Raw genomic sequence first — 51,839 nt, forward strand, 5'->3', positions numbered from 1 at the left:
TGCGCCCGGCCGTCGTCGTCCACCGAGTCGGCCTTGAGCGTCACGTAGGCAGGCGTGAGCAGCTCGTCGTGCACCCCGACCCGGCCGTAGGCCGCCTGGACCTGGAGGTCGTCCGGGCTCAGCTCGCCGAGTGCGATCGTCGCCCGGATCTCCAGGCGAGCCCCCAGCTCGGGGGTGTCCCCGATCCCGGTGGCCTCGACGTGCTCGACCCGCAGCGCCGGCCATGCCCGGCTCACCCGCAGCTTCCACGCGGCGAACAGCCGGGCGTTCTCGAAGCCGTCCGAGGCGAGCGCGCGCGCCGAGCTCGCCGCGGGGGCGTAGAGGTCCACCACGTAGTCGCGCAGCATCCGCCCGGCGAGGACCTTGGGGCCGAGCGAGCTGAGCGTGTGCTTGACCATCTCCAGCCAGCGGCGGGGCAGGCCGTCGGCCGCCCGGTCGTAGAACCGGTCGGCGACCTCCCGCTCGATGAGGTCGTAGAGGGCGGTGGCCTCCAGCTCGTCACGGCGGTCGGGGTCGTTCACGCCGTCCGCGCTGGGGATCGCCCAGCCGTTGTTGCCGTCGTACCACTCGTCCCACCAGCCGTCCAGGATGGACAGGTTGAGACCGCCGTTGAGCGCCGCCTTCATGCCGGAGGTCCCGCACGCCTCCAGCGGGCGAAGCGGGTTGTTCATCCACACGTCGACGCCGGTCACCATGAGCTGCCCGAGCGCCATGTCGTAGTCGGGGAGGAAGACGATGCGGTGCCGTACGCCTTCGGCGTCGGCGAACCGCACGATCTGCTGGATGAGCTTCTTGCCGCCCTCGTCGGCCGGGTGCGCCTTGCCGGCGATGACGATCTGGACCGGCTTGTCGGGGTCGAGCAGCATGCCGCGCAGCCGCTCCGGGTCGCTGAGCATGAGCGTCAGCCGCTTGTACGACGGCACCCGGCGGGCGAACCCGATCGTCAGCACGTTGGGGTCGAGGGCCTCGTCGACCCAGCCCAGCTCTCCCTCCGTGGCACCGCGCTGCCGCCACGACTTCTTGATCCGCTTGCGGGCCTCCTGGACCAGCCGGGCGCGCAGACGGCCGCGGATGTTCCAGATGTCGGCGTCGGAGAGCTTGCGCACGCCCTCCCAGCCCTGCGCCCTGTCGATGAGCGAGGGCAGCTCCTCGCCGGCCAGCTCCATCATCTCCCGGCCCACCCAGGTCGGGGCGTGGACGCCGTTCGTGATCGACCCGATCGGCACCTCTTCGACGTCGAACCCCGGCCACAGCCCCTGGAACATCTCCCGGCTGACCTGGCCGTGCAGCTCCGAGACGCCGTTGACCCGCTGGGCGAGCCGCATGCCCATGACGGCCATGTTGAAGACCGCGGGGTCGGATTCCGGACCGGCCGGCTCGGCGCCCAGCTCCAGGATCTGCTCGACCGACACCGTCGGCCACGCGTTCGCGCCACCGAACTGGCGGGCGATCATCTCGGCGGGGAACCGGTCGATCCCCGCGGGCACCGGGGTGTGGGTGGTGAAGACGGTCCCGGCGCGCACGGCCTCGATCGCCTCCTCGAACGACAGCCGCGCCTCGGTGAGCTCGCGGATGCGCTCCAGGCCGAGGAAGCCGGCGTGGCCCTCGTTGGTGTGGAACACCTCGGGCTCGGCGTGCCCGGTGATGCGGCAGTAGGCCCGCAGGGCGCGGACGCCGCCGACGCCCAGCAGCAGCTCCTGCATGAGCCGGTGGTCGCCGCCGCCGCCGTAGAGGCGGTCCGTCACGTCCCTGGCGTCGGGGTCGTTCTCGGCGACGTCGGAGTCGAGGAGCAGCAGCGGCACCCGGCCGACCTGCAGCACCCAGATTTGCGCGTGAAGGGTGCGGGAGCCCGGCAGGCCGATCGTGACGCGGGCCGGGGAGCCGTCCTCCTCCTTGAGGAGCGTCAGCGGCAGGCCGCCGGGGTCGAGGGACGGGTAGTGCTCCAGCTGCCAGCCCTCGGCCGACAGCGACTGGGTGAAGTAGCCGTGCCGGTAGAGCAGGCCGACGCCCAGGATGGGCACGCCGAGGTCGCTGGCGGCCTTGAGGTGGTCGCCGGCCAGGATGCCGAGGCCGCCGGAGTACTGCGGGAGCGCGGCGGCGATGCCGTACTCGGGGGAGAAGTAGCCGATGGCGGCGGGGGCCCCGTCGAGGGACTGGTACCACCGCGGCGCGGTCATGTACTCGCGCAGGTCGTCGGCGGCGTCCGCCAGCTTTCTGAGGAAACGCCGATCCTGGGCGAGCTCGCGCAGCCTGTCGGCCTCCACGGCGCCCAGCAGGGCGACGGGATCGTTGCCGACACGCTCCCAGATCTCGGGATCCACCTCGGCGAAGAGATCCAGCGTCTCCGGGTGCCACGACCATCGGAGGTTCTGGACCAGCTCGCCGAGGGGCGCGAGCGGGGCGGGAAGAACGGTGCGAACGGTGAACCTGCGGATAGCTCTCACGGGGCCAGACCCTAGTTACTCAGCGCCACGACGCGCGACCGGAACACTCTTGTCCTCCGAGGAGCACCCGCCGATCTGACGGGCACCTCGGGCTTCCTGAATAGCGCTCTCACCACCATTAATCCGACTCAAACCTCACCAAACTACACTCGACGCGGTGATGCGTCGGCGATCGTAGGGCTCGCCGACACAATGATCGCAGGCGTGCGCCGAACACGCCGAGCGGTCTTTCATTGGCAGGGGTAAGCGTGGACTATTGGGGCAACCCCTGTATGAGCGTAGGAGTGGGCCCGGTGACTGGCCCCCCTCGTGCTGCCCGACCTGACCGCGACCGCAGTCACCGCTCGTAGCCGGACCCGCAGTACCCGCAGTGCCACAGAAGACGCGAAGATCGTGCTTGCCCCGTAAGCCCGCGGCGGTACCTGGCGTGCCGTCCCTGAGTTTGAGTGACGATGATCGGAAGAATTCCCATTCAGGATGTCCAGCCCGTCGTCGACTGCGGTCAGTGGCCCGCGAAGGCCGCCGCCGGAGAGACCTTCGAGATCAGCGCGACCGTGTTCCGGGAGGGACACGACGCGGTGGCCGCCGGAGTCGTGCTGATCGACCCGGACGGCGCGCCCGGCCGCCTGCTGCCCATGCGGGAGCTCGTGCCGGGCACCGACCGATGGAGCGTGGAGGTGTCGCTGCCCTCGGAGGGGCTGTGGCAGTTCCGCGTGGAGGCGTGGAGCGACCCGATCGAGACCTGGCTGCACGACGCCGGCATCAAGATCCCCCGGGAGCTCGACGCCGACCTCATGTGCGCGGAAGGCGCGCTGCTGTACGAGCGGGCGGCCAGGGGCGTGCGGGCCACCGGCTGCCCGAGCTCGGGCGGGGCGGGCCCCTGCGGGCACCGCGCGGCGTTCCTGGCCGTGGCGGCACGGCTGAGGGACGAGAGCGTGGACCCCCGTGCCCGGTTCGCGGTCACCCACCTGCCCGAGACGGTCGCGCTGGTCCGCGCGCACCCCCTGCGGGACCTGGTGACCCGGTCGGGCCGCAACCGGGTGTGGGTGGACCGGCGCCGCGCCCTGTTCGGCTCGTGGTACGAGCTGTTCCCCCGCTCGGAGGGCGCCGTCGTCGGCGCCGACGGCGTCGCGCCCAAGTCCGGCACGTTCGGCACCGCCGCCAAACGGCTGCCGGCCGTCGCCCAGATGGGCTTCGACGTGGTCTACCTCCCGCCGATCCACCCGATCGGCCTGCAGTACCGCAAGGGCCGCAACAACACGCTCACCCCCGACCAGTACGACCCCGGCTCGCCCTGGGCGATCGGCGCCGAGCAGGGCGGGCACGACGCGATCCACCCCGACCTCGGCCCGATCGAGGACTTCGACGACTTCGTGACCCGCACGCGCGAGCTGGGCATGGAGATCGCGCTCGACCTCGCGCTGCAGTGCTCCCCCGACCACCCGTGGGTGAAGGAGCACCCTGAGTGGTTCAACATCCGGGCCGACGGCACGATCGCGTACGCGGAGAACCCGCCGAAGAAGTACCAGGACATCTACCCGCTCAACTTCGACAAGGACCCCGAGGGGATCTACGCCGAGGTGAAGCGGGTGGTCCGGCACTGGATGGACCACGGCGTGCGGATCTTCCGGGTGGACAACCCGCACACCAAGCCGGTGCGGTTCTGGGAGCGGCTGCTCGCCGACATCCGCACCACCGACCCGGACGTGCTCTTCCTGGCCGAGGCGTTCACCCGCCCGGCGATGATGCGGGCCCTCGCGAAGATCGGGTTCCACCAGTCGTACACGTACTTCACCTGGCGGAACACCAAGGAGGAGGTCGAGGACTACCTGTCCGAGCTCTCCCACGAGACCTCGCACTTCATGCGGCCCAACCTGTTCGTCAACACGCCCGACATCCTGCACGAGTACCTCCAGCACGGAGGGATGCCGGCGTTCAAGATCAGGGCGGTGCTGGCCGCGCTCATGGCACCCACCTGGGGCGTCTACGCTGGATACGAGCTTGGCGAGAACCTTCCGGTCCGGCCCGGCAGCGAAGAGTACCTGGACAGCGAGAAATACCAGTACAGGCCGCGTGACTGGGGAGCGGCGGAAAGCGAGGGCCGCAGCCTTGCCCCCTTCATTACCCAGCTCAATTTGTTGAGAAGAGCCCACCCGGCGCTCCAGGAACTGCGTAACCTACGGTTTCACAACGTCGACCAGCCGGCTGTGATCTGTTTCTCGAAGCGGCTGCCCGGCGCCTACGACACGGCCACACGAAGGCACGGCATAGGCGATGTGGTGCTGGCCGTCGTCAACCTGGATCCGCACAACACCCGCGAGGCGACCGTCCATCTGGACATGCCCGCCCTCGGTATGGACTGGCAAGCCGAGTTCGTCGTGGACGACCAACTGTCGGGCGAGTCGTACCGGTGGGGGCAGGCCAACTACGTACGCCTCGACCCGCACGTCAATCCCGCACACATCTTCACGCTCCGCCACGGGTCAGCGCACCGCCCGTGAGCGCAGCTCTGCACACCCGGGGAGTCAACAGGTGAGCTCGACACCTCAGCCCAGCCACAGCCAGCCCATCCCGAACACCTTCACGCACGAGAAGCCACGGGACCAGTACTGGTACAAGCGAGCCGTCTTCTACGAAGTGCTCATCCGTGGCTTCGCCGACTCGAACGGGGACGGCACCGGCGACATCCGGGGCCTCATCGAGAAGCTCGACTACATCCAGTGGCTGGGAGTCGACTGCCTGTGGCTGCTGCCGCTGTACGAGTCCCCGCTCCGTGACGGCGGCTACGACATCTCCGACTTCATGAAGATCCTCCCGGAGTTCGGCGACCTGGGAGACTTCATCAAGCTGGTCGACGAGGCGCACAAGCGCGGCATCCGCGTGATCGCCGACCTCGTCATGAACCACACCAGCGACCAGCACCCCTGGTTCCAGGCGTCCCGCCGCGACCCCGACGGGCCGTACGGCGACTTCTACGTCTGGAGCGACAACGACGAGCAGTACCCCGACGCCCGGATCATCTTCGTCGACACCGAGTCGTCCAACTGGTCGTACGACTCGGTGCGGCAGCAGTACTACTGGCACCGCTTCTTCCACCACCAGCCGGACCTCAACTACGAGAACCCGGACGTGCAGGAGGCGATGCTGGAGGTGCTGCGCTTCTGGCTCGACCTGGGGATCGACGGCTTCCGGATGGACGCCATCCCCTACCTGTTCGAGCAGGAGGACACCAACTGCGAGAACCTGCCGAGGACCCACGAGTACCTGAAGCGGGTCCGGGCCGAGGTCGACCGGCTCTACCCGGACCGGGTGCTGCTGGCCGAGGCGAACCAGTGGCCGGCCGACGTGGTGGAGTACTTCGGCGACCCGGTCACCGGCGGCGACGAGTGCCACATGGCGTTCCACTTCCCGCTGATGCCGCGCATCTTCATGGCGGTCCGGCGGGAGTCGCGCTACCCCATCTCGGAGATCCTGGCGCAGACGCCGAAGATCCCCGAGAACTGCCAGTGGGGCATCTTCCTGCGCAACCACGACGAGCTCACGCTTGAGATGGTCACCGACGAAGAGCGCGACTACATGTACTCCGAGTACGCCAAGGACCCCCGGATGCGGGCCAACGTGGGCATCCGCCGCCGCCTCGCGCCACTGCTCGACAACGACCGCAACCAGATCGAACTGTTCACCGCGCTGCTGCTGAGCCTGCCCGGCTCGCCCGTGATGTACTACGGCGACGAGATCGGCATGGGCGACAACATCTGGCTCGGCGACCGCGACGGCGTCCGCACCCCGATGCAGTGGACGCCCGACCGCAACGCCGGCTTCTCCAGCTGCGACCCCGGCCGCCTCTACCTGCCGCTGATCATGGATCCGATCTACGGGTTCCAGGCGATCAACGTCGAGGCGCAGCAGAAGAGCGCCAGCTCGCTCCTCCACTTCACCAAGCGGATGATCGAGATCCGCAAGCGTCACCCCGTCTTCGGCCTCGGCGACTTCACCGAGCTCAACTCCTCCAATCCGAGCGTGCTCGCGTTCGTCCGCGAGTTCGGTGACGATCGAGTGCTCTGCGTCAACAACCTGTCCAGGTTCCCGCAGCCGGTCGAGCTCGACCTGCGCAGATTCGAGGGCTCGACCCCCGTCGAATGCATGGGGGGAGTTCCTTTTCCCCCAATCGGTGAGCTTCCGTATCTTTTGACGCTTCCTGGGCATGGGTTCTACTGGTTCACACTGCCCGTCACGCACAGGACGGCCGGCACGAAGGAGGAGTGACGACTTCACTTCAAGGGCTCCTCGCCGGCTGGATCACCGGACAACGGTGGTTCGCCGGCAAGGGCCGCGCCATCGATGACCTGTCCATAGAGTCGCTGACGGAGATCGTGCCGGGTGACCCGGCGCTGGTCCATCTGGTCGTGTGCGTGCGGCAGCAGGAGCGCCGCACGCGCTACCAGATCCCGGTGGGCCTGCGCCGGGAGCTGCCCGACCGGCTGCACCACGTCCGCATCGGTTCCTGCGACTGGGACGGCGGGCAGCGGAACGTGTACGACGCGCTCCACGACGCCTCGCTGACCTGTCACCTGCTGGCGGGCATGGAAGCCGAGCGCAGGGTGGACCGGCTCGGCTTCCGCCACCCTCCGGGAACGGCGATCGACACCTCGCTGCGGAGCCTCGTGCTCACCGCCGAGCAGTCCAACACGTCCCTCGTCTTCGGCGACAAGTACATATTCAAGCTGTTCCGCCAGCTCAACCCGGGCACCAACCCCGAGCTGGAGATCATCGCCGCGCTCGCGGAGGCCCGGTCGGCCCACGTGGCCCGGCCGTTCGGGTGGATCGAGACCGAGCTGGAGGGCGAGCCGACCACTCTGGCGATCATGCAGGAGTACCTGACGAACGCCAACGAGGGCTGGAGCATGGCCCTCACCAGCGTTCGCGACCTGTACGCCTCCCCCGACGGCCTGGCGGCCGAGGACGCCGGGGGCGACTTCGCCGCCGAGGCGTGCCGGCTCGGCATGGCCACGGCGCAGGTGCACCACGAGCTCGCCAAGGCGTTCCCCACCGGCACGATCGAGCCGCCGGAGATCAAACGGATGACCGAGCGGTTCCGGCGGCGGCTGGAGAAGGCGGTCGGCGAGGTGCCCCGGCTCGGCGAGCACGCCGGCGTGGCGGCCGAGGCGTTCGACCGGCTGGCCGACATCGAGGACGAGATCGCGGTGCAGCGGGTGCACGGCGACTACCATCTCGGCCAGGTCATGCGCACCCCTGTCGACTGGGTGGTGCTCGACTTCGAGGGCGAGCCGGGCCAGCCGCTGTCCGACCGCCGGGCGCTCGACTCGCCCCTGCGGGACGTGGCGGGCATGCTCCGTTCGTTCGACTACGCGGCCAGGCACCTGCTGGCCGACCACCCCAACGCGGAGGCGCTGGAGGTGCGGGCGCGGGAGTGGTCGGCCCGCAACCGCGCGGCGTTCCTCGCGGGGTACTCCCAGGGCGGCGGCCGCGTGCGCGGTCACGACGCCGTCCTGCTCCGCGCGCTGGAGCTGAGCAAGGCGGTCTACGAGGTGATCTACGAGGCGCGCAACCGGCCGTCCTGGCTGCCTATCCCGCTGGCCGCGTTCCACGACTGAACATCTCACCGGGCCGGGCGCCGTGTGGCGCCCGGCCCGCCTGCTCACCATGGCCCGTCTCCAGTTGTGGGTGAGATGGCGCGCTTCCCGGGCATGCTCGTGTTGACCATGGACTGTTGGGTTGCGGGATCGTTGTAGGGCAGGGTTAGAACATGGACTTGGACCGGCTGGCAGGCGGCGCGCACCACGACCCCCACGGGATCCTCGGAGCTCACTCCGGGCCCGGCGGCGTGACGATCAGGGCCCTGCGGCCCTTCGCGGAGAAGGTCGAGGCTCTGGTCGACGGGGTGGCGCACGAGATGCGGCACGTCGACTCCGGGGTGTTCGAGGTGACACTCCCCGGGGTGGACAAGATCCCCGACTACCGGCTGCGGATCTCGTACGCCGGCGCCGGGTCGTACGAGACGGACGACCCGTACCGGCACTGGCCGACGCTGGGCGAGCTGGACCTGCACCTCATCGGCGAGGGACGGCACGAACGGCTGTGGGAGGTGCTCGGCGCCCGGGTGATCCGCCACGACGACGTCGACGGCACCGCGTTCTCCGTGTGGGCCCCCAACGCGCAGGGCGTCCGGGTGATCGGTGACTTCAACCACTGGGACGGCGGCGCCCACCCCATGCGCTCGCTCGGCAGGTCCGGCGTGTGGGAGCTGTTCATCCCCGGGATCGGCGCGGGCACCCGGTACAAGTTCCAGATCCTCGGCCTCGACGGGGTCTGGCGGGACAAGGCCGACCCGATGGCCCGCCGCACCGAGGTCCCTCCGGCGACCGCGTCCATCGTGGACACCTCCGACTACGCGTGGGACGACGAGGAATGGATGGCGGCGCGGCCCGGCCGCGACGCCCTCGCCGAGCCGATGAGCACCTACGAGGTCCACCTCGGCTCCTGGCGGCCCGGCCTGTCCTACCGGGACCTCGCGATCGAGCTGGTCGGCTACGTCAAGGAGATGGGCTTCACCCACGTGGAGTTCCTGCCGGTGGCCGAGCACCCCTTCGGCGGCTCGTGGGGCTACCAGGTCACCTCCTACTACGCCCCCACCTCCCGGTTCGGGTCCCCCGACGACTTCCGCCACCTGGTGGACGCGCTGCACCGGGCCGGCATCGGCGTCATCGTCGACTGGGTCCCCGCGCACTTCCCGACCGACGAGTGGGCGCTGGCCCGCTTCGACGGCACACCCCTCTACGAGCACGCCGACCCCCGGCGGGGCACCCAGCCCGACTGGGGCACCTACGTCTTCGACTTCGGCCGCAACGAGGTCCGCAACTTCCTGGTCGCCAACGCGCTCTACTGGCTGCTGGAGTTCCACGTCGACGGGCTGCGGGTGGACGCGGTGGCGTCCATGCTCTATCTCGACTACTCGCGCCGCGAGGGCGAGTGGACGCCCAACATGTACGGCGGCAGGGAGAACCTCGACGCGATCGAGTTCCTCAAGGAGATGAACACGGTCGCCTACCGCGAGGCTCCGGGCATCGTCACCATCGCCGAGGAGTCGACGGCCTGGCCGGGGGTGTCGCGGCCCGTGCACCTCGGGGGGCTCGGTTTCGGCTTCAAATGGAACATGGGCTGGATGCACGACACGCTCAACTACCTGGCCCGCGAGCCGGTCTTCCGGCAGTACCACCACCACCAGATGACGTTCTCCCTGATGTACGCCTTCTCGGAGAACTTCGTACTGCCGCTCTCACACGACGAGGTCGTGCACCTCAAGGGGTCGCTGCTGGGCAAGATGCCCGGCGACGAGTGGCAGCGGTTCGCCAACCTCCGGGCGCTGTACGCGTTCATGTGGGCGCACCCGGGCAAGCAGCTGCTGTTCATGGGCGGGGAGTTCGGCCAGGGCGGGGAGTGGTCGGAGGCGAACGGCCTCGACTGGTGGGTGCTCGACTTCGACCACCACCAGGGCGTGCGCCGCCTGGTCACCGACCTCAACCGGGTCTACCGCGAGACGCCGGCGCTGTACTCGAAGGACAACACGCCGGACGGCTTCCGGTGGATCGACGCGGACGACGCCCCGGGGAACGTGTTCTCCTTCCTGCGCTACGGCGCCGACGGCTCGGTGCTCGCCTGCGTCGCCAACTTCTCGGGCTCGCCGCATCTGGACTACCGCCTCGGCCTGCCCGTGGGCGGCCGGTGGGAGGAGGTCATCAACACCGACGCGTACGAGTACGCGGGAAGCGGCGTCGGCAACATGGGCGGCGTCGAGGCGATCGAGGCTCCCCATCACGGCCTGCCCTTCTCCGTACGGCTCAGCGTGCCGCCACTGGGTGCGGTGTGGCTGCGTTCGCGGGTGGAGCCGGTGGCCGAGCTCAACGACAAGCCGGTGGCCGAGCTCGTCGAGGAGCTGGTGGAGGAGATCGCCGAGACTCCCGCGGGCGCCACGGTGACGGAGGAGCCGCCGGTCGCCGCCGGGGACGAGGAGACTCCTCAGCCGGCCTGACCTTGGGAGAGCGCGCCGGGTCAAGCGTCTTCCGACAACCCGTTGACCGCCGGGTTGCGGATCCGTACGCTCAATTCACTTATAAGAAACTTTCCTATAAGTGAATTGGTGTCCGGACCCCCCACCTGGAGCCCTCGTTGCGCAGAATCCTCCTCGGGTCCCTGCTGGCCGGTGCCGCGCTGCTCGCGCCACTCGTCATCGGGACCGCCTCCGCCGCCACTCCACCGACCGCCGCCTACTCCACCGACTCCGACTGGGGCTCCGGCTTCCAGGGCAAGTACACCGTGAAGGCCGGATCCTCGGCCCTGTCCGGCTGGACCGTCGAGATCGACGTGCCCTCCGGCACCACGATCAGCTCGGCGTGGGACGCCACCATGACCCGCAGCGGGAACCACTACACGTTCGCGAACGCGTCGTGGAACGGCGCGGTCGCCGCGGGCGCCTCGACCACCTTCGGATTCGTCGGCGCCCCGGGCGGCCTGGCGCCGCTGAACTGCAAGCTGAACGGCGCCCCCTGCGGCGGAGGGTCCTCCACCCCCTCGCCGTCGGCCACTCCCAGCCGGACACCCACGCCCACGCCGTCGGCCACGCCGACACCCACACCCACACCCACACCCACGGTCACGCCGTCGCCGGGCGGCGGGAAGAAGGTCATCGGCTACTTCACCAACTGGGGCGTCTACGCCCGCAACTACCACGTGAAGAACCTGGTGACCAGCGGGTCGGCCGCCAAGCTGACCCACATCGTCTACGCCTTCGGCAACGTGACCGGCGGGAAGTGCGCCCTGTCGGACACGTACGCGGACTACGACAAGGCCTATGACGCCGCCTCCAGCGTGGACGGCAAGGCCGACACCTGGGACGCCGGCGCCCTGCGGGGCAACTTCGGCCAACTCCGCCGGCTCAAGGCCCTCTACCCGAAGATCAAGGTGCTGTTCTCCTTCGGCGGCTGGACCTATTCGGGTGGGTTCACCCAGGCGGCGGCCAACGCCACCGCGTTCGCCTCCTCCTGCTACGACGTCGTCGAGGACCCCCGCTGGGCGGACGTGTTCGACGGCATCGACATCGACTGGGAGTACCCCAACGCCTGCGGCCTCACCTGCGACACCAGCGGGACCTCGGCGTACACCACCCTGATGAGGGCCCTGCGCGCCAGGTTCGGCCCGAGCTACCTCATCGCCTCCGCGATCACCGCCGACGGCACGAACGGCGGCAAGATCGACCTTGGCGGCTACGACACCGCCGCACAGTACGTCGACTGGTACGACGTCATGACATACGACTACTTCGGGGCCTTCGCCCCCACCGGCCCGACCGCGCCGCACTCCCCGCTGACCTCCTACACCGGCATCCCCACGCCGGGCTTCTACGCGGACGCCGCGATCCAGAAGCTCAGGTCCAAGGGCGTCCCGGCGGGCAAGCTGCTGCTCGGCATCGGCTTCTACGGCCGCGGCTGGACCGGCGTGACCCAGAGCGCGCCCGGCGGCGCCGCCACCGGCGCGGCCCCCGGCACCTACGAGGCGGGCATCGAGGACTACAAGGTCCTCAAGACCAGTTGCCCGGCCACCGGCACGGTCGCCGGCACCGCCTACGCCAAGTGCGGCTCCAACTGGTGGAGCTACGACACGCCCGCCACGATCACCGGGAAGATGACCTACGCCAGGAACCAGGGTCTCGGCGGGGCGTTCTTCTGGGAGTTCAGCGGCGACACGGCGAACGGCGAGCTGGTCTCCGCCATCGCGGGCGGCCTCAACTAGGCCGGCTCCTTCAGTCAGACCGGGTCCTTCAGTCAGACCGGGTCCTTCAGTCAGGCCGGGTCCTCGGCGGTGCCTTCGCTCCGCCCCCTGTTCACCTTCACCGTCTTCACCTTCACCGTCCCAGCCTTGCCACCCGGCGGTTCCCGCGTCCCGTGCGTCCCCCGCGTCCCCCGCGGACGCGGGGGTCTTCCGCGTCGGACGCTCCACGGAATCGACAGGTGGCGGCGGGCGGAACGTCGCTTATGGTGGCATTTATGGACGCGACGAGGACGATCGTTGAGACCGTCGACAGGCTCCGGCAGCGCCGCACCGCACCGCTCGTGCTGGAGCTGGACCTTACCGAGGGGCTGGCCGAGGGGCCGCCCGCAGACCCGCTGACCGCCCTGCTGTCCATGCGCAAGGCGCGCCTCGCCGACGTGCTGTCCGGTCTCAAGCGCGCCCGCAAGGACACGCGTGTCACGGCCCTCATCGTGAAGATCGGAGGCAACCCGCTGGGCCTCGGCATGGTCCAGGAGCTGCGCGAGGCCGTGGTGAAACTGCGGGCCGCGGGGAAGCGCACGGTCGCGTTCGCGGAGACCTTCGGCGAGTTCGGCGCCGGGACCGTCCCCTACTACCTCGCCAGCGCCTTCGAGCGGGTCTACCTCCAGCCCTCCGGCGACGTCGGCCTGACGGGCGTCGCGCTGGAGCAGCGCTTCGTCCGGGACGCGCTCGCCAAGGCGGGCGTGGAGTATCAGCTCGGCCAGCGGCACGAGTACAAGACCGCGGCGAACATGTTCACCCAGAACCACATGACCGACGCGCATCGCGAGTCGGCCGCCCGGATCGCCGAGTCGGTGACCGAGCAGATCGTGGCCGCGGTCGCGCAGGCACGCTCACTCGACCCGGCCCGGGTCCGGGAGCTGATCGACCAGGGCCCGTTCATCGGCTCCGAGGCGGTCGAAGCCGGGCTGGTGGACGCGCTGAAATACCGGGACGAGGTCTACGAGGAGACCGTCGAGGACGGCGCCCACCTGCTCTACGTGGCGCGGTACGCCAAGACGGCGCTGGCCAGCAGGCTGCCCCACCCCGGCGGCGACACCGTCGCCCTGGTCCACGGCACCGGCATGATCCGCCTCGGACGCAGCGGCCGCTCCCCGCTCGGCGGCGGAGGGGCCATGGGGTCCGACACGATCTGCGCTGCCCTGCGCTCGGCGCGGCGGGACGAGAAGGTCAAGGCGATCGTGTTCCGGGTGGACAGTCCCGGCGGGTCGTACGTCGCCTCCGACGCGATCTGGCGCGAAGTCGTGCTCGCCCGGCGGGCCGGCAAGCCGGTCGTCGTCTCGATGGGCGACCTCGCCGCCTCCGGCGGTTACTTCGTGTCGATGGCCGCGGATGTGATCGTGGCCCAGCCGGGCACGCTGACCGGCTCGATCGGCGTGTTCGGCGGCAAGCCCGTGGTCAGCGAGCTCCTCGGCAAGCTCGGCGTGGTCACCGAGTCGGTCGCGGAGGGCGCGAACGCCGGCATGTTCTCCCCCACCAGGGAGTTCTCCGACGCACAGTGGGCGCGGGTCAACGCCTGGCTGGACCGGATCTACGACGACTTCGTCGGCAAGGTGGCCGACGGCCGCAAGCTGAGCAGGGAACGGGCACACGAGCTGGCCAGAGGGCGCGTCTGGACCGGCGCCGACGCCGCGGGAGCGGGCCTGGTCGACGAGCTCGGTGGCCTGGAGGACGCGCTGGCCCTGGCCAGGAAGCAGGCGGGAGTGGCCGCCGACACCCCCTTGCGGACCTACCCGCGGATGCATCCGCTCGAGCGGCTGCGGCCCCCCGACTCCAGCGAGGACAGGTCGGCCGCGCTCAGCCGGGTGCGCCTGGAGGCGTGGGGCCCGCTCGCCCGCCTCGCCGGGGAGCTCGGCCTCCCGGCGTACGGCCCGCTCGTGCTGCCCGGCTGGTGGACCATCAGGTGACCTCGGCACCCCCACCGCCGCCGGCCACGACCTCGCCCCGAAGGACCTCCGGGCACGCGGACTATGGGACCGGGCGGTAGCGGGCGCGCAGCCGTACGAGCGGGGCTTTGGCGGCGTCGACGTAGTCGACGGCGAGGACCTCGCCGATGAACAGGGTGTGATCGCCGGCCGGGACCACCTGTGTGGTCTCGGCCTCGATCGCGGTCACGCCGCCATCGACGATCAGCGCTTCGCTGCGCGCTCCTCGATGATGGGGGACGCCGGCCACCAGCAGCCGGGCGCTCGGCCGGCCAGGCGTGGCGAAGCGGGATGCGATGGCCTGCTGTCCGTCCGACAGAAGGCTGGCGGCCCAGCGGTCGTTGCGGAGCATGACCTCGGCGGGATAGCCCTCGGAGGTGAGGCTCACCAGCACCAGGGGCGGATCGAGGGAGACCGACATCAGCGTCGCCACCGTGGCCCCGACGTCGTCACGGCCCTCCTTGACGGTCACGACCCCCACCGCCGCGGCCACCTGAGCCATCGCCTGGGTGAACAGTCCTTCCTCAGAGCTCACGCCCTCACCTTTCCCGCGCACGCCGTACCCGGCGTGAGGCCTCCCTCTCGCCCGATCGTCATTCGCGAGGGTGTCAGAGGCGGCGCATGACTGTCACCGCGGGCAGGCGTTCTGCGGGATGACCGTGTACTTCGGAGGGTCGTCCATGTTCGTGCCGTACCCCTGGCCCGTCCAGTAGATCCCCAGTACGGCCTTCGGCTTCCCCTCCGAGAGCACGATCGGGAAGTCCGAAACATACTTCTGGCCATCGAGGGTTCTGCCCTGGACCACCAGCCGCCACGTCTCTTCGGTTCCGTTCGCGGCCGGCAGATGTGCGGACTGCCTCACGATGGGTGTGTCTCCCGGCAGCAGGCACCGCCCCAAGGCATCTTTCAGCAGGGTGTCACATGTGCTCTCGCTGCGCGCGAACGTGGAGCAGAAGTCGGCGACGCCGTTCGCGCCGACTCCGGCGACGACTTTGGCGAAGACCGACTCCGCCATATCCAGCGTGAACGCGGCAGGGGGTGGCGCTGATTGTTCCGGCTCAGGTGTGCAGCTCGTCACGATAAGTGCGGTCATCACCGATGCCACGATGCGACGCATGATCCAGAGCATATGCGACTCTTCACGATCGAGAGTGCAGATAAGGGTCTGAAGCCGCCAGCGCGTCATCGGTCGCGAGCAGGCGAGCGGTGCGGCCATCGCACAGTTCGGTCATTCCGCGAAATCCACTGTGGGGGGCACTTGACCGCGCACTTGCTTTTTGCAAGTATCGAGCCATGAATTTCTTCGCGAACTTCCCGGTCGCAGATCTCGAACGCTCCAAGGCGTTCTTCACCGCCCTTGGCTGGAGCATCAACGAGGCCGTCACCGACGACAACGCCGCGTGCTTCATCCTCGATGACGACCTGTACCTCATGGCGCTCCGCCGCGACTACTACGCGAGCCTCGGCGACGGCAGCAAGCAGGTCGGCGACCCGGCCACGACCTCGCTGGTCACCTTCGCGTTCGACTTCCCGACCCGCGCCGACGTGGACGCGTTCGTCGCGAAGGCGGAGGCCGCCGGCGCGAAACTCGGCGGGACGGACGACTACGGCTTCATGTACCAGCGCCAGTTCGACGACCCGGACGGCAACCACTTCGCGCCGTTCTGGACGGCCACGGACGGCACGTCTGCGGGGTGACGTCCGGCGACAGGGACGGCCTGGCCGCAGCGCTCGAGCTCGTCGGCCAGCGTTGGGCTCTCCTGATCGTCCGCAGCCTCCTCGACGGCGCAAAGCGCTACGGCGACCTCCAGCGCGAACTCGGCGCACCCACGAACATCCTCGCCACCCGGCTGCGGGAGCTGCACGCGGCGGGCATTCTGTACCGCGTTCCACTCGCGCACAACGTGCTTGCGTACGCCCTCACCGAGCGTGGGGCCGCGCTCCGGGAGACCGTCGACGCCCTGGCGCGGTGGGGCGAGGCAGGGCAGCAGTAACAGGCGACAGCCTCGGCGGGCTCCCATTTACATGGCAGTTGGTATTTCTCCACGGTTTCCGCACGGGTCGCAACAGCCGAGGCCCCAGCGGACCGGCATTCGCAGCACCGGCAGCATCTCCGCATCGACATTCGCCGCATCGACATTTCGGCACCGGCATTCCCCACACCGGCAGTATCGGCGAACCGGCATTCCCGGCTTAGGCAGCACCGGCGATATCGGCGATATCGGAAACCCAGGAAGACGAAGGCCCCGGATCGCTCCGGGGCCTTCGTTTCAGCTACATCTGTCATGCACACAAAACGTCATGCACTTAAATGCGACACGGTCCGCATGACGGCCGGGCCGTGGCCTTGCACTTTTACGAAAGCAAGCCGTTCTGCGTCAGCCAGTCCTTGGCCACCACCGGCGGGTCGTCCTTGTCCACCGCGATCCGCTTCATCAGCGTCAGCAGCGTGGTGGTGTCGAGCTTGGCCGAGATCGCGTTCAGCGTCGAGGTGACCGTGTCGTCCACGCCCGCCTTGAAGACGAGGGGCGTGACGTTCTCCGAGCCGAAGGCGTTCTTGCTGTCCTTCAACGGCACCAGGTCGTTCAGGACGATCTTGGGGTCGGTGGTGAACACGTTCCCGACCTGGATGCTCCCGCCCTTGATGGCGTCAGCGGTGGTCGCGCCGGTGGGCTTCCACTGCTTGAACTCCATGCCGTAGACCTTCTTGAAGTTCTCCTGCTGGCGCTCCTTGAACTCCGGCGGACCGCCGACGACGAAGTCCTTCGACACCTTCGCGAGGTCCTCGATGGTGGTCAGCTTGTACTTGGCGGCCGTCTCCTTGGTGACCGTCAGCGAGTTGTTGTCCTCGGCCGCGGAGGGCTCCAGGATCTCCAGCTCGGAGGGCAGCTTGGACTTCAGGCCGGCCACGATCTCGTCCTTGGTCCTGGCCGTGCTCGTCTTGTCGATGAAAGCCAGCAGCGAGTTGATGTACTCGGGCAGGATCGTCAGCCCGCCGCTCTTCACCTGGTCGTACACGACCTCACGGCTGCCGATGTTGGGCTTCTCCTCAACCGTGACGCCCTTGGCCTCCAAGGCCTGCGCGTAGATGGAGGCGAGCAGGACACTCTCGGGGAAGTCGAAGGAGCCCACGACGACCTTGGCGGCGGCGGCGGACGCCCCACCGGACCCGGCCGGAGTGGCGGAGGTGGCGGACAGTGGGTCGGAACCCCCGCCGCACGCCGATAGTGCAAGCGCCGCGGTCATGGCGACCGCTGCGGCGCTGAGGATACGTCTCATCATGATCCCTTCATTCCTTGGGGATAAACAGGAGATTAGCGGACGAGTACCTGCCCGCTTCCTTCCCACACCCCACCGGCCGGCTTCGTACGGCCATGCCTGGACCGGCCACACAGGAGTAACACACCGCACCGACAAAACCAGGAGATGTGGCCGGACCCGGCCACGGCTACCCCCGTCCGAAAGCCGCACTCGACCCGATACGGCAGAAATTTCCATATCGGTACCCCTCCCCGCCGGGGAGGGGACACTTGAAGCGATCTTCCTCCATGACCGGAAAGGACCGAGACGCGTGACTGACGACGCCGCCCTGCGGGCGCTGCGCGAGGCGGCCCGCCTCTCGCCGGACAATCCGCCTCTGCGGCGGCACCTCGCGGATCTGCTGCTCGCCGCCGGGCATCTCGCCGAGGCGGAGGCCGAGTTCCAGGCCGCTCTCGTGCTCGCCCCCGCGGATCCCGCCGTGGTCGTCGGCCTCGCGCGGACGTTCGTGCTGCAGGGCAAGAGCGGGGCGGCGCTGATGGCACTGGAGGCCGTTCTGAGAACGTCGAGCCCCCCGCCTCCGGCTGCCCTTGTCGCGGCGGAGGCCCTGCTCGCGGAGGGCGACGTGGCCGGCGCGTCCGCCAGATACCGCGAGGCGACCGCCCTCGACCCCGCGCTCACCGACCCGGAGTTCGAGGCCCTGCTCGACGAGGCCGTCTCCTCCTCGCCGGCCGAGGCGGCTCCGGCCTCCCAGCCGTCCCCGGGCCCGGCCGGGGCCCCTCCCGCCGCCCAGCCCTCCCCGGACCACCTTGATCCCCGCACCGGCCCGGCGTCTTCCTCTCCCGATCCCGCCGGTTCCCCTTTGACCTCCGGCCCCCGAGCGGCCAACCCCCGGGACGGCCTGCCCTACGCGGCGGAACCGGCCGCCGAGCTGGAGCGCTCGGGCGTCACCTTCGCTGACGTGGCCGGGATGGACGCGGTCAAGGAGGCGCTGCGGATGAAGCTGCTGCTGCCGATCCAGCGGCCGGAGCTGTTCGCCGCGTACGGGAAGCGGGCCGGCGGCGGGGTGCTGCTGTACGGGCCTCCCGGCGCGGGCAAGACGCACCTCGCCAGAGCCGCCGCCGGGGAGCTCGGCGCCTCGTTCGTCAACGTGGGCCTGGCCGACATCCTCGACATGTGGGTGGGGTCGAGCGAGCGCAACCTGAGCGCCACCTTCGCCCTCGCCCGCCGCAGCCGGCCGTGTGTGCTGTTCTTCGACGAGGTCGACGCGCTCGCGGCCCGCAGGACGGACATGCGCCAGGCACACGGACGCCAGGTGGTCAACCAGTTCCTCGCCGAGCTCGACGGCGTCGACGACCGGGCCAACGAAGGCGTGCTCGTGCTGGCGGCCACGAACGCGCCGTGGTACATCGACGTGGCGTTCCGCCGTCCCGGGCGGTTCGACCAGATGGTGTTCGTGCCGCCGCCCGACCTGGCGGCCCGGGCCGCGATCCTGTCGATCCTGTGCCGCGGCAAGCCACTGGCCGGGGTGGACTACGCCAAGGTGGCGCGCGCGACCGAAGGGTACGCCGGCGCCGACCTCAAGGGGCTGGTGGACCGCGCGGTCGAGGCCAAGCTCGGGGAGTCGATCCGCGCCGGGCGCCCGCTTCCGCTGTCCACGCAGGATCTGCTGGCCGCCGCGCGCACCGTACGGCCGACCGCGGTGCGGGAGTGGCTGGGCACCGCGCGCAACTATGTGCTGCACTCCAACGAGAGCGGCGTGTGGGACGACCTGCTGCCGTGGATCCGGGATCTGTGATGACCGCCGCCCGGCACGACGACCGGATCAGCCCGGACGAGGTGGTCCAGCGGGCCGGCACGCTGCTGCGGCTGGGCCGGCACGAGGCCGCCGAGCGGGAGCTGCGCGGCCTGCTCAGCCGCCACCCCCAGCACAGCACGGCCCACGCGGCGCTCGCCCTCGCGCTCATCGCCGGGGGCGCCGAACAGGAGGCTCTGTCCGAGGCGCACGAGGCGATACGACTCGACCCCGGCCACTACTTCTCGCATCTGGCCCTCGGGCTGGTGCTGAAGGACACGGGCCGGCCCCAGGAGGCCCTTGAGGCGGCCCGGGCCGCCCTTTCCCTCGACCACGGGAAGGTGGACGTATGGCGGCTGCTCGCCCGGCTCCACGCGATGCTGCTGGAATGGCGGCTCGCGGCCGACGCGGCACGCCAGGGCCTCGCCGTCGCCCCACAGGACAGCACGCTGGCGAGCCTGCTCGGCCAGGCCCTCTGCGTGCTGGAGGACGGCCCCGCGGCCCTGGCGGTCACGGCCGAGGCGGTGCGGCTCGACCCGGAGAGCTCCTCCGCGCACCTCGTCCGCGGCATTGCCCTGCTGGTGTTCGCCGACGCCGGGGAGGCGGCGCGGGAGTTCCGGGAGGTGCTCAGGCTCGACCCCGGCGTGGACCAGGCCAGGGAGCTCCTGGTGGTCGCGCTCAAGCGGCGCAACCCTGTCCACAGGGCCCTGTCGGGGATGGCCTCCAGGTTCAGGGGCAACCCGCGGCTGCTCCTCCTGCTGCCCGTGGCCCCCTGGCTGATCCTCGTCATCATCCTCGTCGCGCTGCTGCACTGGGCGATGTGGGTGGCGGAGACGTTCGTCACCCTGCGGATGTCGCGCGGGGCGTACACGCGGCTGCTCCTGCGGCGGGGAGAGCCGCGCGGGGCCCTGCTCTGCCTCTGGCTCCTCGTGTCGGGCACGGCCCTGCTCGTCCTCGGCGTGGCCCTGGGCCACTCCCCCACCGGCTCCGCGGGCGTCGCCACGCTGGCGCTCGTCACGCCGGTGCAGGAGGCGTTGCACGCCGGTTCCCGCCTCCGTCACCGGATCCTCGGCGGCTGGGCGACGGCACTCGCGCTGGTCGTGCCCGTCGCGCTCGCGCTCTCCGCGACGCGGCCGGATCATCCGGACACGACCGGCGTCCTGATGCTCACCACGTACGCGGCCCTGTCGTCGGTGTGGGTCGCGGCCCTGGTGCGGCGGCTGTCCGGCGGAGCGACGGCACCCAGCCGGGCAGGCGGGGCGGGCCGGGCGGCCGGGGCGCCCGGCAGAACCTGACAGAACCTGGCAGAACCTGACAGAGGCTCGGCACCAGCCGGAGCCGATCGGCCCGGCAGGACGTCTCGCCCCGCCTAACGCGCGGCTTCCGCCTCCCGGCCCTGTCGCAGCCGTACGCCTGGAGACACGGCGACCCGGTCCAGCAGCGTGAAGGCGAACTGCACGGTCAGCGCGAGCGCCGCCACGAGGACCGCTCCCCCGATGACGCTGGAGTAGCTCTTGGTGGCCAGGCCGTCGATGATGAACCGCCCGAACCCGCCCAGGCCGACAAATGCCGCCACGGTCGCCGTCGACACCACCTGGATCGCGGCGAGCCGCAGGCCGACCAGGATCAGCGGCAGCGCGACCGGCGTGAGCGTCTGGAAGAGCACCTGCCGCCCGCGCAGGCCCATGCCGTACGCCGCGTCGCGGAGGTCGGGATCCACGCCGCGCACCCCCTCGTAGGTGTTGACGAGGATGGGCGGGATCGCCAGCACGACCAGCGGGATCAGCACCGGCAGCACGGTGCCGACGCCGATCAGCAGCACGACGAGCACGAGCAGGCCGAGCGTCGGCAGGGCCCGGGCCGCGTTGGCCGAGACCACGACGAGGAGCGCGCCCCGGCCGGTGTGCCCGATGAGCATGCCCAGCGGTACGGCGATCACCGCGGCGATCAGGAACGCGGCGGCGGAGAACTCCAGGTGCTCCAGCAGCCGCGTGGGGATGCCGTCGGGGCCGGACCAGTTGGCGGAGTCCCCGAAGAAGTCGATCAACCAGTTCACGCCGACCTCCTCGCGCGGAACCAGGGGGTGAGCAGCCGCTGGGCGAGCACCAGGAGCCCGTCTGCCGCCACGGCGAGCAGCACGATGAGCGCGATGCCCACGACGATGGGCGTGTAGAACTGCCGCTGCCATCCGTCGATGAACAGGTTGCCCAGCCCGCCCTGGCCGATCAGCGCGCCGACGCTGACGAGGCTGATGCTCGAGACCGTCGCCACGCGCAGCCCGGCCAGGACCACCGGCACGGCCACCGGCAACTCCACCCGCAGCAGGCGGCGCGCGGGCCGGAACCCCATGGCGACCGCCGACTGCCGCACGTGGTCGGGCACGGAGTCCAGCCCGTCGACCACGGCGGGGATCAGCACGGCGAGGGCGAAGAAGGTGAGCGGGATGATGACGGTCGCCTGGGTGAGCCCGGTCACCGAAAGGAAGATCGAGAACAGCACGAGCGACGGCAGCGAGTAGGTGACGTTCATCAGCGCGGCCGTCGGCTGGTAGAGCCGCCGCCACCGGACACAGGCCAGGCCGAGCGGGAGCGCCACGAGCAGCCCCAGCAGCACCGGCAGGAACGCCATCACGATGTGGCCGGTGAGCAGGGTGCTGATCGCGCTCGGGCCGCCGTTGGCCCAGTTGCGCGCGATCCAGTCCCAGCGGACCAGCGGCTCGCCGTTCATGCTTCCGCCCGCGCCTGGCCGGCCACGCCGCCGCCCGCCGCGCCGTCGCCAGCAGTGCCGTCACCCGTCGCGCCGTCGCCGGCCGCGCCGTCACCCGGTGTGCCGTCAACCGCCGGACTGTCACCGTCACGGCCGGGAAGGCCGCCGCCGCGCAGACCACCGGCGTGCTCGGCGAACAGCTCGTCGAGCGCCTCCCTGGTCGCGACACCGCGCACGCGCCCGTCACCGTCGACGGCGACCGCGGTGCCGTTCGCCGACAGCAGCGTGGCGTCGAGCGCGGCGCGCAGCGAGTCGGTCTCCGGGTCGAAGGTCCCGTACGGCGCCGGCCCGCCGTCCGATCTCCAGCCGAGTGGCCGGCCGTCCTCGTCCAGCACGAGGTCGCCGGGGGGCGGACTCAGCCGTATCTCCTTCGCGGAGATGAACGACAGCCGGCGGATGCCCCTGTCGCGGCCGAGGAAGCCCCGGACGAAGTCGTCGGCCGGCTCGGTCAGCAACGTGGCGGGACCGGCCAGCTGGGCGAGATGGCCACCGGTCCGCAGGACGGCGACGGTGTCGCCGAGCTTGATCGCCTCGTCGATGTCGTGCGTGACGAACACGATCGTCTTGCGCAGCTCCGACTGCAGGCGCAGCAGCTCGTCCTGCAGGCTCGCCCGGACGACCGGGTCGACGGCGCTGAAGGGCTCGTCCATGAGCAGCACCGGCGGGTCGGCCGCGAGCGCCCGCGCCACCCCGACGCGCTGCTGCTGGCCTCCGGACAGCTGGAAGGGATAGCGCCCGGCGAAGGCCGGGTCGAGCCCGACGAGCTCCAGCAACTCCATCGCGCGGGCCCGCGCCTTCTTCTTGTTCCAGCCCAGCAGGTACGGCACGGTCGCCACGTTGTCCACGATCTTGCGGTGCGGGAACAGCCCGGCCTGCTGGATGACGTAGCCGATGCCGCGGCGCAGGGTCGGCGGGTCGATCCCGTGCACGTCCTGACCGTCGAGGAGGATCCTGCCGGAGGTCGGGTCGATCATCCGGTTGATCATCCGTAGCGACGTCGTCTTGCCGCAGCCCGACGGGCCCACGAACACGGTGACAGCGCCGGTGGGGACCTCAAGGCTGAGGTCGTCGACGGCCGTCGTGCCGTCGCGGTATCGCTTGGTGACACCTTCAAAAGTGATCACGTGACCTCGTCCTCCGACTGCCGGCGATCACGCCAACAGCGCGAGCGCCCCCGCTCTTCCCCAGGACTTGCCCTGTTTACCTCTTCAATCCCGTTCCGAGGCAAAACGATCTGGCGGTCAGCCTACGGGGGCGCGGCCGCGCTGTCCCGTCCGGCTCTCAACACCGCACCCGGCGATCCATCAAATCTCTGACTGAATATCTATCAATAGGGCATCTGGTAGTGCGGCCACCCGCGTTGTGTTGGCATGATTACCCTCACGCCAAACTCTCCCTCCGCCCCGAACCTCACAGGAGCCGGTCGTGACTCCATCGCTCATCGGTCAGCGCTCACGGAGCGAGCTGATCGCCGAGCTCTACGAGCGTCACGCCGCCGGCCTGTTCGCGTACTGCCATGACCAGCTCGGCGAGACCGCCTCGGCCGCGGACGCCGTGGTGGCGGTCTTCACCGGCGTCCCTGCCGCGGAGCCGCTGCCGCGTGCCGTGCTCTACGCGCTGGCCCGCCGGGAGATCTACCGCCGCGACGTGAGCTACGCCCTTCCGGCCGTCGACTCGGTCGCCGACCCGGCCACCGCGCTGATCGAGCGGGTCTTCCGGGACATCCGGCCGCACCAGCGGGAGGTGCTCCTGCTGTCGGCGGTGTGCGGGCTGGTGACCCCCGAGCTGGCGCTGGTGCTCGACGTCGCCCTCGACACGGCCGAGGAGCTCACCGCCGGGGCCAGGCGCCGCTTCGTCCAGACGCTGGAGACGGCGGTGCACGCCGCCAGGTCGGCGCCGTTCGTGGCCACGGACGTGGCCGAGATCTACGACGCGATCGGCGTCGCCCCCCTGGAGGACGTGCTCGCCCGCCTTCCGTGGCGCCACCCCGCGGCCTCCGTCCGGAGCCGCGTCCTTGCCGCGATGCCGTACGAGGAGCCGGGGGCGGCCTCCGGTCCGGGGCTGCCGACCAAGAAGCTGTGGCCGACGACCCCCACCTGGCCGCTGCCGCTGAGCGACCCCGACCAGGTCACCAACACCTGCGTCGTCAAGACCGACGCGATCGGCTCGCCTGGGCCGAAGCCCCGGGCCAAGCACGAGGCGACGACCGAGCCGATGCCGAAGCTGCGCGGCTCGATCCTGACGGCCCTGGGCGAGGGCCGCCCCCGGCGCAGGCGTGCCGGCTCGGAGCTGGCCGCACCGGTGGCGGCGGACGCCGCGCCGGGCACGACGGCCGACCCTGCGACGGCTCCGGAGACGGATGCCGCGACTTCCTCCGCCACCGCCTCCGTGACGGGGAGCGGAACAGCGGACGCTTCACCGGAGGCGTCGGCCCGCACGGGCACCGCCCCCGCCGCTCCCGGCGCCGGTACGGCTTCCGCACCCGACTTCCCCAAAGCCACCCCGGCGAGCATCGCGACGGCGACTCCCGCCGCCTGGCCGGAGCCGTTCGACGCGTTCCGCCCCGCGAGCGCCGGCGGGAGACGCCGGGCGGACAACCGTGGCGCCGCCGCGACCACCGGGGCCGGCGACGTCGCCGCCACGGAGAGCCCTCAGGTGTTCTCGGCCGAGGCCGGCGGGAGCGGCCTGCTGGAGGCTTCCGGCACACGCCAGGCGGAAGCCGCGGAATGGCCGTCGGTGCAGGCCTTCTCCCCCTTCGGGGACATGCCCATCGCTTCGGCTTTCGGGGACATGCCCGTGGCGTCGCCGCCTCTTCCGGACGCCCCGGCTTTCCCCGACGTTCGTGTTTTCCCCGACGTTCGTGTTTTCCCCGACGCTCGTGTTTTCCCGGACGCTCCCGCTTTCCCCGACGCTCCGGTTTTCCAGGACGCCCCGGCTCCCCAGGCCTCCACGTCCCTTCCCGTCGATGGCTCCCCTCAGCCTTCTACGGCCGTCCCGGGTGCTGAGGCCCTCTCGTCATCTCTGGCGGGCGAGCGCGCGCCGGCCGCCCCGCAGGGTGTCCGGCGGGGCGCCCACGCCCGGGCCGAAGAGCCGCAGGCCGAGCAGCAGGCCGCCCGGACCCGTACGGCCGGGTCTTCCCACCGCGGGAAGAAGGCCTCCGGCAGGACCGGCCGCGCGCGGCGGGACAACCACTACGACTGGCTGTGGGAGATCGGCGGCTTCCTGATCTGCCTCGCCATCGCTCTCCTGGTGTTCTTCGCCTGACAGCGGCGGCGTCTCCCCGGCAGCGAAGGCGAGTACGGCCGTCGGGGACGATCAGGCCATCCGTCAGCGAGACGGCTGTGCGTGCTCAGCGCAGCAAGCCGTCGCGGGAGACGATCAGGCCACTGGTCGGGACGCCGGTGCCCGCCGTGACCAGCACGTTCTCCACACTGGAGAGCTGGTTGGCCGCCGTCCCCCGGATCTGGCGCACGGCCTCCGCGATGCCGTTCATGCCGTGGATGTAGGCCTCGCCGAGCTGCCCGCCGTTCGGGTTGACCGGAAGGCGGCCGCCGAGCTCGATGCCGCCGTCCCGGACGAGGTCCTTGGCCTCCCCCCGCCCGCAGAAGCCCAGCTCCTCCAGCTGCATCAGCACGAACGGCGTGAAGTGGTCATACAGGATCGCGGCCTGGACGTCGGCGGGGCCGAGCCCGGACGTCTCCCACAGCCGCCTGCCGACGACTCCCATCTCCGGCAGCCCGGTCATGTCGTCGCGGTAGTAGCTGGTCATCATCATCTGGCCCGATCCTGAGCCCTGCGCGGCGGCCGTGACGACAGCGGGCGGCCGGCGCAGGTCGCGGGCCCGCTCAGCCGAGGTGACGACCAGCGCCACCGCCCCGTCGCTCTCCTGGCAGCAGTCGAGCAGGTGCAGCGGCTCCACGATCCAGCGTGAGCTCTGGTGCTCCTCCAGTGTGATCGGCCTGCCGTGGAACCAGGCCGCCGGGTTCGTCGACGCGTGCCTGCGCATGGCCACCGCGACCCGGCCGAAGTCGGCCGACTCCGCGCCGTACTCGTGCATGTAGCGGCGGGCGAACATGGCCACCCAGCTCGCCGGGGTGAGCAGGCCGTACGGCACATGCCAGCTCATCTCCAGGCCCTGGGAGGACGGCTGCCCGCCCAGCCCGGCGTCCGGCTGCCCGAAACGGCGTCCGGATCGCTCGTTGAACGCGCGGTAGCAGACGACCGTGGTGGCGGCGCCGGTCGCGACCGCCATCGCCGCGTGCAGCACCGTGCCGCAGGCGGCGCCGCCGCCGTAGGGAACGCGGGAGATGAACGACAGGTCGCCGATCCCTGTCTCCCTCGCGACGGCGATCTCGTCGTTCGCGTCCTGGGTGAAGGTCACCATGCCGTCCACGTCGGACGGCGCGACCCCAGCGTCGTCCAGCGCCGCCAGCACGGCCTCGGACGCGAGCTGGAGCTCTGAGCGCCCGGAGTCCTTGGAGAACTCGGTGGCGCCGATTCCGGCGAGAGCCGTACGACCGGACAGGGAGGCCATCGGGGAACGCCCTTCGTCGATTCCGGGAGGGACCGGTGGGTCGAGGTCAGCGGGGGAGGCGGGCCCGGACGGTCGCGGTGGCGTGGGCGCCGAGGCTGACCGTGCCGGTCACCTCGATGGTCAGCTCGTCGCCGTCCACCGCGGCCACCGTGCCCGAGAAAGTGAGCGTGTCCCCCGCGTACGCCGGGACGCCGAGCCTCACCTTGATGCCGCCCAGCAGGGCGGTCGGGCCGGCCCAGTCGGTGACGTACCGCTCGACCAGGCCCATCGTCGTCAGGATGTTGAGGAAGATGTCGGCCGAGCCCTGTGCCCGGGCGAGCTCGGGGTCGTGGTGGACGGGGGTGAAGTCGCGGGTGGCGATCGCGGTCGAGATCACGAAGGTGGGGGTCAGCTCGATCGTGAGCGGTGGCAGCACGGCCCCCGCGACGGGCTCCTCCGCGGACGTGTGGACGCGCATCACGACTCCCTCGGAATGGGCACCCATGTGGGCAGGGTCAGCTCGTCGTCCATCCGCCGGTAGGCCACCCGGACCGGCATCCCGACGCTCACCTCGGACGGTGCGCAACCGGTCACACCGCCGACCACGCGCACGCCTTCCGGCAGCTCGACGACGGCCACCACGAAGGGCGCCTCCAGCCCCGGCACCGGAGGATGGTGGTGGACGACGTAGCTGTAGACCGTCCCCTCGCCGCTCGCGACGACGTGGCCGCGTTCGGTGGAGCGGCACGAAGGGCACATCGGGCCGGGCGGGTGGCGCAGCGCCCCGCACGCCTGGCACCGCTGGATCCGCAGCTCGCCGGCGCGGACGCCGTCCCAGAAGAACGCGGTGTCCCTGTTGACGGCGGGACGCAGCGGGAACGGCTCCGGCCCCGCCTGGCCCGGCCCCGCTGGTTCCGCCGGTTCCCCTGGTTTCGCCTGCGCCTCGTCCTGCCGTGCCGCCTGCGGCGGCGTCCCCTCCTGTGCCGCCGGTCCGGGCCGGTTACGCGGGCGGAACTTCAGCAGCCGGAACAGCATGTCCGCCACCGGCTCATCCTGGGCGTACCAGGTGACGTTCCACGTGACGAAGTAGCCCTCCCCGAGCGCGGTGCGCTTGGGCCCGGCCAGGCCGGTCATCCGGGTGCCCGACGTCAGCTCCTCGCCGACGGTCAGGTAACGGTGATAGTCGTGCTCGCAGTTGGTCGCGACGACCCCCGTGTACCCCGCCTCGTCGAGCGCGTCGAGGACGTCGTCCAGCGGCCCCCTGGCCGCCCCGTCCGCACGTCCGGCGAGGCCCGCCATCGTCCACACCTGGATCATCGCGGGAGGCGCGACCGCCTCGGGCCCGGCGTAGCGGGGGTCGCGGTCACCCATCGCCTCCGTCCAGTGCCGGATCATCGCGGCGTTGACCGGAGCGGGGGCGGGGAGCCGGGGGCCCTCACCCGCCTCCATGGCCTTGCCCGCCAGCGCCATGAGCCGCTCACGCAGGTCCGCCTCGGCCCCCGCTGTCACCGCCCCACCCCGATCCGCGTCTCCACCGGCATCCACCTCTCCCGCCTCACCGCGGCGGCTTGGGAAGCCCGAGCCCGAGCATGGCGATCAGCTCGCGCTGCACCTCGTTGACCCCGCCGCCGAACGTGAGGACGATCGCCCCCTTGACGCCGCGGTCGACGCGTTCGATCAGGTCGCGGGTCTCCTCGTCACACGGGTCGCCGAACCGGGCGAGCGTCTCCCCGACGATCCGGCCGACGTCCTGCATCCGCTCCGAGCCGTAGATCTTGGTGGCGGACGCGTCGGGGGCGCCCAGCCAGCCGAGGCCCATGCTCGCCGCGACCTGCCAGTTCAGCAGCTCGTTGGTCCGCAGGTAGGCGTACACCTCCGCGATGGCCCGCCGCACCTCCGGGTGCTCCGACAGCGGACGGCCGTCACGGCCCTGTCTGCCCCTGGCCCACCGCAGGAACCGGTCGTAGGTGTGCGCGATGTTGCCCGCCGGGCCGAGCGTCACGCGCTCGTGGTTGAGCTGGTTGACGATCAGGTCCCAGCCCTTGTTCACCTCTCCGACGACCATGCTGAGCGGAACCCGGACGTCCGAGTAGTAGGTGGAGTTGGTGTGATGGCGCCCGTCCATCGTGACGATCGGCGTCCACGAGAAGCCGGGATCGGCGCAGTCCACGATCATCATGGTGATCCCGCGGTGCTTCTTGGCGTCGGGATCGGTCCGCGCGGCCAGCCAGATGTACTGCGCGTAATGCCCTCCCGACGTGAAGATCTTCTGCCCGTTGACCACGTAGTGGTCGCCGTCCCTGACCGCGGAGGTCCGCAGCGAGGCGAGGTCGGTGCCCGCCTCCGGCTCGCTGTAGCCGATCGCGAAGTGGCACTCCCCCGCGAGGATGCGCGGCAGGAAGAAGTCCTTCTGCTCGGGCGTGCCGTACTGCATGAGGGTCGGGCCCACGGTCTGCAGCGTGATGATCGGATACGGCACCTCCGCCCGGGCGATCTCGTTGGCGAAGATCTGCTGCTCCAGCGGGCCGTACCCGCCTCCGCCGTACTCCTTGGGCCAGCCGAGGCCGAGCCGGCCGTCGCGCCCGAGGCGGCGGCAGTGCTCCATGTACGCCTGGCCGAACGGATCCCGGGCGATCTCCCGGCGATCCTCCTCGGTCAGGCAGGTCGCGAAGTACTCCCGCAGCTCGTCGCGGAGCCGCCGCTGCTCCGCCGTCAGCTCGATGAACATCAGACCAGCGCTCCGATCAGGTCCAGCTGGGCCCGCTCGCCACCCAGCAGGTGGGCGGCCTGCTTGCCCCAGGCGAAGTAGCGGTGCAGGGGGTAGGTCACGTCGAGGCCGATGCCGCCGTGCAGGTGCTGGCACGTGTAGAGCGCGCGCAGCGCGCCCCCGCAGGCGTTGTACGCGGCGACCGCGAGATCCTCCTCGGCCGGCAGCCCCTCCGACAACCTCCACACTCCGGACCACATCGCCACGTCGAGCGCCCTCGCCGCGACGTAGACGTCGGCGATCTGCATGCTCACGGCCTGGAACTCCGCGAGCGCCCGGCCGAACTGCCGCCGCGTCCTGATGTACTCCGTCGTCAGCGCGAGCGCCCCCGCCAGGACGCCCGACGCCGTCGCCGTGATCCCCGCGACGGCGTGCAGCCGGAGGGCCTCCCACGCCCGCCCGTCCGGCTCTCCCACCATCTCGCCCGGGGCCCGGTCGAGCGTGACCACCGAGCAGGACTCTCCCGTCGCCGTCGGCACCGCCTGGAGCCCGGCGTCCCGCGGCCGCACCAGGAACAGGGCCGTCCCCGCGCCCTCCACCTGTGCGGGGACGAGGATCGCCGACGCCTCCGACGCGTACGAGACCATGCTGAGGCGTCCGGTGACCCGGCCGTCGCGTGCGGTCGCGTCCGGCGGGCCGGTCAGGTCGCCGCCCGGCTCGCGGACGGCGAACGCCAGCACGTCCTCGCCTTCGGCGAGCGGCCCGAGCGCCTCCTTCTGCGCCGCTGTGCCGTGCGCGGCGATCGTGAGGGCGGTGACGAGCCCGCTGAGCGCAGGGACGGGCGCCACCCGGGCTCCGACCTCGCGGAGCACCACCGCCATCCCCACCGCGCCCAGCCCGGCGCCGCCGGCGTCCTCGGGCAGGCACGCTCCGATCAGCCCCGCCCGCGCCATGGCCTTCCAGGTCTCCGCGTCGTACGGCCGGTCGCCTCCGCCGTGCTTCTCGTGGGCCTCAAGCCTGGCCTGCGTCGCCTCGCGCGCCAGCACGCCGGAGGCGAGTGTGCGCAGCTCCGCCCCGGTCTCGTCCAGATCGAAGTCCACTCGCCCCTCCACGGTGCCGTGCGGCTCCACAGACCCGCAAACTAGAACACATTCTAAAAGCTGTCCAGAGGAAGTCACTGCGAACTTTGGAAGACATGGAGCCGAAACGTGAAAGACGTGGAAGGGGGCGGTTCTTTGAGTGACCGACAAGTAACCGTTCGAGAAGACCGGAAATCAAGTAACGTGTTCCTATGCGCACTTCGCATGCCCTCACCGACGGCGGGGCGCCCGCTCCAGAGGGGCCACCCGGCATGGACAGCCACCCCATCGCGACCACCGCTCCCGGCGCGCGCACGCGAAGCCAGCACCAGCGCCGCAGGCGGATCGTCCAGGCGGCGGCCGCCCTCGCGTCGCGCGGCGGCGTCGAGGCGATGCAGATGCGTACCGTGGCGGAGCGCGCGGGCGTGGCCCTGGGAACGCTCTACCGCTACTTCCCCTCGAAGATGGACCTCGTCGTGGCGGTGGTGAGCGAGGAGATCGACCTGCTGGAGTCCAGCATCGACCGCCGCCCGCCGAGCGCCCCGTCCGCCGCGGGACGGGCCGTGGACGTGCTGATGCGGGCCACCCGGGGGCTCATGCGCGAGCCGGAGCTCGCCGACGCCCTCATCCGCTCACTGATCATCGCCGAGGTCGACGCGCCCTTCGGCGACCGCATGGCGGGGCTGCTGCTGCGGGTGGCCACGGGCGGCCTCACCGTGGAGGCGGCCACCGAGGAGCAGTTCGTCCTCGCCGGGTCTCTCGCCGGGGTCTGGGTCCAGGAGCTGCTCGAGATGCTGCGCGGCCGGCGGACCTACGAGCAGGTGCAGCACCGCATCGAGATCGCGGCCAGCCGGCTGCTCGCCGGCTTCTGATCCCGCCTCCTGCCCGGCGTTTCCGGCCGGATCTCCGCTTCCCCCGTCAAAGTAGAACGGGTTACAGTCGGACTGGAACATTATTCCGACACCAGGAGGTGCCGGTGGCCACACCGGTGATCGTCGAGGCCGTGCGCACGCCGATCGGGAAGAGGGCCGGCCATCTGGCGGGGCTCAAGCCGCAGGCCCTCCTCGGCACGACGCTGACGGGCCTCGTGGCCAGGTCGGGCATCGACCCGTCGGCCGTCGAGCAGGTCTTCGCGGGGTGCGTGACCCAGGCGGGCGAGCAGGGCGGCCACGTCGGCCGGCACGCGTGGCTCTACGCGGGCCTGCCGTACCGGACCGGTGTGACCACGATCGACGCGCAGTGCGGGTCGTCGCAGCAGGCGGTGCACCTCACGGCGGCGCTGATCCAGGCCGGCGTCATCGACGCCGGCATCGGCTGCGGCGTCGAGATGATGAGCCGCCAGCCGCTCGGAAGCAACGTGCTCCCGTCGAACCCCCGGCCGGACGACTGGTCCATCGACCTGCCCGACCAGTTCACGGCGGCGGAGCGGATCGCCGGGCGTCGCGGTCTCACCCGCGAGCGGCTCGACGCGTTCGGAGCGCGGTCGCAGCAGCTCGCGGCCAAGGCGTGGGCCGACGGCCGGTTCGAGCGGGAGGTGCTGCCGGTTTCCGCCCCGGTGCTCGGCGCGGACGGCGCTCCGACGGGCGACAGCCGTACGGTGAGCCGGGACCAGGGCCTGCGGGAGACCACCGCCGAGGGGCTCGCCAGGCTCAGGCCGGTGCTCGGCGACCACGGGATGCACACGGCGGGGACGTCCTCTCAGATCTCCGACGGCGCCGCGGCGGTGCTCCTGACGAGCGAGGAGGCGGCCGCCCGGCACGGGCTGCGGCCACGCGCCCGGATCCTGGCGCAGACGCTCGTCGGGGCCGAGCCGTACTACCACCTCGACGGCCCGGTGGACGCGACCACCCGTGTGCTGGAGCGGGCCGGGATGTCCATCGGCGACATCGACCGCTTCGAGGTCAACGAGGCGTTCGCCGCCGTCGTGCTGTCATGGGCGTCCGCCCACCAGCCCGACATGGACAGGGTCAATGTGAACGGCGGCGCGATCGCGCTCGGCCACCCCGTCGGGGCGACCGGGGCCCGGCTGCTCACCACAGCCCTGCACGAGCTGGAGCGTTCGGACTCCTCCACCGCCCTGGTCACGATGTGCGCGGGGGGCGCGCTCGCGACGGCGACCGTGATCGAGCGGATCTGACGCGCGAACCGCCTGGACGGGGCCCGCCGACGTCAAGGATGATTCGTTCATTGGATTTGCACCGTTCCCAGGAGCGCTGATGAGCCTGTCCGACGCACGCTTGACCGTCCCGCGGCGTACGCGGTCGCGGCGGCCGGGATGGTGCTGACGGACAGCACCGCGGAGCCGGTCGGCGTGGTGGGAGACGCTCTTCCGCCGCCACGTCCCGCTTCCCGCTCCACCCGCGCCGGGGCACGATGACGGGCGACGGCGCCCGCGGCCCGCCGGGACGGTGAGCCCCTACACGGAACGAGACAGCAGAGGAATCGACGGGCCCCCAGAGGCTTCGCCATAGACTCGTCGGCATCAGACGTATGAGCCGGCGCAGACGGTGGGCGTCGCTGGCCAGCAAAGGGCTCCAGGGAGTGCATGGCGTGGCAGTCACCGACGCGGCGATTGACAGAATCAAAGACATGATCATCTCGGGCGAGCTGGCCCCCGGCGACCGGCTGCCCAAGGAGGCCGACCTCGCCGAGCGGCTGGGCCTGTCCCGCAACTCGCTCCGCGAGGCCGTTCGCGCGCTCGCCCTGATCAACGTGCTCGACGTACGGCAGGGCGACGGCACCTACGTCACCAGCCTCGAACCCCACCTGCTGCTCGACGCGATGTCATTCGTGGTGGACTTCCACAGGGACGACACGGTCCTGCAGTTCTTCGAGGTCCGCAGGATCCTGGAGCCCGCCGCCACCGCGATGGCGGCCACCCAGATGACCGACGCAGAGATCAAGGATCTGCGCAAGATCCTCGACTCGCTGCCCGGGGAGCCGAGCACCGAGCAGCTCGTGGCCAACGACCTGGAGTTCCACCAGCGGATCGCCGCCGGGTCGGGCAACGCCGTGCTGTGCTCGCTCATCGAGAGCCTGTCCGGGCCCACCGCCCGGGCCCGGATATGGCGCGGCCTCACCCAGGAGGGCGCGAACGGCAAGACCCGCGAGCAGCACGTGGCCATCTACGAGGCCATCGCGAGCCGCCAGCCGGAGGTCGCCCGCGCGTGGGCGACCGTCCACGTCGCCGGGGTCGAGGAGTGGCTGCGCCGCGCCCTGTAAGCGGAGTCGCCGAAGCACGGCGTCGAGGCGCGGTGACTGGCACGGCGGCCGGAACGGTGACCCGGCGCGGTCGCCGAAGCACGGTGTCGAAGCACGGTGTCGAGGCGCGGTGACTGGCACGGCGGCCGGAACGGTGACCCGGCGCGGTCACCTAGGGGGGCGACCGGCGCGTGGGCTCCTACCGGCCGGCCTCGTGGGCGTCGACCAGAGCCTTCGGAGCGGTGAGACACCACGCCTCGGTCACGAGCTCGCGCAGCTCGTCGGCGTCGATCCCCGCCAGCCGCACCACCACCCAGCCGAACCGCCCCGTCGTGAACTGGACCTCGAACACCTCGGGGCGCTCGGCCACCAGCGCGATCTGCTCCTCGATCGTCGCCTTCAGCCCGACGGTCCGCGTCCTCTCCCAGATGTAGCCGAAGCCCTTGCCGCGCACCTTCAGCGAGACCCACTCACCCCCGTCGGCCTGCTCGACCTCGGGCAACTCCTCCAGCATGCGCAGGAATTCCTCGACACTCACACCCATGGCCCTACAAGTACCAGACCCCTCCGACATTCCCTTCCCGGGACGAGCGACCTCGGATCAGCAGGTGTGATCAGGCGCGTGCCTGGTAGACATATCGGCACACGCTCGCCGTGACACCCGCGAGCCGAAGACGGGAATCAGATGACCGAGCACACCGACCCGGCGGAGCGCTTCACCGTGTCCATCGGCGTACGGGAGGGCGTCATCGTCGCCAGCGCCTCAGGGGAGCTCGACTACCACCACGCCGGCCGGTTCCAGGAGCGGATCAGCGAGGCCTGGGAGACGCTCAGGTCCCCGGCACTGATCCTCAACATGGCCGCCGTGGCCTTCTGTGACTCCATGGGCATCGGCGTCCTCGTGCTGCTGCGGAACCGGAGCCGGGAGCAGGGGCGCCTGCTGGTCCTGTCGGCGCTCCCCGCCCACCTGGAGCGCGTGCTCACCCTCACCGGCCTGCGTGGCGCCTTCCTCATCGAGCCCTCCGTCGAGGACGCGATCAGATCCGTGGCGGGCTCCTCCGGGACGCAGTGACCCGGCCCTCCAGGTGAAGGCGCCCCACCCGGAGAGATCGTGAGGCCGAGACCGCCGCGGATCACACGTCCCCCACCACCGGTCACCTGCGAGCCGCCGCCCGGGAGTCACCGGCTTCTCACCTTCTCGGCCATGCCCTGATCGGCAAACCCGCACGATCTCCTTACCCACCGTGATATATGCGGTACAGACAGCCATCACGGTGGAGGCGAGATGCACGAGCACGACGCGGAGACGGGCCGCCGGCCCCGTGGCCGCCACCCTTACGGCGCCGCACGCGTCCGCACCGCCCCGCCGCCCTCCACACTCCCGCCGCTCCAGCCCGTGCTCCCGCCCCGCCGGGCCTCCACGCCCCCGGCACCCCATCCCTACGCGTCCCCCGGACCTCCGCGGCCGGCGACGAGGCCGCGAGGGCCGCTGAGCCCGCCGAGCCCGGCGAGCCCGCCCCTGGCCGCTCCGCGGACACTCACCTCGCAGCGGTACGGCAGGGCACGCCACCGGGGACGGTTACCGGTGGACCGGCTCATCAAGCCGGCGATCATCGTGGGCTTCGCGCTGTGCTGCGCGGCCGGCGTCTGGACGGCCGGGGTGCCGCGCGACCGGCCGGAGCCGATCAGGCCCGTCGCGCGACGCCTGCCGGCCGTCACCACCCATCACACGGCGATCCCCCGCAAGCCCGCGGCGCGGCCCCCCGTTCCCGTCGCCGGCAGAGCGGAAGCGATCGCCGCCGGCCGGCCGGAGGATCCCCCGGCCCGGCGCCCCCATGAGCGTGAGAGACCTCAGAAGCCTTCCCGGGCGGAGCACGTCTCCGCACCGGCGCGCCGTCCCGCCGAGCGGGTCGCGCACCGCCACCCGCGGCCCGCGCGAGCGCTCCAAGCTCCGGTGACGCTCAAAGCTCCGGCGACGCGGAAGACCTCGAAGACCCCGAAGACGTCCGGGGCGCGAAGCGACGGGCGCGGACACGCGCCGGCCATGCGGCGAGGCGCGGCGACCGGCCCGGCCGGGACGGCGGCCCCGGCTCCCACCGCCCGCGACCGGCTGAGCGCCGACCAGGCCTGCGACACGTTCGCCTCCGGCGACTGGCGCCGGTCGTACTGTCTGAGCGCCTGGGACGCCTACGTGAAGAAGCTGGGCCTCCAGTAGGCCGCGCCGCCTCCGGGTGGAGGCCCGTCACCTGTCACGCGGAGGCCGCAGGGCGCAGGCCGTAACACTCCTGGGCGACGCCTTCGAACACCCGGGCGCGCTCGGCGTCAGAGAGCCCGGAGGTGAGCTCGCGGGCCAGCGCGACCACCTCGGCGTACGACGCGGCGAGCTCGCAGACCGGCCAGTCCGAGCCGAACATGACCCGGTCGGCCCCGAAGCACTCCAGCACGTGGGCGGCGTACGGCGCGATCTGCGGGGTGTCCCACGACGTCCACGAGGCCTCGGTGACCAGCCCCGAGAGCTTGCAGGTGACGTTGGGCAGCTTGGCCAGCTCCCTGATCTCGCTGTCCCACGGCTCCATCTCCCCCGCGGCGATGTACGGCTTGGCGGCGTGGTCGAGAACGAAACGCAGGTCGGGCATCTCCCGCGCCACCACCCTGGCCACCGGAAGCTGCGGGACGAGGACCAGCAGGTCGTACACCAGCCCCGCCTGGGCGACCGCCCGAAGGCCCCGGCGCACGTCCGGGCGCGCGATCCACGCCTGGTCGGGCTCGCCCTGCACGAGAGCCCGGACGCTGACGAGGCGGTCGCCGCCGGGCGAGTTGCGCAGCTTCGCGATCTGGGCGGCGACGTCGTCAGCGGTGAGATCGACCCACCCGACGACGCCGGCGATCAGTCCGCCGGACCCGGCGGCGATGCGGAGGAACTCCACCGACTCCTCGATGTCCGGGATGGTCTGCACGAGCACGGTCGCGGCGACGCCCGCGGCGGATGTCTCCCGCCGCAGGTCGTCGAGGGCGTACGGCTTGCGCACGGGCGCCATGGCGTCGGCCGCCAGGAAGGGGTAGTCCCTGGCGGTGGTGTCCCAGAGGTGGTGGTGCGCGTCGATCACGGGGGTCTCCTGATCGGGGGTTCAGGGGTGAGGCGGCACGGACAGGTCGGCCCACAGGGCCTCGGGCACGGGTGAGGCCGCCAGCTCCATGTTGCGGCGCACCTCGCCGGCCGATCTGGCGCCGATGACGACGGCGGCCACCGCCGGGTGGCGGAGGGGGAAGGCCAGCGCCGCCTGCGGCAGGGTGACTCCGTGACGCTCGCAGATCCGGGCCAACTCGCGCGCCCGCTCCAGCACCTCGGGCGGCGCAGGGGCGTAGTTGAAGGTCCCGTGCGGATCGTGGGTGGCGAGCAGCCCGCTGTTGAACACCCCGGCGGCGAGGACCGAAACGCCGCGCTCCTGGCACAGCGGGAGCAGCTCGGTCTCCCCGGAACGGTCGAGTAACGTGTACCGCCCGGCCAGCATCACTAGGTCGATGTCGGTCTCCCTGACGAAGTCGGCCGCCATCTGCCACTGGTTGATGCCGACGCCGATCGCCTTCACCACGCCCTGGTCGCGCAGCTCGGCCAGTGCGGGGTACGCCTCGGAGACGGCCTGCTTCCAGTGCTGGTCCGGGTCGTGGATGTAGGCGATGTCGACCGAGCCGAGCCCCAGCCGCCCGAGTGACTCCTCCAGCGAACGCCGGACGCCGTCGCGGGAGAAGTCCCACACCCGCCGGTAGTCGGCGGGCACGTCGAAGCCGTCGTCGTCCCGGCCGCCCTCAGACGACGGGACCAGCAGGCGGCCGACCTTGGTGGACAGCACGAACTCCTCGCGCGGCCGGTCACGCAGAGCCGCGCCGAGCCGCCGTTCCGACAGGCCGAGGCCGTAGTGGGGCGCCGTGTCGAAGAGCCGGACGCCCGTTTCCCAGGCGGCCTCCACGGTGGCGGCCGCGTCCTCGTCGGAGACCGCCGTGAACAGGTTGCCGAGGGGCGCGGTGCCGAGACCGTATCGGGGGAGCCTCATGGGAGCTCCCGGACCGGCGAGAGCCGGGTGTGCAGTTCGATCCGTTGCATGAGAGTTCCCTATCAGGTGTGGCCGGGGTCAGGTCGAGCGGGGCCGCAGCCGGAGGCCCTGCACGCCGCCGTCGACCGCGAGAGCCGTACCGGTGGTGGCGGAGGCGTACGGTCCGGCGAGGTAGGCGATGGCGTGCGCGATCTCCTCGGGGGTGACGAGGCGGCCCATCGGCTGGCGCTGCTCCAGCGCGGCGCGCTCGGCCACCGGGTCGTCGGCCGCGTCGAGCAGCCGGCTCACCCAGGGGGTGTCCGCCGTGCCCGGGTTGACGCAGTTGACCCGGATGCCCTCCTGGATGTGGTCGGCCGCCATCGCCAGGGTCAACGACAGGACCGCCCCTTTGGTCGCGCTGTAGAGCGCGCGGCTCGGCAGGCCGGCGGTCGCGGCGATCGAGCAGGTGTTGACCACCGCCGCGTGCCCGGAACGGCGCAGGTACGGCAGGGCGGCCCGGGTGACGCGGACGATGCCGAGGACGTTGACGTCCAGGACGCGCAGCCACTCGGAGTCGGGGTTGTCGGCGACGGTCCCCGTCGCGCCGACGCCGGCGTTGTTGACGACGATGTCGAGCCCGCCGAACCGCTCGGCCGCCGCCTCCACCGCGGCGCGGACCGAGGCGTCGTCGCCGACGTCGGCCTTGAGGCCGAGGAACGGCTCGCCGGGCGGGTTGATGTCGAGGCAGGCGACCCGCGCCCCCCGCTCGGCCAGCAGCGTCGCCGCCGCCAGGCCGATCCCGGAGCCGCCCCCGGTCACCAGTGCGCTCAGGCCGTCGAACTCCGCACTCATCCGTGGTTCCTCTGTGTCGCTGCCGGGGGAGCCGTCGCGGTGGAGGCCCAGATCGGGCCGCCGGGATAGGAGTAGTCCGTGATCGACTCGGGTCGCATGGCCGAGCTGAACCCCGGGTCGAGCGGTGCGCGGTACGCCCCGCCGGCGACGACGACGGGCGAGACGAAGTGCTCGTGCAGGTGGTCGACGTACTCGATGACCCGGTCCTCCATCGAGCCGCTCACCGCGACGTAGTCGAACATGGCCAGGTGCTGGACCAGCTCGCACAGGCCGACCCCGCCCGCGTGCGGGCACACCGGCACGCCGAACTTGGCGGCCAGCAGCAGGATGGCGATGTTCTCGTTCACGCCGCCGACCCGGGCGGCGTCGATCTGGAGGTACGACAGGCCCTTCGCCTGAAGAAGCTGCTTGAAGACGACCCGGTTCTGGACGTGCTCCCCGGTCGCGACCTTGATGGGGGCGATCCCGCGCGCGATGGCCGCGTGGCCCAGCACGTCGTCGGGGCTGGTCGGCTCCTCCACCCACCAGGGGTCGTACTCGGCGAGCGCCCTGACCCACGCGACGGCGGCGTCGACGTCCCACCGCTGGTTGGCGTCGATCGCGATCCTGACGGCGTCGCCGCAGGTCTCCCGGGCGATCCGCATGCGGCGGACGTCGTCGTCGAGGTCGGCTCCCACCTTGAGCTTGATCTGGGTGAAGCCGTCCTCGATTGCCTCCAGGCACAGGCGGCGCAGCTTGTCGTCGCCGTAGCCAAGCCAGCCGGGCGAGGTGGTGTACGCCGGGTACCCGTTCGCCTTGAGGTGCTCGATCCGCTCCCGGCGGGTGGGCTCGGCCGCGCGGAGGATGTCCAGGGCCTCCTGCGGGGTGAGGGCGTCGCTGAGGTAGCGGAAGTCCACCAGGTCGACGATCTGCTCGGGCGGCATCTCGCCGAGCAGCAGCCACAGCGGCAGGCCGGCCTCCTTGGCCCGCAGGTCCCACAGCGCGTTGACGACCGCGGAGATCGCCATGTGCATGACGCCCTTCTCCGGGCCGAGCCAGCGGAGCTGGGAGTCGTGCGTCATCTCGCGGTACAGCGCGCCGAGCTCCTCGGTCGACCTGCCCAGCACGTACGGCTCCAGCGCCTTGATGGCCGCGGTCTGCACGTCGTTGCCCCGGCCGATGGTGAACGCGAAGCCGTGCCCCTCGTGCTCGGAGGTCCGCAGCACCACGTAGGCGGCCGAGTAGTCGGGGTCGGGGTTCATCGCGTCGGAGCCGTCCAGCTCCAGCGATGTGGGGAAGCGGATGTCGTGGCACTCCATACCCGTGATCAGGGGGGCGGCCACCTGGGTCATGCCTGGCCCACCGTCTGCCGCTGCCGGCCGAGGCCGTCGATCTCCAGCTCGACGACGTCGCCCTCGCGCAGGTACGGGTGGTCCGGCATGCCGAGCGCCACCCCGGCGGGCGTGCCGGTGTTCACCACGTCGCCGGGCTCCAGGACCATGAACCAGCTCAGGTAACGGACGATCTCGGCCACCCCGAAGATCATCTCCTTGGTGTCGCCGTTCTGGCGCAGCTCGCCGTTGACCCACAGCCGCAGGCCGAGCGCCTGGGGGTCGGGGACCTCGTCGGCCGTCACCAGCCAGGGGCCGAGCGGGTTGAAGGTCTCACACGACTTGCCCTTGTCCCACTGGCCGCCACGCTCAAGCTGGAACTCGCGCTCGGAGACGTCGTTGGCGATCGTGTAGCCGGCGATGACGTCCAGCGCGGCCTCGTGGGACTCCAGGTAGCGCGCGGTCTTCCCGATCACGACGGCCAGCTCCACCTCCCAGTCGGTCTTCTGGCTCTTACGCGGGATCAACACCTCGTCGAAAGGTCCGACCACCGTGTTGGACGCCTTCATGAAGACAACCGGCTCAGCCGGAAGGTCGGCACCCGACTCCGCAGCGTGGTCACGGTAGTTGAGCCCGACGCACACCACCTTGCCCGGCCGCGCGACGGGCGCGCCGGTCCGTAGGCCCTCGGCGTCGAGGACGGGCAGATCGCCCGCGTCCAGGGCGGTCCGCACCCGGTCGAGCCCGCCATCGTCGAAGAACCGCCCGTCGATGTCGGCGCCGGAGAGGACACCGGAGAGGTCGCGCAGGCGGCCCTCGCCGTCCAGCACCGCCGGACGCTCCGCGCCCTTGGCGCCAACCCGAAGCAGCTTCACAAGTCCCCCCATATACATCCGATGATTTGCCAAGGCAAGGGAACATGGCAGGCGGCGCCGGTGTCAAGTCCGGTGACCTGGCGCGATGCCTTCCCCACAGTACGGAAGGAGGCGGCGCCAGAGGAGCCTCACCTCCCTGCGGCTTGACGCGCCTCCGGGCTCGTAATAGAACACGTTCTATCGATGCGTGCGAGTGCTTGACCATGCTCGCCGGACCACCGGCCGCCTCCGGACGGCACGTCGCCCACTCGGCGGCACAGTCGGCGGCGCACTCGACAGGACACTCGGCAGCGCTCTCGACAAGGGCAGCGAAACCCAATTAGGTGGTTCTATGCAAATCAACCTCGTCGACCAGGACCGTTACGCCGCGGGCGGCGTCCCCCACGACCAGCTCACCTGGCTGCGGAACAACGCCCCGGTCTTCTGGCACGAGGGGGACGCCGAGCGCGGCTGGCCCGGCTTCTGGGCCGTCACGAAGTACGACGACGTGGTCCACATCTCCCGGCACTCCGAGCTGTTCTCCTCGGCCCGGCGCCTGGCGCTGTTCGACGAAATGCCCGACGAGCAGATCGAGCTCCAGCGGCTGATGATGCTCAACCAGGACCCGCCGGAGCACACCCGGCGCCGGTCGCTCGTCAACCGGGGCTTCACCCCGCGCCAGATCGGCCGGCTCGAAGACCACATCCGCGACATCTGCCACCGGCTCGTCGACGAGGCGCTGAGCCTGCCTGAGGTCGACTTCGTCCGGGACATCGCCGCCCCGCTCCCGCTCTACGTGATCTGCGAGCTGCTCGGAGCGCCCGTCGAGGACCGGGACAAGCTCTTCGAGTGGTCCAACCGCATGATCGGCAGCGCGGACCCGGACTACGCCTCCAGCCCCGATGAGGGCCAGGCGGCGGCCGCGGAGGTCTACGCGTACGCCAACTCCCTGGCGGCGGCCCGCAGGGAGAACCCGCGGGACGACATCGTCACCAAGCTTCTCCAGCCGAACGACGACGGCGAGGTGCTGGCGGAGGACGAGTTCGACCTGTTCGTGCTGCTGCTGGTGGTCGCCGGCAACGAGACGACCAGGAACGCGGCGTCCGGCGGCATGCTCGCCCTCTTCGAGAATCCCGGCCAGTGGGAGCGGCTCGTGGCCGACCCCTCGCTGGCCCGCTCCGCGGCCGACGAGATCGTCCGGTGGGTGTCGCCCGTCAACATGTTCCGCCGTACGGCGACGACGGACACCGAGATCCGCGGCCAGAAGATCGCCGAGGGCGACAAGGTCGTGGTGTTCTACGCCTCGGCCAACCGGGACGAGGACGTCTTCGACCGTCCCGGCACCTTCGACGTCGGCCGCACCCCCAACCCCCAGATCGGCTTCGGCGGCGGCGGGGCGCACTTCTGCCTCGGCAACCACCTGGCGAAGCTGGAGCTGAGAGTGCTGTTCGAGGTGCTCGCCGAGCGCGTGCCGAAGCTCAGCCAGTCGGGGGACGCCTCCCGCCTGCGGTCGAACTTCATCAACGGCATCAAGACCCTGCCCGTCACCCTCACCTGATCACGCCACGGGCGTCAGGTCCAGGAGGAGTCCTGCTCCGGGTCGCCGCCGCCGGCGAGCAGCCGCAGGTCGGCCTCGACCATCATGGCGACCAGCTCCTCGAACGGCACGGTGGGCTCCCAGCCGAGCTGTGTGCGGGCCTTCTTGGGGTCCGCGCACAGCAGGTCGACCTCGGCCGGCCGGTGCAGGGAGGTGTCGCACACGACGTACCTCTCCCAGTCGAGCCCGGCGGCGCCGAAGGCGACCTCCAGCAGCTCGCGCACCGAGTGGGTGCGCCCGGTGCCGATGACGTAGTCCTCCGGCCCGGCCGCCGTCATCATGAGGTGCATGGCGCGGACGAAGTCGCCGGCGAAGCCCCAGTCGCGGCGGGCCTCCAGGTTGCCCAGGCGCAGGTCGGCCGCCATGCCCAGCTTGATCCGGGCGACCCCCAGGGAGACCTTGCGGGTCACGAACTCCGCCCCGCGCCGGGGCGACTCGTGGTTGAACAAGATCCCCGACACCGCGAACATGCCGTACGACTCGCGGTAGTTCTGGGTGAGGAAGTGCCCGTACGCCTTGGCGACGCCGTACGGGGATCTGGGGTGGAAGGGGGTCCGCTCGGTCTGCGGAGTCTCCCTGACCTGGCCGAACATCTCCGACGACGACGCCTGGTAGAACCGGATCTGCCCGGCCGCCGAGGCCCGGGAGCCGGTGATCCCCGAGCAGACGCGGATGGCCTCCAGCATGCGGAGCACGCCCATGCCGGTCACCTCGGCGGTCAGCTCCGCCTGCTCCCACGACATCGGCACGAACGAGATCGCACCGAGGTTGTAGACCTCGTCGGGCTGGACCTTCTCCACGGCGGAGATCAGCGAGCCCTGGTCGAGCAGGTCGCCGCGGACGAGCCGCACGTCCTGCAGGAGCCGCCGCACGCGGGGGACGCGGGGGTTGGCCTGACCCCTGACCAGGCCCCAGACCTCGTACCCCTCGCTCAGCAGATGCTCAGCGAGGTAGGAGCCGTCCTGACCGGTGATCCCGGTGAGCAGCGCGCGCCTGGCCAACGGTTCCTCCCTCGTCACACCCGATTTGACCTGTGAATCGCGAATGTACCGTCATGCCCTCCGCCGGACGCTATCAGCCCCGCCTCCGCTACTAGAACGCGTTACACCGAATGACGTTCAGGTAAGCTGACCGTGCACTTCCGGCCTAGTGTCGGCATGACGAGGGACCCATTCCACCTCATCTGCCCAATCTGAGGTCAAATGGTATGGTTCGGTGGCAGGCCCCTGGGGGCACGGCGGGAAAGGGGTGCCTCTTGGCGGACAGGCTGCGAGTCGCTCTGCTGTCCTATCGCAGCAAGCCCACATGCGGCGGCCAGGGGGTGTACCTGCGCCACATCAGCCGTGAGCTCGTGGCCCTCGGGCACCATGTGGAGGTCTTCTCCGGCCAGCCGTACCCGGAGCTCGACGAGGGCGTCATCCTCAACAAGGTCCCCAGCCTCGACCTCTACAACGACGACGACCCGTTCCGCACTCCACGGCTGGACGAGTACCGCGACTGGATCGACGCGCTCGAAGTCGCCACCATGTGGACGGCGGGCTTCCCGGAACCGCTGACGTTCACCCTCCGGGCCCTTCGCGAGCTCAAGAAGCGGCAGGGCGACTTCGACGTCGTCCAGGACAACCAGACGCTCGGCTACGGACTGCTCGGCATCCGGAAGCTCTTCCCCGTGGTCGGCACGATCCACCACCCCATCAGCGTGGACAGGCGGATCGAGCTCAAGGCGGCCAAGGGATGGAAGCGGCTGTCCATGCGCCGCTGGTACGGCTTCGTCCGCATGCAGAGCCTCGTCGCCCCCCGGCTCAGCCCGATCCTGACGGTCAGCGAGTCGTCCCTGGCCGACATCCACCGCGACTTCAACGTGCCCCAGTCGAACATGCGGCTCATCCCGCTCGGCGTGGACACGCGCTTCTTCCATCCCCGGCCCCGGCTGCCCAAGCGGCCGGGCTCGATCGTGGCCGTGGCCAGCGCGGACTCCCCCATGAAGGGCGTCGCGACGCTGCTGCGGGCGGTCGCCAAGCTCGCCACCGAGCGGGACGTCAACCTGACCGTGGTCAGCAGGCCGACGCCCGGCGGGCCGACGGAGAAGCTCGTCGCCGAGCTGTCGCTGCACGACCACGTGCGCTTCGTCCACGGCATCAGCGACGAGGAGCTGGCCGAGCTGATCGCCACCTCCGAGGTCGCCGTCGTCCCGTCCCTCTACGAGGGCTTCTCCCTGCCGGCCGTCGAGCACATGGCCTGCGGCACCCCGCTGGTGGCGTCCAGGACGGGGGCCCTGCCCGAGGTGGTCGGCGACGCCGCCGTCCAGGTGACGCCCGGCGACCCCGAGGAGCTCGCCGCCGCGCTCCGCCGCCTGCTCGACTCCCCCGAGGAGCGGGCCGAGCTCGGGCGCAGGGGCTACGACCGCGTCATGGAGCGCTACGCCTGGCCCGTCGTCGCCCAGCGCACCGTCGAGGCCTACCACGAGGCCATCGCGGCGCACGCGGCCACCGGCCGGTGAGCTCCTCCCCGTGCCGTACGGCGTGCCGTACAGAGGCCGGGGCAAGGTCAAACAGGATCACGAAAGGTGGCGCGAGTGCTGACCGTCGACTTCAACCGGTTGCCCGTCGGGCCGGGTGACCGCGTTCTCGACCTGGGGGCCGGCGCCGGCCGGCACGCCTTCGAGGTGCTTCGCCGGGGCGCGGACGTGGTCGCCTTCGACATGGACGCCGCCGAGCTTGAAGGCGTGGCGGCCATGTTCGCGGCCATGGACAAGGAGGGGCAGATCCCTCCCGGCGCCTCCGGGGACACGGTGGTCGGCGACGCACTGGGCATGCCCTTCCCCGACGCCTCCTTCGACCGTGTGATCGCCGCCGAGGTCCTGGAGCACATCCCCGACGACATGGCCGCCATGCGGGAGATCGTCCGCGTGCTCAAACCCGGCGGCCGGGCGGCCATCACGGTGCCGAGCTTCCTGCCCGAGCGGATCTGCTGGGCGCTCTCGGAGGACTACCACACCGCTCCCGGCGGACATATCCGGATTTATACCTTGGCGGAGCTCCAGGCCAAGCTGAAGGCGTCCGGGCTTGAGGTCGGGGCCCACCACCACGCCCACGGCCTGCACGCGCCGTACTGGTGGATCAAGTGCGCCGTCGGGGTCGGCAACGACGGCCATCCCCTGGCCAGGGCCTACCACGAGCTCCTCGTGTGGGACATCATGAAGCGCCCCCTGGCCACCCGGGTCGCGGAGGCCGTGCTCAACCCCCTCATCGGGAAGAGCGTGGTCGTCTACGTCCGCAAGCCCGCATGAGGGCCGTCCCCGCCGTCCCCGGGATCATCGACGCCGATCAGGTGACCCGCACGGCCATGAGCATCGCGGCGATCCAGGACGAGGACGGCGGCGTGCCCTGGCCTGAGGGCCACGTGGACGCGTGGAACCACGTCGAGTGCCTGATGGCCATGACCGTCGCCGGGCTGTGCGAGCCGGCACGCAAGGGATACGACTGGCTGGCGCGGCACCAGCGGCCCGACGGCTCCTGGCCGATGAAGGTGACCGGCGGCCAGGCCGCCGAGCCGGGCGGCGAGTCCAACCACGCGGCGTACGTCGCGGTGGGCGTCTGGCACGACCTGCTCGTCACCTCGGACGAGGCCTTCGCCCGCGCGATGTGGCCGGTCGTCAGCAAGGCCCTGGACTTCGTGGTCGGCCTGCAGACCACCCGTGGCGAGGTCGTGTGGGAGCGGGCGTCCTCCGGAGAGCCGGCGTCGTACGCCCTGCTCACCGGCTGTTCGTCCATCTACCAGGGGTTACGCTGCGGCGTCAGGCTGGCCGAACGGCTGGGCGACCCCCAGCCCGACTGGGAGCTCGCCGCCGACCGTCTCGGGCACGTGCTCATGGCCCATCCCGAGGCGTTCGCCGACAAGAGCCGCTTCTCGATGGACTGGTACTACCCCGTCCTCGGCGGCGCCGTCCGGGGGCCCCGGGCGAGCCTGCGGCTCGACCAGGAGTGGGAGACGTTCGTCGTGCCGGGGCTGGGCGTGCGCTGCGTCTCCGACCAGCCGTGGGTGACCGGCGCCGAGTCGTGCGAGCTGGTGCTCGCCCTCGACGCGGCGGGCCGGCGCGAGCAGGCGCTCGGCGTGTTCGCCGACATGCAGCACCTGCGGCACGAGGACGGCTCGTACTGGACCGGCTGGCAGTTCGTCAACGGCAAGCACTTCCCGCACGAGCGGTCGGGCTACACGGCGGCGGCGGTGATCCTCGCGGCCGACGCCCTGTCACGGACCACGCCCGGCTCCGGCGTCTTCCGCGACGCCGGCGACCAGCAGGTGCGCATCACCGGCGACTGCGGCTGCGAGCACGCCCGGGCGTGAGGCTACGCGCCCGGTGGGGCAGCCCGGGGCGACGTGAGGCTGCGCGTTCCGGCGAGTCACGTCGCGTACGGGCGTGCGGCCGGTCAGGCGCGTACGGGCGTCGTGGTCCGTTCGAGCAGGCGGAGCGAGCCGACGGCGCGGACCTCTGTGAACGCGCCCGACTCCAGTGCCCGGAGGTAGACCCGGTAGGGCGCCTGGCCGCCGTCCGCCGGGTCGGGATAGATGTCGTGGAACACCAGCGCACCCCCCGGCATGACGTGCGGCGCCCACCCCTCGTAGTCGGCGGTCACCGGCTCATCTGAGTGCCCGCCGTCGATGAACAGCACGGCGAGCGGCGTCGTCCAGTGCCTCGCGACCGTGGCGGACGCGCCCACGATCGCGACGACCTCGTCCTCCAGCCCGGCGGCGGCGACCGTGTCGCGGAAGAACGGGAGTGAGTCCATCCGTCCCGTACGCGAGTCCACCAGCTCGGGGTCGTGATGCTCCCAGCCCGGCTGGATCTCCTCGGAGCCGCGGTGATGGTCGACGGTGAACACCACCGAGCCCGCCAGACGGGCCCCCGCCCCCAGGTAGATGGCCGACTTGCCGCAGTAGGTGCCTATCTCGCAGATCGGCCCGCGCGAGCCGTACTCGCAGGCGATCTCGAACAGCGCCTCCCCCTCGGCGGGCGGCATGAAGCCCTTGGCGCGCTCGGCGTGCCGGCGCAGATCCCCGGGCATCGTGACGGCCATGGTCCCCCTCGTCGTACGGCGTGCGCGTCACCCTACCGAGAGCGGGGCATCCGCCGCCAAACGCCCCGAACAACATTCCACTGGACCCCTTGTCCCCCCTTATGCAACATGTTCTACTTCCTTCGTGAACCAGCGCGCCCGGATTGCGATGGCCGACGACGAGATCGCCGCGTTCCTGCGGGACGCCCGGAAGCTCCAGCTCGGCACCGTCAACCCCGACGGCACGCCGCACCTGGTCACCATGTTCTACGGGCTGAGCGCCGGACGGATCACCTTCTGGACGTACAGCAGGGCGCAGAAGGCCCGCAACATCGAGCGGGACCCGCGCGTGAGCTGCCTGGTCGAGACGGGGGACGACTACTTCGAGCTCCGTGGCGCGTTGATCTACGGCAGGGCCCGGCTGATCGACGACCCGGCCGCCGTCCTGGAGGTCGGCATGGACATCACCCGGCGGATGACGGGCGCCGCCGGCGACGGCGGTCTGCGGGAGTACGTCGAGCAGACCGCCCGCAAGCGCGTCGCCTTCGTGGTCGACCCGGACCGCGTCGTCTCCTGGGACCACGGCAAGCTGACCGGCGATAGCGTGGGGCGGCGGGCGTCTCCAGCGTGAGACGCGCCGCTCCACGAGAGGAGGAGTCGCCATGAAGGTCAAGGTCGATTACCCGGCGTGCGAGGCGAACGCCGTGTGCATGGGCCTCGCCCCGGAGGTGTTCGAGGTCGACGACGACGACCAGCTCAACGTGCTGATGCCCGAACCACCCGCAGAGCTCCTCGACCGCGTACGGCACGCGGTCAGGTCCTGCCCCAAGGCCGCCCTGTCCCTCGAGGACGACTAGTCCCTCGAGGACGACCGGGGACGACGGCCCCGCGATTTCCGAAGCAAGTCACTCAAGGACGAGTAACCGGGAGGCCCCATGCGCGGCGCGCTCTTGCACGCGGTCGGCGACGAGAAGCTGGACATCCGTGACGACTTCACGCTGACGCCGGTGGGGCCCGCCGACGTCCGGGTGAGGGTCAGGGCGACGGGCGTGTGCCACTCCGACCTCTCGGTGCTCACCGGCGCCCTGCCCATGCCGCTGCCGGTCATTCCCGGCCACGAGGGCGCGGGCGACGTCGTCGAGGTCGGCGAGGCCGTCACCTCGGTCCAGCCGGGCGACCACGTCATCCTCAACTGGACCCCCGCCTGCGGCGACTGCCCGAGCTGCATGGCCGGCCAGCCCAACCTCTGCCTGACGTACGTCATGAAGAGCTTCGGCGAGGCCCGTTTCCGCTTCGGCGGCGACACGCCCGCGTACGGCATGGCCGGCTGCGGCACCTGGGCAGAGGAGGTCGTCGTCCCGTGGCAGGGCGCCATCAAGGTCGACGCCGACGTGCCGTACGAGGCGGCGGCGCTGATCGGGTGCGGCGTCACCACGGGCGTCGGCGCGGTCCTCAACACGGCGAAGGTCCGGCCGGGCGCGACCGTCGCCGTGGTCGGCTGCGGCGGCGTCGGCCTGTCGGTGATCCAGGGCGCCCGCATCTCCGGCGCGACCACGATCCTCGCGATCGATCCGCTGGAGTCGAAGCACGAGCTGGCCAAGAAGGTCGGCGCCACCCACGCCTGCACGCCGGACCAGCTCATGGATGCGATCGGCACGCTCACCGGCGGCCAGGGCTTCGACCACGGCTTCGAGGTCGTCGGCAAGTCGGCCGCGATCATGACGGCCTGGCAGGCGACGCGACGCGGCGGCGACGTCATCGTGGTCGGCGCCGGAGCGGTGGACGACCAGGTGCCGCTGAACGCCTTCAGCCTGCTCTTCGAGGGCAAGAACATCCTCAGCTCCCTGTACGGCGGCGCCGACGTGCGCCGCGACTTCCCCCGGTTCGCCGGCCTCTACAAGGCCGGCAAGCTGGACCTCGACAGCATGATCAGCTCTCGCATCAGGCTGTCGGACCTGAACGACGCCGTGGCCGCCCTCAGAAGCGGAGAGGTCCTCCGCCAGATCGTCCTGTTCGACTGATCGCCCCCTGTTCGCCGTGTTCGGTGTGGCCGGGGCCCGCCCGGACCTCGTCCACGCCACCGCCCGGAGATCTCCCCGCGCGCCGGGATATCTCCGGAGCGTCCGGGTAACCCGGATGCCGACATGCAGACGTTCCTGCCCTACCCGGACTTCGCCGCCTCTGCCCGCGTGCTCGACCCGCGCCGCCTCGGCAAGCAGCGGGTCGAGACGCTGCAGGTCCTCCGCGCCCTGACCGTGCCCGGGTACGGCTGGCGTCACCATCCGGCCGCGCGCATGTGGACGGGCTACGAGGAGGCCCTGGTCCGCTACGGCCTGGAGATCTGCGGCGCCTGGTGCGCCATGGGGCGGGCGGACACCTGCGCGGCCACCATGACCCGGGAGTTGCTCGCCCTCCGCGATGCCACGTTCCCGTCCGCCACCGGATCCACCAGTGAGCCCAGCGCCTCGGAAGTGCCCGGCGATCACTCCGTCTCCGCGCTTCCTCGCTCTCAGATCGATCTCGCCGCCGCGGGTGAGCTGCCCCCTTGGCTCGGCGACCCCGCCCTCCACGTCAGCCATCGGTCGGCCCTGCTGCGCAAGGACCCGGACTTCTACGGCCCGCTGTTCCCCGGCGATCCCGACGATCTCCCTTACGTCTGGCCCGCCTCCGACCGCCAGGGTGGGCTTGGGTGAGCCCGTCCGGTCAACGGCGTAATCGGCGGCGTGCGCATGCGACTCCGGTGAGTCGCTTAAGGGGCCGATGGTCCGCACCGGCTGGCATGATGGGGCGATGATCTCGCGCAGGACGGGCGGCCGGTCCGCTGAGCCTCCCACCAGCCCGTACGGCCAGGCATTGCCGGGGTTGGAGGGCCCCGCAGCCGGGGCGCACGAGGTGGCGGATCGCGGCGGCGCGGCGGAACGTGGCGGCGCGGCACCGGTGCGGCGAGGCAAGGTCGCCGGCTATGAGATCGAGCACGAGCTGCGTGCCGCCGGGGCCGCGATCATCGCCGGGGTGGACGAGGTGGGCCGCGGAGCCTGGGCGGGGCCGGTCATGGTGTGCGCCGCCATCACCGACTTCAGCCCGCCGCCTGAGCTGCCCGGACGCGGCGGCGGCGCTTCCGGCAGCGGCGGGGAAGGTGGCAGTCGGAGCGACGCCCGTGGCAGCGGCGACGGCGGCCGGGGCGCTTCCGGCGGCGGTGACGGCGTGGGCGGCCGTACCGGCGGGCGCTCCATCCGGCTGACGGACTCCAAGCTGCTCCTGCCGGCCCAGCGTGAGGCGTTCGCCGAGGTGCTTCCGGGCTGGCTCACGTGCCACGCCTTCGGAGAGTCGGGGCCCGAGGAGATCGACGAGGTCGGCATGACGGAGGCGCTGCGCCGCGCCACGCTGCGCGCGCTCGGCGCCTTGCCCGTCCGGCCCGATGTGATCATCCTCGACGGCGGGCACGACTTCCTGGGAAAGCCCTGGCGGGTGCGGTGCGAGGTCAAGGCGGACCAGCGCTCTGTGACCGTCGCGGCGGCTTCGGTGCTGGCGAAGGTGCGCCGCGATCGCATGATGGCGGAGCTCGGGGCGGGCTATCCGGCGTACGGATTCGGGGGCAACGCGGGCTACCCCTCGCCGGGGCACCAGGAGGCCCTCGCCGAGCTCGGCCCCACACCGCTCCACCGCATGTCCTGGTCGTACCTCGATGACCTGCCCCAGTGGCGGCACCTCAGGAGGCACCGCGACCCGCTCGCCGGTTCCGGGCAGATGTCGCTCCTCTGACGGGAGTCTGACGGGAGAACAAGGAGGGCCGGGCGGATGGCACCCGCCCGGCCCTCACGTGTCAGCCGCCTGAGAAAGCGTCAGCTTTCCGAGGAGAAGGCGGCGTCGAAGGACGCGGTGGGCGGGGTGATGGCGTTGAGGCCGCGGATGTAGGCCAGGGCCTCCGGTGCCCCGTGCAGGCGGTCCATCCCGGCGTCCTCCCATTCGATGGAGATGGGGCCGTCGTAGCCGATGTGGTTGAGCGCGCGGAAGCACTCCTCCCAGGGCACGCCGCCCCGGCCGGTCGAGACGAAGTCCCAGCCGCGCCGGGGGTCGGCCCACGACAGGTGGGAGGCCAGGCGGCCGCGGCGGCCGTCGGCGGTGGCGACCCGGGCGTCCTTGCAGTCGACGTGGTAGATCCGGTCGGCGAAGTCGAGGATGAAGTTCGCCGGGTCCAGGCCCTGCCACACCATGTGGGAGGGGTCCCAGTTCAGCCCGAAGGCCGGGCGGTGCCCGATCGCCTCCAGCGTGCGGACCGTGGTGTGGTAGTCGTAGGCGATCTCGCTGGGGTGCACCTCGTGCGCGAAGCGGACGCCGACCTCGTCGTAGACGTCGAGGATCGGGTTCCACCGGTCGGCGAAGTCCTGGTAGCCCGCCTCGATCATCGACGGCGGGACCGGGGGGAACATCGCCAGGGTGTGCCAGATGGAGGAGCCGGTGAAGCCGACCACCGTGGTGACGCCCAGCTTGGCCGCCGCGCGGGCGGTGTCCTTCATCTCCTCGGCCGCGGCCCGGCGGACCTCCTCGGGGTCGCCGGAGCCCCAGATCCGGGCGGGCAGGATGCCCTTGTGGCGCTCGTCGAT

At 71.1% G+C, this 51,839-nt stretch carries 46 protein-coding genes (1 of these 46 only partly in view); 25 read left to right on the forward strand and 21 right to left on the reverse strand.

Annotation, left to right across the window (positions count from 1 at the left end; all coding sequences use genetic code 11):
- On the reverse strand, nucleotides 1-2,444 hold the 5' portion of the coding sequence (glgP, locus tag AB0B72_RS29405) for an alpha-glucan family phosphorylase (protein ID WP_367742376.1). 154 nt of this gene lie to the left of the window's left edge; 2,444 of the gene's 2,598 nt are visible here — the first part of the coding sequence; it begins with the start codon at nucleotides 2,442-2,444; the stop codon falls past the left edge of the window.
- Between the two features lie 452 nt (nucleotides 2,445-2,896).
- Here glgP and AB0B72_RS29410 point away from each other — a divergent pair, with 452 nt between their 5' ends.
- The 6 genes from AB0B72_RS29410 (at nucleotide 2,897) to sppA (ending at nucleotide 14,197) form a co-directional block, all read left to right on the forward strand.
- Nucleotides 2,897-4,945 (forward strand): alpha-1,4-glucan--maltose-1-phosphate maltosyltransferase, encoded by a 2,049-nt coding sequence (locus AB0B72_RS29410; RefSeq protein ID WP_367742377.1) that lies wholly within the window; start codon nucleotides 2,897-2,899, stop codon nucleotides 4,943-4,945.
- Nucleotides 4,946-4,976: 31 nt separating this feature from the next.
- Complete coding sequence (treS, locus tag AB0B72_RS29415) at nucleotides 4,977-6,710, forward strand: maltose alpha-D-glucosyltransferase (protein WP_367742378.1); 1,734 nt, start codon at nucleotides 4,977-4,979, stop codon at nucleotides 6,708-6,710.
- Nucleotides 6,707-8,059: an aminoglycoside phosphotransferase gene (locus tag AB0B72_RS29420; RefSeq protein ID WP_367742379.1), complete on the forward strand. Its 1,353-nt coding sequence runs from the start codon at nucleotides 6,707-6,709 to the stop codon at nucleotides 8,057-8,059. The genes treS and AB0B72_RS29420 overlap by 4 nt, the downstream gene beginning before the upstream one ends.
- A gap of 152 nt (nucleotides 8,060-8,211) precedes the next feature.
- Nucleotides 8,212-10,494: a 1,4-alpha-glucan branching protein GlgB gene (gene glgB, locus AB0B72_RS29425; protein ID WP_367742380.1), complete on the forward strand. Its 2,283-nt coding sequence runs from the start codon at nucleotides 8,212-8,214 to the stop codon at nucleotides 10,492-10,494.
- A 137-nt stretch (nucleotides 10,495-10,631) separates the two neighbouring features.
- Nucleotides 10,632-12,251: a glycosyl hydrolase family 18 protein gene (locus AB0B72_RS29430; RefSeq protein ID WP_367742381.1), complete on the forward strand. Its 1,620-nt coding sequence runs from the start codon at nucleotides 10,632-10,634 to the stop codon at nucleotides 12,249-12,251.
- A 254-nt stretch (nucleotides 12,252-12,505) separates the two neighbouring features.
- Nucleotides 12,506-14,197, forward strand: a complete 1,692-nt coding sequence (sppA, locus tag AB0B72_RS29435) for a signal peptide peptidase SppA (protein ID WP_367742382.1) — start codon at nucleotides 12,506-12,508, stop codon at nucleotides 14,195-14,197.
- Between the two features lie 61 nt (nucleotides 14,198-14,258).
- Here the strand turns inward: sppA and AB0B72_RS29440 are convergent, their stop codons facing one another.
- Nucleotides 14,259-14,750: a flavin reductase family protein gene (locus tag AB0B72_RS29440; RefSeq protein WP_367742383.1), complete on the reverse strand. Its 492-nt coding sequence runs from the start codon at nucleotides 14,748-14,750 to the stop codon at nucleotides 14,259-14,261.
- 93 nt (nucleotides 14,751-14,843) lie between these two features.
- Nucleotides 14,844-15,431: a hypothetical protein gene (locus AB0B72_RS29445; protein WP_367742385.1), complete on the reverse strand. Its 588-nt coding sequence runs from the start codon at nucleotides 15,429-15,431 to the stop codon at nucleotides 14,844-14,846.
- A gap of 77 nt (nucleotides 15,432-15,508) precedes the next feature.
- On the opposite strand from AB0B72_RS29445, the gene AB0B72_RS29450 reads away from it, so the two are divergent.
- A complete protein-coding gene (locus AB0B72_RS29450; RefSeq protein ID WP_367742387.1) occupies nucleotides 15,509-15,913 on the forward strand; it encodes a VOC family protein in 405 nt (134 codons plus the stop codon).
- Nucleotides 15,910-16,209 (forward strand): winged helix-turn-helix transcriptional regulator, encoded by a 300-nt coding sequence (locus AB0B72_RS29455; RefSeq protein WP_367742388.1) that lies wholly within the window; start codon nucleotides 15,910-15,912, stop codon nucleotides 16,207-16,209. Before AB0B72_RS29450 ends, AB0B72_RS29455 begins: the two co-directional genes overlap by 4 nt.
- A 361-nt stretch (nucleotides 16,210-16,570) precedes the next feature.
- Here AB0B72_RS29455 and AB0B72_RS29460 read toward each other — a convergent pair whose 3' ends face one another.
- Complete coding sequence (locus AB0B72_RS29460) at nucleotides 16,571-17,497, reverse strand: ABC transporter substrate-binding protein (protein WP_367742389.1); 927 nt, start codon at nucleotides 17,495-17,497, stop codon at nucleotides 16,571-16,573.
- 289 nt (nucleotides 17,498-17,786) lie between these two features.
- Between AB0B72_RS29460 and AB0B72_RS29465 the strand changes: the two genes are divergently transcribed.
- Both AB0B72_RS29465 and AB0B72_RS29470 read left to right on the forward strand, forming a co-directional pair.
- On the forward strand, nucleotides 17,787-19,271 hold the full coding sequence (locus AB0B72_RS29465) for an AAA family ATPase (protein ID WP_367742390.1): 1,485 nt from the start codon (nucleotides 17,787-17,789) through the stop codon (nucleotides 19,269-19,271).
- Nucleotides 19,271-20,563: a tetratricopeptide repeat protein gene (locus tag AB0B72_RS29470; RefSeq protein WP_367742391.1), complete on the forward strand. Its 1,293-nt coding sequence runs from the start codon at nucleotides 19,271-19,273 to the stop codon at nucleotides 20,561-20,563. Before AB0B72_RS29465 ends, AB0B72_RS29470 begins: the two co-directional genes overlap by 1 nt.
- Nucleotides 20,564-20,637: 74 nt before the next feature.
- Here AB0B72_RS29470 and AB0B72_RS29475 read toward each other — a convergent pair whose 3' ends face one another.
- Genes AB0B72_RS29475 through AB0B72_RS29485 form a run of 3 tightly spaced genes read right to left on the reverse strand, consistent with a single transcriptional unit; the run spans nucleotide 20,638 to nucleotide 23,158 of the window.
- Entirely contained in the window at nucleotides 20,638-21,324 is a 687-nt protein-coding gene (locus AB0B72_RS29475) for an ABC transporter permease (protein ID WP_367742393.1), read from the reverse strand.
- Nucleotides 21,321-21,995 carry an ABC transporter permease gene (locus AB0B72_RS29480; RefSeq protein ID WP_367742394.1) on the reverse strand — a complete coding sequence of 225 codons (675 nt, stop codon included), beginning with the start codon at nucleotides 21,993-21,995 and terminating at the stop codon, nucleotides 21,321-21,323. The genes AB0B72_RS29475 and AB0B72_RS29480 overlap by 4 nt, the downstream gene beginning before the upstream one ends.
- Nucleotides 21,992-23,158, reverse strand: coding sequence for an ABC transporter ATP-binding protein (locus AB0B72_RS29485; RefSeq protein WP_367742395.1), 1,167 nt, complete (start codon nucleotides 23,156-23,158; stop codon nucleotides 21,992-21,994). Before AB0B72_RS29485 ends, AB0B72_RS29480 begins: the two co-directional genes overlap by 4 nt.
- 301 nt (nucleotides 23,159-23,459) lie before the next feature.
- Between AB0B72_RS29485 and AB0B72_RS29490 the strand changes: the two genes are divergently transcribed.
- Nucleotides 23,460-25,298: a hypothetical protein gene (locus AB0B72_RS29490; RefSeq protein ID WP_367742396.1), complete on the forward strand. Its 1,839-nt coding sequence runs from the start codon at nucleotides 23,460-23,462 to the stop codon at nucleotides 25,296-25,298.
- Nucleotides 25,299-25,383: 85 nt separating this feature from the next.
- On the opposite strand, the gene AB0B72_RS29495 is transcribed toward AB0B72_RS29490, so the two are convergent.
- From AB0B72_RS29495 to AB0B72_RS29515, 5 genes are read right to left on the reverse strand one after another with little or no spacing between them, the layout of a single operon-like run.
- The gene (locus AB0B72_RS29495; protein WP_367742397.1) at nucleotides 25,384-26,568 is read right to left on the reverse strand and encodes a lipid-transfer protein; all 1,185 of its coding nucleotides are present in this window, start codon (nucleotides 26,566-26,568) and stop codon (nucleotides 25,384-25,386) included.
- A 46-nt stretch (nucleotides 26,569-26,614) separates the two neighbouring features.
- Nucleotides 26,615-27,025: a MaoC family dehydratase gene (locus tag AB0B72_RS29500; RefSeq protein ID WP_367742398.1), complete on the reverse strand. Its 411-nt coding sequence runs from the start codon at nucleotides 27,023-27,025 to the stop codon at nucleotides 26,615-26,617.
- A complete protein-coding gene (locus AB0B72_RS29505) occupies nucleotides 27,025-28,056 on the reverse strand; it encodes a bifunctional MaoC family dehydratase N-terminal/OB-fold nucleic acid binding domain-containing protein (protein WP_367742399.1) in 1,032 nt (343 codons plus the stop codon). The genes AB0B72_RS29500 and AB0B72_RS29505 overlap by 1 nt, the downstream gene beginning before the upstream one ends.
- A gap of 46 nt (nucleotides 28,057-28,102) precedes the next feature.
- A complete protein-coding gene (locus tag AB0B72_RS29510) occupies nucleotides 28,103-29,275 on the reverse strand; it encodes an acyl-CoA dehydrogenase family protein (protein ID WP_367742400.1) in 1,173 nt (390 codons plus the stop codon).
- Nucleotides 29,275-30,354: an acyl-CoA dehydrogenase family protein gene (locus AB0B72_RS29515; protein WP_367742401.1), complete on the reverse strand. Its 1,080-nt coding sequence runs from the start codon at nucleotides 30,352-30,354 to the stop codon at nucleotides 29,275-29,277. Before AB0B72_RS29515 ends, AB0B72_RS29510 begins: the two co-directional genes overlap by 1 nt.
- A gap of 251 nt (nucleotides 30,355-30,605) precedes the next feature.
- Here AB0B72_RS29515 and AB0B72_RS29520 point away from each other — a divergent pair, with 251 nt between their 5' ends.
- The 3 genes from AB0B72_RS29520 (at nucleotide 30,606) to AB0B72_RS29530 (ending at nucleotide 33,555) form a co-directional block, all read left to right on the forward strand.
- Complete coding sequence (locus AB0B72_RS29520; protein WP_367742427.1) at nucleotides 30,606-31,205, forward strand: TetR family transcriptional regulator; 600 nt, start codon at nucleotides 30,606-30,608, stop codon at nucleotides 31,203-31,205.
- Nucleotides 31,206-31,309: 104 nt separating this feature from the next.
- Nucleotides 31,310-32,470, forward strand: coding sequence for a steroid 3-ketoacyl-CoA thiolase (locus tag AB0B72_RS29525; RefSeq protein WP_367742402.1), 1,161 nt, complete (start codon nucleotides 31,310-31,312; stop codon nucleotides 32,468-32,470).
- Between the two features lie 353 nt (nucleotides 32,471-32,823).
- A complete protein-coding gene (locus tag AB0B72_RS29530) occupies nucleotides 32,824-33,555 on the forward strand; it encodes a FadR/GntR family transcriptional regulator (RefSeq protein WP_367742404.1) in 732 nt (243 codons plus the stop codon).
- A gap of 178 nt (nucleotides 33,556-33,733) precedes the next feature.
- Here AB0B72_RS29530 and AB0B72_RS29535 read toward each other — a convergent pair whose 3' ends face one another.
- A complete protein-coding gene (locus tag AB0B72_RS29535; RefSeq protein WP_367742405.1) occupies nucleotides 33,734-34,078 on the reverse strand; it encodes an MmcQ/YjbR family DNA-binding protein in 345 nt (114 codons plus the stop codon).
- Between the two features lie 141 nt (nucleotides 34,079-34,219).
- Here AB0B72_RS29535 and AB0B72_RS29540 point away from each other — a divergent pair, with 141 nt between their 5' ends.
- Both AB0B72_RS29540 and AB0B72_RS29545 read left to right on the forward strand, forming a co-directional pair.
- Nucleotides 34,220-34,606, forward strand: a complete 387-nt coding sequence (locus tag AB0B72_RS29540; protein WP_367742406.1) for an STAS domain-containing protein — start codon at nucleotides 34,220-34,222, stop codon at nucleotides 34,604-34,606.
- Nucleotides 34,607-34,819: 213 nt separating this feature from the next.
- Entirely contained in the window at nucleotides 34,820-35,749 is a 930-nt protein-coding gene (locus tag AB0B72_RS29545; RefSeq protein WP_367742407.1) for a hypothetical protein, read from the forward strand.
- 34 nt (nucleotides 35,750-35,783) lie between these two features.
- Here the strand turns inward: AB0B72_RS29545 and AB0B72_RS29550 are convergent, their stop codons facing one another.
- The 5 genes from AB0B72_RS29550 to AB0B72_RS29570 form a co-directional block, all read right to left on the reverse strand.
- On the reverse strand, nucleotides 35,784-36,641 hold the full coding sequence (locus AB0B72_RS29550) for an amidohydrolase (protein WP_367742408.1): 858 nt from the start codon (nucleotides 36,639-36,641) through the stop codon (nucleotides 35,784-35,786).
- A gap of 21 nt (nucleotides 36,642-36,662) precedes the next feature.
- The gene (locus tag AB0B72_RS29555; protein WP_367742409.1) at nucleotides 36,663-37,586 is read right to left on the reverse strand and encodes an aldo/keto reductase; all 924 of its coding nucleotides are present in this window, start codon (nucleotides 37,584-37,586) and stop codon (nucleotides 36,663-36,665) included.
- Between the two features lie 78 nt (nucleotides 37,587-37,664).
- Nucleotides 37,665-38,417 (reverse strand): SDR family NAD(P)-dependent oxidoreductase, encoded by a 753-nt coding sequence (locus AB0B72_RS29560; RefSeq protein ID WP_367742410.1) that lies wholly within the window; start codon nucleotides 38,415-38,417, stop codon nucleotides 37,665-37,667.
- The gene (locus tag AB0B72_RS29565; protein WP_367742411.1) at nucleotides 38,414-39,748 is read right to left on the reverse strand and encodes an L-fuconate dehydratase; all 1,335 of its coding nucleotides are present in this window, start codon (nucleotides 39,746-39,748) and stop codon (nucleotides 38,414-38,416) included. The genes AB0B72_RS29560 and AB0B72_RS29565 overlap by 4 nt, the downstream gene beginning before the upstream one ends.
- Nucleotides 39,745-40,602, reverse strand: coding sequence for a fumarylacetoacetate hydrolase family protein (locus AB0B72_RS29570; RefSeq protein WP_367742412.1), 858 nt, complete (start codon nucleotides 40,600-40,602; stop codon nucleotides 39,745-39,747). Before AB0B72_RS29570 ends, AB0B72_RS29565 begins: the two co-directional genes overlap by 4 nt.
- A 331-nt stretch (nucleotides 40,603-40,933) precedes the next feature.
- Between AB0B72_RS29570 and AB0B72_RS29575 the strand changes: the two genes are divergently transcribed.
- Nucleotides 40,934-42,139, forward strand: a complete 1,206-nt coding sequence (locus AB0B72_RS29575) for a cytochrome P450 (RefSeq protein WP_367742413.1) — start codon at nucleotides 40,934-40,936, stop codon at nucleotides 42,137-42,139.
- A 14-nt stretch (nucleotides 42,140-42,153) separates the two neighbouring features.
- On the opposite strand, the gene AB0B72_RS29580 is transcribed toward AB0B72_RS29575, so the two are convergent.
- Nucleotides 42,154-43,179, reverse strand: a complete 1,026-nt coding sequence (locus AB0B72_RS29580) for a GDP-mannose 4,6-dehydratase (protein ID WP_367742414.1) — start codon at nucleotides 43,177-43,179, stop codon at nucleotides 42,154-42,156.
- A gap of 206 nt (nucleotides 43,180-43,385) precedes the next feature.
- Between AB0B72_RS29580 and AB0B72_RS29585 the strand changes: the two genes are divergently transcribed.
- The 3 genes from AB0B72_RS29585 (at nucleotide 43,386) to AB0B72_RS29595 (ending at nucleotide 46,525) form a co-directional block, all read left to right on the forward strand.
- Nucleotides 43,386-44,678, forward strand: coding sequence for a glycosyltransferase family 4 protein (locus AB0B72_RS29585; RefSeq protein WP_367742415.1), 1,293 nt, complete (start codon nucleotides 43,386-43,388; stop codon nucleotides 44,676-44,678).
- A 75-nt stretch (nucleotides 44,679-44,753) separates the two neighbouring features.
- On the forward strand, nucleotides 44,754-45,467 hold the full coding sequence (locus AB0B72_RS29590; protein ID WP_367742416.1) for a class I SAM-dependent methyltransferase: 714 nt from the start codon (nucleotides 44,754-44,756) through the stop codon (nucleotides 45,465-45,467).
- The gene (locus AB0B72_RS29595) at nucleotides 45,464-46,525 is read left to right on the forward strand and encodes a prenyltransferase (RefSeq protein ID WP_367742417.1); all 1,062 of its coding nucleotides are present in this window, start codon (nucleotides 45,464-45,466) and stop codon (nucleotides 46,523-46,525) included. Before AB0B72_RS29590 ends, AB0B72_RS29595 begins: the two co-directional genes overlap by 4 nt.
- Before the next feature lie 83 nt (nucleotides 46,526-46,608).
- Here AB0B72_RS29595 and AB0B72_RS29600 read toward each other — a convergent pair whose 3' ends face one another.
- The gene (locus AB0B72_RS29600) at nucleotides 46,609-47,256 is read right to left on the reverse strand and encodes a class I SAM-dependent methyltransferase (RefSeq protein WP_367742418.1); all 648 of its coding nucleotides are present in this window, start codon (nucleotides 47,254-47,256) and stop codon (nucleotides 46,609-46,611) included.
- 124 nt (nucleotides 47,257-47,380) lie between these two features.
- Between AB0B72_RS29600 and AB0B72_RS29605 the strand changes: the two genes are divergently transcribed.
- The 5 genes from AB0B72_RS29605 to AB0B72_RS29625 all read left to right on the forward strand — a co-directional run bounded on the left by AB0B72_RS29605 (nucleotide 47,381) and on the right by AB0B72_RS29625 (nucleotide 50,997).
- Nucleotides 47,381-47,866: a pyridoxamine 5'-phosphate oxidase family protein gene (locus AB0B72_RS29605; protein WP_367742420.1), complete on the forward strand. Its 486-nt coding sequence runs from the start codon at nucleotides 47,381-47,383 to the stop codon at nucleotides 47,864-47,866.
- Nucleotides 47,867-47,897: 31 nt separating this feature from the next.
- Nucleotides 47,898-48,092: a ferredoxin gene (locus AB0B72_RS29610; protein ID WP_367742421.1), complete on the forward strand. Its 195-nt coding sequence runs from the start codon at nucleotides 47,898-47,900 to the stop codon at nucleotides 48,090-48,092.
- Nucleotides 48,093-48,170: 78 nt separating this feature from the next.
- Nucleotides 48,171-49,256: a Zn-dependent alcohol dehydrogenase gene (locus AB0B72_RS29615; protein ID WP_367742422.1), complete on the forward strand. Its 1,086-nt coding sequence runs from the start codon at nucleotides 48,171-48,173 to the stop codon at nucleotides 49,254-49,256.
- Between the two features lie 123 nt (nucleotides 49,257-49,379).
- Entirely contained in the window at nucleotides 49,380-49,928 is a 549-nt protein-coding gene (locus AB0B72_RS29620) for an MSMEG_6728 family protein (protein WP_367742423.1), read from the forward strand.
- A gap of 358 nt (nucleotides 49,929-50,286) precedes the next feature.
- On the forward strand, nucleotides 50,287-50,997 hold the full coding sequence (locus tag AB0B72_RS29625) for a ribonuclease HII (RefSeq protein WP_367742428.1): 711 nt from the start codon (nucleotides 50,287-50,289) through the stop codon (nucleotides 50,995-50,997).
- 80 nt (nucleotides 50,998-51,077) lie between these two features.
- On the opposite strand, the gene AB0B72_RS29630 is transcribed toward AB0B72_RS29625, so the two are convergent.
- Nucleotides 51,078-51,839, reverse strand: a 762-nt coding sequence (locus AB0B72_RS29630) for a sugar phosphate isomerase/epimerase family protein (RefSeq protein WP_367742424.1), incomplete at its 5' end; no start/stop codon positions are given.

Source organism: Microbispora sp. NPDC049125, from assembly GCF_040802045.1.
Lineage (GTDB): Bacteria > Actinomycetota > Actinomycetes > Streptosporangiales > Streptosporangiaceae > Microbispora.

Coding starts and splice junctions, on each gene's coding strand:
- AB0B72_RS29410 (WP_367742377.1), top strand. CDS start 2,897: ATGATCGGAAGAATTCCCATTCAGGATGTCCAGCCCGTCGTCGACTGC.
- glgB (WP_367742380.1), top strand. CDS start 8,212: ATGGACTTGGACCGGCTGGCAGGCGGCGCGCACCACGACCCCCACGGG.
- sppA (WP_367742382.1), top strand. CDS start 12,506: ATGGACGCGACGAGGACGATCGTTGAGACCGTCGACAGGCTCCGGCAG.
- AB0B72_RS29445 (WP_367742385.1), bottom strand. CDS start 15,431: ATGGCCGCACCGCTCGCCTGCTCGCGACCGATGACGCGCTGGCGGCTT.
- AB0B72_RS29450 (WP_367742387.1), top strand. CDS start 15,509: ATGAATTTCTTCGCGAACTTCCCGGTCGCAGATCTCGAACGCTCCAAG.
- AB0B72_RS29460 (WP_367742389.1), bottom strand. CDS start 17,497: ATGATGAGACGTATCCTCAGCGCCGCAGCGGTCGCCATGACCGCGGCG.
- AB0B72_RS29470 (WP_367742391.1), top strand. CDS start 19,271: ATGACCGCCGCCCGGCACGACGACCGGATCAGCCCGGACGAGGTGGTC.
- AB0B72_RS29480 (WP_367742394.1), bottom strand. CDS start 21,995: ATGAACGGCGAGCCGCTGGTCCGCTGGGACTGGATCGCGCGCAACTGG.
- AB0B72_RS29495 (WP_367742397.1), bottom strand. CDS start 26,568: ATGGCCTCCCTGTCCGGTCGTACGGCTCTCGCCGGAATCGGCGCCACC.
- AB0B72_RS29500 (WP_367742398.1), bottom strand. CDS start 27,025: ATGCGCGTCCACACGTCCGCGGAGGAGCCCGTCGCGGGGGCCGTGCTG.
- AB0B72_RS29510 (WP_367742400.1), bottom strand. CDS start 29,275: ATGTTCATCGAGCTGACGGCGGAGCAGCGGCGGCTCCGCGACGAGCTG.
- AB0B72_RS29520 (WP_367742427.1), top strand. CDS start 30,606: ATGGACAGCCACCCCATCGCGACCACCGCTCCCGGCGCGCGCACGCGA.
- AB0B72_RS29530 (WP_367742404.1), top strand. CDS start 32,824: ATGAGCCGGCGCAGACGGTGGGCGTCGCTGGCCAGCAAAGGGCTCCAG.
- AB0B72_RS29535 (WP_367742405.1), bottom strand. CDS start 34,078: ATGGGTGTGAGTGTCGAGGAATTCCTGCGCATGCTGGAGGAGTTGCCC.
- AB0B72_RS29540 (WP_367742406.1), top strand. CDS start 34,220: ATGACCGAGCACACCGACCCGGCGGAGCGCTTCACCGTGTCCATCGGC.
- AB0B72_RS29545 (WP_367742407.1), top strand. CDS start 34,820: ATGCACGAGCACGACGCGGAGACGGGCCGCCGGCCCCGTGGCCGCCAC.
- AB0B72_RS29555 (WP_367742409.1), bottom strand. CDS start 37,586: ATGAGGCTCCCCCGATACGGTCTCGGCACCGCGCCCCTCGGCAACCTG.
- AB0B72_RS29560 (WP_367742410.1), bottom strand. CDS start 38,417: ATGAGTGCGGAGTTCGACGGCCTGAGCGCACTGGTGACCGGGGGCGGC.
- AB0B72_RS29565 (WP_367742411.1), bottom strand. CDS start 39,748: ATGACCCAGGTGGCCGCCCCCCTGATCACGGGTATGGAGTGCCACGAC.
- AB0B72_RS29575 (WP_367742413.1), top strand. CDS start 40,934: ATGCAAATCAACCTCGTCGACCAGGACCGTTACGCCGCGGGCGGCGTC.
- AB0B72_RS29585 (WP_367742415.1), top strand. CDS start 43,386: ATGGTTCGGTGGCAGGCCCCTGGGGGCACGGCGGGAAAGGGGTGCCTC.
- AB0B72_RS29595 (WP_367742417.1), top strand. CDS start 45,464: ATGAGGGCCGTCCCCGCCGTCCCCGGGATCATCGACGCCGATCAGGTG.
- AB0B72_RS29600 (WP_367742418.1), bottom strand. CDS start 47,256: ATGGCCGTCACGATGCCCGGGGATCTGCGCCGGCACGCCGAGCGCGCC.
- AB0B72_RS29610 (WP_367742421.1), top strand. CDS start 47,898: ATGAAGGTCAAGGTCGATTACCCGGCGTGCGAGGCGAACGCCGTGTGC.
- AB0B72_RS29615 (WP_367742422.1), top strand. CDS start 48,171: ATGCGCGGCGCGCTCTTGCACGCGGTCGGCGACGAGAAGCTGGACATC.
- AB0B72_RS29620 (WP_367742423.1), top strand. CDS start 49,380: ATGCAGACGTTCCTGCCCTACCCGGACTTCGCCGCCTCTGCCCGCGTG.
- AB0B72_RS29625 (WP_367742428.1), top strand. CDS start 50,287: ATGGTGTGCGCCGCCATCACCGACTTCAGCCCGCCGCCTGAGCTGCCC.